Raw genomic sequence first — 45,191 nt, forward strand, 5'->3', positions numbered from 1 at the left:
GAGCGGGCTTGCTCGCGAAAGCGGTGGCACGGTCAGCATCAACTTTGAATCTGCCGACGCCTTCGCGAGCAAGCCCGCTCCCACAGTGACTTCGCTGGTCATGAAAAACTGTGCGTGCCTGCTCGCGATTACGGCGTGACAAGCCCATTATTTTCGATCGACACTGCGCTACCGCAAGCAAACTCGTTCCACCAGGAGGCGATGCTGGCCCATGTACCCCACGCTCACGTCCTTCGCCCCCTGCGATTTGCCTACCCTGCTCAACAGCCTGCAACCCATCGCGCCGTTGCTCGACACCCTGTCGGACGTGGTGTTTTTCATCAAGGACAGCCAAGCCCGCTATGCCTTCGTCAACCAGACCCTGGCCCGGCGTTGCGGCTTCAAACAAAGCGGTGACCTGCTGGGCCTCACCGCCGAACAGGTCTTTCCCGAGCGTTTCGGCCCGTTGTACACCGAGCAGGACCGACGGGTGCTGGCCAGCGGCCGGGAACTGGCCGACCAGCTCGAACTGCACCTGTACTACGGCAACCAGCCGGTGTGGTGCCTGACTCATAAACTCGCCCTGCACCAGCCCAACGGCCAGATCGTCGGCCTGGCCGGGATTTCCCGGGACCTGCAACTGCCCCAGTCGAGTCACCCCGCGTTCCACAAGCTGGCGGCGGTGGATGCTCATATCAAGCAGCACTTCGCCCACCCCATCAGCCTTGCCGACCTGACCGCCATCGCCGGGTTGTCGGTGGCGCAGTTGGAGCGCCACTGCAAACGCATCTTCCAGCTCACGCCCCGGCAGATGATTCACAAGGCACGGTTGGAAGAAGCCTCGCGGTTGTTACTGGACCATGACCTGCCCATCACCGAAATCGCCTTGCGCTGCGGGTACACCGATCACAGCGCGTTCAGCCGGCAGTTCCGTGCCTTGACCAGCCTTTCGCCCAGCCAGTATCGCGAAAATCAGCGCTGACCGGTGTTCCCTGGCGGGGCATGGCGCTGTCCGATTGCTCCCATCTGTAACATCGCGTTGAAGCGCTGCACGGGCCCTGTCGCAACCGAAAATCTTTTAACGCATGCACATCAACACCTTACCGAGACCTGCTGACTCAACCTCAAATCGGCACGCTGCTTGCTTTATCTAATATCGTATACGAAATCCTCAATACGATATTTCATCCGCATTTATTCGACAGCGAGGCATTTATGAAAAACTCTGCATTGGCTGTAGCCCTGAGCGTTGCCCTCACGCCCCTTTTCATCGCCCCCGCTCAAGCCGACAAACTCGACGACATCATCGGCTCCGGCACACTGCGCTGCGCCGTGACCCTGGACTTCCCGCCCATGGGTTTTCGTGACGCTGGCAATAAACCTGCTGGTTTTGACGTGGACTATTGCCACGACCTGGCGAAAGTCCTCGGCGTGGAACCCGAAGTGGTGGAAACACCGTTCCCGGACCGGATCCCGGCGCTTGTTTCCGGCCGTGCGGACGTGATCGTCGCCTCAACCTCCGACACTCTGGAGCGGGCCAAGACCGTGGGCCTGACCGTGCCCTACTTCGCGTTTCAGATGGTGGTGCTGACCCGCGACGATACCGGCATCAACAGCTACGACGACCTCAAAGGCAAACCTCTGGGTAACACCAGCGGCACCTACGAAGCCATCGCCCTGGAAAAAGACCAGAAGAGTTGGGGCAGCGGCAGTTTCCGCGCCTATCAGTCGCAGAACGACACGCTGCTGGCCGTCGCCCAAGGACACATCGATGCGACCGTGGTGACCAACACCGTGGCGGCCGCGACCCTCAAGTCGGGCAAGTACAAGAACCTGAAAATCGCCGGCAACGCGCCCTATGTCATCGACTACGTGTCCCTGGGCGCCAAGCGCAACGAGTACGGCCTGATCAACTACCTCAACCTCTTCGTCAATCAGCAGGTGCGCACTGGCCGTTACAAGGAGTTGTTCGTCAAATGGGTGGGCACCGACATCCCGCCGGCCGACCTGGTGGTGCCGCAGGTTTACTACTGAGGATTGGAGCATGCCAAGCACGCCTACCCGTGTGACGGGCCGAAGTCTGGTGGAGGGTGCCGCCCAGGGCGCCCTGCTGTACGCCGATGTGGGCCTGAGTTTCTGGGGCGGGGTCGATCCGGCCAGCGGCGAGGTCATTGACCGCCATCATCCGTTGAGCGGCGAACGCCTGGCCGGGCGCGTGCTGGCGATTCCCAGCGGGCGTGGCTCCTGCACCGGCAGCAGCGTGCTGATGGAGATGATCAGTAACGGTCATGCCCCTGCGGCCCTGGTGCTGGCCGAGGCAGATGAAATCCTGACCCTGGGCGTGTTGGTGGCGCAGGTGATTTTCCAGCGCTCCCTGCCGGTGATGTGTGTCGGGCGCGAGGCCTTCAACCGGTTGCGCGGTCAGGGTTTTGTGCGCATTGAAGGCGCTTGCCTGACCTTGTCGGGTCAGCGCCCCAACGATGGCTGGCATGGGCTGGACTTTCCAACCCCCGCGCTCAACTGTTCAACCATCAGCCTCAGCGAAGAGGACCAGGCGCTGCTCGACGGCAGCCACGGCAAGGCGGCCCAGGTCGCGATGCACATTGTATTGCGCATGGCCGAGATCCAGGGCGCCACACAACTGTTGGATGTGACCCAGGCCCACATTGATGGCTGCATCTATACCGGCCCGGCCAGCCTGCGTTTTGCCGAACAACTGGTGCAGTGGGGGGCGAAGGTGCGCGTTCCCACCACGCTCAATTCGATTTCCGTGGACCAGCGGCGCTGGCGGGAGCTGGGCGTCGACCCTGCCCTGGGTGAGCCGGCCAGTGCTTTGGGTGATGCCTACATGGCAATGGGTGCGCAGTTGAGTTTCACCTGTGCCCCCTACCTGCTCGACAGTGCGCCCAAGGCTGGCGAACAAATCGTCTGGGCCGAATCCAACGCCGTGGTCTACGCCAACAGCGTGCTCGGTGCCCGCACGCAGAAGTACCCGGACTTCCTGGACATCTGCATCGCCCTCTGCGGCCGTGCGCCATTGACCGGCTGCCATCTTGACGCGCAGCGCAAAGCCGCGCTGATTATCGATGTGCCGCCGTTGGGGTCCGTGGACGACAGCTTCTATCCGCTGCTGGGTTATCACATCGGCAGCCTGACAGGCCGTCGCATTCCACTGATCCGCGGCCTGGAGCACGCCACCCCCACGCGGGATGACTTGAAAGCCTTCGGCGCCGCGTTCGCCACCACCAGCGCCGCGCCGCTGTTCCACATCGCCGGGGTGACGCCCGAGGCCCTCGACCCTGCCGACGTCCTGGCACCAGGTATCAGCTTGGCGCAGGACACTGTCAGCGCTGCCGGCCTGCTCGCCAGTTGGCGCGAACTCAACAGCGCCCGGCACCGCCATGTGGACGTGGTCTCCCTGGGTAACCCGCATTTTTCCCTCAGCGAATTTGCCGCCCTGTCGGCCCTGTGCGCAGGCCGCCACAAACATCCGGATGTGGTGCTGGCGATCACCTGTGGCCGAGCGGTACTGGAACAGGCTCGCGAGGCGGGCCACCTGCAGGCCATCGAAGCCTTCGGCGCGCTCCTGGTCACCGACACCTGCTGGTGCATGTTGGGCGAGCCGGTCATCCCGCCCCACGCCACCACCCTGATGACCAACTCCGGTAAATATGCCCATTACGCGCCGGGTCTGGTCGGTCGCGGCGTGCACTTTGCCTGCCTCGCGCAATGCGTTGAAGCCGCGTGCAGCGCAACGGCCAGCGGTCAACCGCCGACGTGGCTGCAACCAACTGTCCATACGGGGAGGCTGACCGATGTTTGACTACAGTTTCCAGTGGCGCCCGGCCTTGCGTGCCCTGCCCGACATGCTCGCCGGGGCCTGGGTCACTTTCGAGACCGCGGCGCTGTCGATGATCTTCGGCGTGCTGATCGCCCTGGTGCTGACGGTGATGCGCCAGGCCCGCCATCCGCTGCTGCGCGGCGTGGGCAACGGCTGGGTGTCGATCGCCCGCAATACGCCTTCGCTGTTCCAGATCTACATCCTCTACTTCGGCCTCGGCTCTCTCGGGCTGCACGTCAGTTCCTGGCTGGCGTTGCTGGCCGGGATCACCTTCAACAACGCCGGTTACCTGGCGGAAAACTTTCGCGGCGGCCTCAAGGCTGTGCCGAGTACGCAGATGCGCGCCGCCCGCTCCCTGGGCATGAGCGCCTGGCAGGCCTACCTAATGATCATCGTCCCGCAATTGCTGCGCATTGTGTTCTACCCGCTGACCAACCAGATGGTCTGGGCGGTGCTGATGACCTCCCTGGGTGTGGTCGTGGGCCTGAACAACGACCTCACCGGCGTCACTCAGGAATACAACGTCAAGACCTTCCGCACCTTCGAATACTTCGCCCTCGCGGCGCTGCTGTACTACCTGATCGCCAAGCTGATCGTCGGGCTGGCCCGGCTGTTGTCCTGGCGCCTGTTTCGTTATTGAGGTCTCGTCATGTTTGAAACAAGCCTCACCCTTAACGACCTGCTGTTCTTGCTCGACGGGGCCTGGGTCACGCTGCAACTGACCGTGTGGTCGATCCTGCTGGGCACCCTGGCCGGCTTGCTGTTCGGCCTGCTGCGGGCCTTGTTGCCTCGGGCCAGCCTGCCATTGGCCTGGGTACTGGACGTGTTTCGCAGCGTGCCGCTGCTGATCCAGTTCGTGCTGTTCAACGCCCTCAAGAGCATCGTCGGCCTGAACCTGAGCGCCTTCGCGGTCGGTTGCATCGTGCTCGGCGTCTACGCTGCCGCCTACTTCACCGAGATCGTGCGCGGTGGGGTGCTGGCGGTGCCGTTGAGTACCCGGCGGGCCAGCCGCTCCCTGGGCCTGAGTTACCTGCAGGATCTGCGCTACATCGTCCTGCCGATTGCCACGCGGGTCGCATTCCCTGGCTGGCTGAACCTGGTCTTGGGCGTGATGAAAGACACCGCGCTGGTGATGTGGATCGGCATTGTCGAACTGCTGCGCGCCTCGCAAACCATCGTCACCCGCATCCAGGAACCGCTGCTGGTGCTGTGCATCGCGGGCCTCATTTACTACGTCATGAGCCTGGTGGTCGCCCGCCTTGGCGCACGTCTGGAAAGAAGGTGGCAGGAAAATGATTGAGATCGAGAACGTACACAAATCCTTCGGCGACCTGGAAGTGGTCAAGGGCGTGAGCCTGACGGTGGACAAAGGGGAAGTGGTGTCGATCATCGGCGGCTCTGGCTCCGGCAAATCGACCCTGCTGATGTGCATCAACGGCCTGGAGCCGATCCACAAAGGCAGCATCCGCGTGGACGGCATCGAGGTTCATGACCGCACCACCGACCTGAACCGCTTACGGCAGAAGATCGGCATCGTGTTCCAGCAATGGAACGCTTTCCCCCATCTGACGGTGCTGGAAAACGTGATGCTGGCGCCTCGCAAAGTGCTGGGCAAAAGCAAGCAGGAGGCCGAAGCGCTGGCGCTGCAACAGCTGGAGCATGTGGGCCTGGGAGACAAGCTCAAGGCCTTCCCCGGCAAGCTTTCCGGTGGTCAACAACAGCGCATGGCGATCGCCCGAGCCCTGGCGATGTCGCCGGACTACATGCTCTTCGACGAAGCCACCTCGGCCCTGGACCCGCAATTGGTGGGCGAAGTGCTGGACACCATGCGCATGCTCGCCGAAGACGGCATGACCATGGTGCTGGTGACCCACGAGATCCGCTTCGCCCGGGACGTGTCCGACCGCGTGGCGTTTTTCTGCGACGGACGGGTCCATGAGATCGGGCCGCCGGATCAGGTGATTGGCAACCCTGTGCAGCCGGAGACGGCGGCGTTTCTCAAGTCGGTGAAATAGCCAATGGCCCCATCGCGAGCAGGCTCGCTCCCACATTGTTCTGTGAACGCCACAGACCTCTGTGGAAGCAAGGCTTTCCCCACATTTATTTGTGGACGCCACAGAACGCTGTGGGAGCAAGGCTTCCCCCACATTGATTTGTGGACGCCACAGAACACTGTGGGAGCAAGGCTTGCCCGCGATGATGCCCTACAGGACAACACAAGGATTTGACTCATGCGCTCATCGAAAATCATCCATATCGTCAGCTGCCACGCCGAAGGCGAAGTCGGCGATGTGATCGTCGGCGGCGTCGCACCACCGCCCGGCGCCACCGTATGGGAACAGTCACGCTGGATCGCCCAGGACCAGACCCTGCGTAACTTCGTGCTTAACGAGCCCCGTGGTGGCGTGTTCCGTCACGTCAACCTGCTGGTGCCCGCCAAAGACCCACGGGCGCAGATGGCCTGGATCATCATGGAACCGGCCGACACACCGCCGATGTCCGGTTCCAACTCGTTGTGCGTCGCCACCGTATTGCTGGACAGCGGCATCCTGCCCATGACCGAACCCCAGACGCGCTTGGTCCTCGAAGCTCCCGGCGGGCTGATCGAAGCGGTGGCCGACTGTCGTGACGGCAAAGTCCAGCGGGTGGAAATCAGGAACGTGCCCTCCTTCGCCGACCGCCTCGATGCCTGGATCGAAGTCGAGGGACTGGGATCGGTGCAGGTGGACACCGCCTACGGCGGCGACAGTTTCGTCATCGTCGACGCCCAGCGCCTGGGTTTTGCCATCCGCCCCGATGAAGCGGCCGAGTTGGTGGCCGTGGGGCTGAAAATCACCCGGGCCGCCAACGAACAACTGGGCTTTGTCCATCCGTTGAACCCTGACTGGTCGCATATCTCGTTTTGCCAGATCGCCGCGCCCATCGCCCTGGAGAACGGCATCGCCAGCGGTGCCAACGCCGTGGTGATCCAGCCCGGCAAGATCGATCGCTCGCCCACCGGCACCGGTTGCTCGGCGCGCATGGCGGTGTTGCATGCCAAGGGGTTGATGCAAGTGGGGGAGCGCTTCATCGGCCGCTCGATCATCGGCTCCGAGTTCCACTGCCGTATCGATTCACTGACCGAAGTGGCCGGGCGCCCGGCGATTTATCCGTGTATCGCCGGACGCGCGTGGATCACCGGCACGCATCAACTGTTGCTGGATCCAGAAGACCCGTGGCCGCAAGGGTATCGGCTTTCAGACACCTGGCCTGGCGCATGACTTTCGAACTTTGCACATCCCTGTGGCGAGGGAGCTTGCTCCCGCTGGGTCGCGAAGCGGCCCTCTGGATTTGCCTGACACCCCGAGTTGCCAGGTAGTTATTGGGGTCGCTTCGCAGCCCAGCGGGAGCAAGCTCCCTCGCCACAAAAGCTCTGTATTCGACTCAACTTTACCTACGTATATGAGAAATACCCTTAACCACCGGAGACAACCATGAGCAAACGCATCAACTGGAGCGGCGTATTCCCCGCCGTCACCACGCAGTTCAACGATGACTTTTCCATCAACCTGGAAAAAACCCATCAAGTGATTTCCAACGTCATTCGCGACGGTGTGTCAGGCCTGGTGGTCTGCGGTTCGGTGGGGGAAAACACCTCCCTGAGTGCCGAGGAAAAAATCGCCGTGACCGAAGTGGCGGTGGACGCTTCCCGGGGTCGGGTGCCGGTGATCTGCGGCGTGGCCGAGTTCACCAGCGTGCAGGCGGCCAAGGTCGCCAACGCCGTGCGCAAGGTCGGTGTCGACGGGGTGATGCTGATGCCGGCGCTGGTCTATGGCTCCAAGCCGTTCGAGACCGCCGAGCATTTCCGCTACGTGGCCCGGCATGCCGACGTGCCGTTGATGGTCTACAACAACCCGCCGATCTACAAGAATGACGTGACCCCGGACATCCTGATTTCCCTGGCTGATTGCGACAACGTGGTGTGTTTCAAGGATTCGTCCGGCGACACCCGGCGTTTCATCGACGTGCGCAATGAGGTCGGCGACCGCTTTGTGTTGTTTGCCGGCCTGGACGACGTGGTGCTGGAAAGCTTGGCGGTGGGTGCCGAAGGTTGGGTCTCGGGGATGTCCAACGTGTTCCCCCAAGAAGGCGAAACCATTTTCCGCCTGGCCCGCGCCGGACGTTTTGCCGAAGCAATGCCGATCTATGAATGGCTGATGCCGATCCTGCACCTGGACGCCCGCGCCGACCTGGTGCAGTGCATCAAACTGTGCGAAGCCATCGCCGGTCGCGGCAGCGCCCTCACCCGCCCACCGCGCCTGGCGCTGCCGGAGGAGGATCGCGTGTATGTCGAGCAGATCATGGCCAAGGCCCTGGCCAATCGGCCGGTGTTGCCGGATGTAGGGCTTTGACTGTAGGACATGGCGCTGACCGGCGGTGATAGCGCCGCCGCCATCGCGAGCAGGCTCGCTCCCACATTCACCACAAATCCCTGTGGGAGCGAGCCTGCTCGCGATAGCGGTTTGTCTGAATCGACTATGCTGGATGTGCCGCTATCATCGCGAGCAAGCTCACTCCCACAAGGTGCCCCATGAACTATTTCCTGGCCCAGGCCCTGAACAACCAATGGGCCAACCACAGGTTGCTCGGCGCCTGCGCGCAGTTGAGCGAGGCCGAATACGAGGCGCCGCGCACGGGGTTCTTCCCGTCCATCCAGGCCACGCTTTGCCACATCCTGGAGGTGGACCGCTATTACCTCACTGCTCTGGAAGGCGACCGTGACGGCCAGATAAAGGACTTCTCCCAGACGCTGGCCTTTGCGGCACTGAGGCACAACCAAACTCAAACCGACCAGCGGCTGGTGGCATTTTGCGAAGCCCTGCGGGAAAAAGACCTCGCCCGCTTCGTCGATCTGGTGCGTGCCGAAGGTGTGGTGCGCGAACGAATCGACCGGCTGCTGTTGCACCTGTTCGAACATCAGATCCATCATCGCGGACAGGTCCACACCATGCTCAGTGCCACCCACGTCAAACCGCCGCAACTCGATGAATTCTTCCTCGACTGCGACCGCAGGTTTCGCGCAGCAGAGGAGCAGGCACTGCAGCTCGGCGAAGACCGCGTCTGGCGCAACTACCTGCCGGGCTGAACCGATGATCCAACAGGAGACCTGCCATGAAACACATACTCGGTTGCATCGGCTTCTCGTTGATGCTGGTGGCAACGACCGCCCTGGCCCATCACGGCTGGAGCGAGTACAACACTGACAATCCCCTGCAACTCAACGGAACGATAGAAGAATCCGGCTATTCGCACCCCCATGGCTTCGTGCGCCTGAAAACGCCGGACAAAACCTGGACCGTGGTCCTCGCCCCGCCATCACGCATGGAGAACCGGGGCCTGAGCAAGGACATGCTCAAGCCTGGCAACCAGGTGGGTGTGGCCGGCTATCCCAACCGCAACAAACCCGATGAGTTGCGCGCAGAACGCATCACCGTCGACAACAAGACCGTCGAGTTGCGCTGATGCAGGCCCTCGAGGCAGGCAACGACCCGCAAGGCTGGTTGGACCGGCTGGAGGGTTCAGCCTTGGCGCAGGCCATGCGCGGCGAACTGTGGCTCTACCCGTCGGTTGAGGTGGTACACATCATCGGGTTTTCGCTGTTGGTGGGCGCGGTGGTGATGTTCGATTTGCGGGTGCTGGGGGTATCCAAGGGCATTGCCGTGACGGCGTTGGCCCGCCACCTACTGCCCTGGGCCCTTGCGGCCCTGCTGTTGATCGTGCCCGCCGGCTTGCTGATGTTCAGCGCCCATCCCCATGACTTCGCCGGCAACGGCGTGTTTATCCTCAAGCTGAGCCTGATTGCCGCAGCGGGCCTCAACGCCTTGGTGTTTCACCTCGGTATTTATCGCACGGTCAGCCAATGGAACACCGCCAGCGCGGCACCCGGACTGGCAAAAGCGCAGGCGGTGCTGTCTGTGGCGATATGGTTCACGGTGGTGTTGTGTGGGCGCTTGCTGGCTTACACCTGAGATAAAAAATGCGATGGCCGCTTGCCGGCCATCGCCAATCGCCCAGCTCGGGCGCGCTCAGATCCTTGCAGGTGACACGATAATCTTCACGTTGTGCTCCTTGTTGTTGACCAGTTCCTCGAACCCCTGGCCAACGATCTGCTCCAGCTGGATTCGCCCGGTCACCAGCGGCGAGATGTCCAGGCGCCCATCGGCGATGAAGGCGATCACGTCAGCGAACTCACCGTTATAGGCCAGCGCACCGAGCACCTGCTTTTCGGTGGACACCAGCTCGAAGAAGTTGAATTGGCTGGGCTCCTCGAAAATCCCCACCAGCACACATTTGCCGGCCTTGCGGATCAGGTCGATGGCGAGTTTGGCGGTGTGTTTGTTGCCGATGCACTCGAAGCTGACATCGGCGCCGAGGCCAGCGGTCAGGCGACGGACTTCGGCCAGGGCGTCGCACTCGTTCGGATCGATCACATGGCTGGCACCCACTTCCAGGGCCTTGGCTTTGCGCGCGCCGGACATCTCCAGGGCAATCACCTGCGCCGCGCCGGCAGCCTTGGCGCACATGATGGTGCACAGGCCAATAGTACCGGCGCCGACCACCACCACGTTCTGGCCCAACAGGCTGCCGGCCTTTTTCACCGCATGCATACCCACTGCCAACGGCTCGATCAGCGCGCCGGCTTCGGCGGGAAAATCAGCTGGCAATTTGTAAAGCAGGTTGGCCGGTACATTGACCAGTTCGGCAAACGCACCGTTGTTCATCAGCCCGGTGAACGCCAGGTTTTCGCAGATGTTGTAGAGTCCGTGGGTGCAGTAATAGCAGGTGCCGCAATGCTGGCAAGCATCGGCCGCCACCGGCTCACCGACGCTGAAACCCTCGACACCGGCCCCAAGCTCGACGATTTCACCGCAGAATTCATGGCCGAGGATGCACTGGCCCTTGATGCCGGTCAGCGGATGCGGTGCGTCCACCGGAATAAACACCGGACCGGCCACATATTCATGCAGGTCAGAGCCACAGATGCCGCACCATTGCACGCGAATCTGCACCCAACCGGCCGGCGGCGAAATGGGCAGCGGCACGTCTTCGACGCGGATGTCGTTGCGGCCATGCCAGACAGCGGCGCGCATGCTGCGGGTAGGCTTGATTGAAACGTTCATAGGGTTGCCTCCAGAATTTTGTAGGGGCGACGAATCACCTCGCCGCCCGCCCGATCAATGCTGCTCAATGAACTCGAGGATCAGCCGGTTGACCTGCTCGGCCGCTTCCATTTGCACCATGTGCCCCTGGCCGGGCAGCACCTCCACCTGGGCATGCAGCCCGTCGCTGTGGGCCACCGGGATGATTGCGTCGTCGCTGCCCCAGATCACCAGGGTCGGCACCTCGCCGGCCTGCACCACTTCGCGCAAGTCCGTTTGCTGGCGACCGTCGGCGAACAGCGTCGCTGACAGTTGCAGCAGCGCTGCGTCTACGCCCTCCAGGCGCTTGTACTTGAGCATGTCATCGAGCATCTGCCGGTTGACCAGCTCGGCATTGGAGAACAGTTGCACCAGTTGCGGCTTGAGGGCGTTGCGGTTGGCCGCTTCGACAAAGCCTTTGAGGTAGCTGCCATTGATCTGCGCGCCCAGCCCGGCGCTGCCGATCAAGGTCAGCGACCGTACTCGCTGGGGCATCAGGCGCGCGGCGTTCAGCGACACCGCCCCACCCATGGAATGCCCCACCAGATGCACAGCGTTGATGTCCAGGTGATCGAGCAAGGCAAGCACCACCGCGCTCAGTTCGTCCAGGTCTCCGCGTTGCAGTGTCTTGGCGGATTCGCCGTGGCCCGGCAGGTCCAGCGCGATGACCCGACGCCCGGCCGCCAACGCCTCGTGGTTGAACAGCCAGTTGTTCAGGTCGCCGCCAAAACCATGCACCAGCAGCAGCGGCGTGCCGCCCTCGCCACGCTCGAAAAAGCGGATCACCCGGCCGTCCAGTTCGATTTTCTGAGGTTTCGGGCCACTGTCTTCGTCGGCAGCGTCGCCGGGCACAAAGGTCGATTGGAACTGCTCAATGACCGCATCGATCTCGGCATCGCTGGCTTCGCCGTCGACGACAATGCCGAGCAAGGCGCCGACCGCCAGGGTTTCATCCTGCCGGGCGACCTGTCGGCGCAATATCCCGGAAAAGGGTGCTTCGACACTGCTGGAGATCTTGTCGGTTTCCACGTCCAGCACTTCATCACCCTTGGTGATGGCCTGGCCCTGCTCCTTGAGCCAGGCATCGACCCGGCCCTCGGTCATCGACAGGCCCCACTTGGGCATGGTCAGGGTATGAATCTGGCTCATCAGCGCTTGCTCCACTCGATCACGTTGAGCACGGCTTGTTCGATCTTCGCCGCGTCAGGGATGTACAGGTCTTCCAGGGCATCGGAGAACGGCACCGGGGTATGGGGCGCGGTGACCATTTCGATCGGTGCCTTGAGCGCGCCGAAGGCTTTTTGCGCGACCAGCGCCGAGATGTCCGTGGCCATGGAACAGCGCGGGTTGGCCTCATCGATGACCACCAGACGCCCGGTCTTCTCCACGCTTTCGAGGATGCTGTCCTCGTCCATCGGGCTGGTGGTGCGCAGGTCGATGACCTCGCAGTCGATGCCGCGCCCGGCCAGGCTGCGCGCGGCGTCCATCGCGGTGTTGACCATGCGCCCGTACGAGACCAGGGTCACGTCCTTGCCGTCGCGCAGGAAGTTGGCCTCGCCGAAAGGAATGGTATAGAGCTCTTCCGGCACCTCGCCCTGCATGCTGTAGAGCAACTTGTGCTCGCAGAAGATCACCGGGTCGTTGTCGCGAATGGCCTGGATCAGCAGGCCCTTGGCGTCGTAGGGCGACGACGGGCACACCACTTTCAGCCCCGGGATGTGCGTCCACAGGGAGGTGAGCATCTGCGAATGCTGGGCGGCGGCGCGCAGACCGGCACCGACCATGGTACGGATCACCAGCGGCGTGGAGGCCTTGCCGCCGAACATGTAGCGAAACTTCGCCGCCTGGTTGAGGATCTGGTCCAGGCAGCACCCGGCAAAGTCGACGAACATCAGTTCGCACACCGGGCGCACGCCGCAGGTCGCCGCCCCGACCGCCGCACCGACGTAACCGATTTCCGACAGCGGCGTATCCAGCACACGCCCGGGGAACTGGTCGTAAAGCCCCTTGGTGACGCCGAGCACACCGCCCCAGGCGTCGTTTTCACCGGGCGCACCGGCGCCACCGGCGACGTCCTCGCCCATGATGAAGACGCTGGCGTCGCGGCGCATTTCCTGGGCCAAGGCTTCGTTGATTGCCTGCTGATAGCTGATTTTTCTCGCCATGATGGGATTCTCTATTCTTGTTTTATCAGGAGCGCTTGATGAAGGCGTTCAGGGATAGGAGACGTAGACGTCGGTCAGCAGGTCCGCCGCCGTGGGCTTGGGATCGGACTTGGCCTTGTACACCGCGTTTTCGATCAGCTGTTCCACTTCCTTGTCGATCTGGTCCAACTGCTCGGCCGCCAGCAGCCCGGACCGGGTGGTGCGTTCGCGAAACTGCATCAGGCAGTCCTGATTTTCACGGAAATGCTTGACCTCATCGGGAGCCCGGTAGGTCTGTGCGTCACCTTCGAAGTGGCCGTAATAGCGGGTCAGCTTGACCTCGATCAGTGACGGCCCTTCCCCGGCCCGGGCGCGCTCGACGGCGGCCCCGGCCGCTTCATGGACGGCGAAGAAGTCAAAGCCATCCACCGTCACCCCGGGCATGCCGAAGCCGGCGGCGCGGTCAGCGATGTGATCGCAGGCCACCGACCAATTGGACGCGGTGGCTTCGGCGTAGCCATTGTTTTCCGCGATGAACAGGCACGGCAGGTTCCACACCGAGGCCATGTTCATGGCTTCGAACACCGCGCCTTCGTTGGAACCGCCGTCACCAAAGAACACCACGGCGACGCTGTCGGTGCCCTTGAGCCGAGCGGCCAGCGCGGCGCCCACCACCAGGGGCGCGCCGGCACCAACAATGCCATTGGCGCCGAGCATGCCTTTCTCGAAATCGGCGATGTGCATGGAGCCGCCCTTGCCTTGGCAGACGCCGGTCTTCTTGCCGTAGATCTCGGCCATCATTCCGTACACGTCCACGCCCTTGGCGATGCAATGGCCGTGGCCACGGTGGTTGGAGGCGATGCAATCGTCATCGCCCAAATGGGCCATGACGCCGGCGGCCGACGCCTCTTCGCCGGCATACAGGTGGACGAAGCCGGGGATCTCGCCGGTGGCGAATTCCACGTGCAGGCGCTCTTCGAAAGCGCGGATGGTGCGCATCACCTGGTAGGCGTGCAGCAGTTGATCGGGGGTGAGCGGTGTCGACATTTTTATTCTCCAGGGGTGTCTTGAAAGTTCAGGGGGTGTTGCGGGTGTTCGCGACCAATGGCCAAGAGACGCTGTTGCGCGGTGTAGGCCAGCACCGCGTTGACATCGATGCTCAGTGGGCCTGCGGCATCGAGGGTGACCGTGGGTCGGTCCTGGGCGTTGAATTCGATTTCCCGTTCGCCGTCCAGGGCCAGGGTGCCGCAGGACAGCGACAAGCCCTGGGGGACGCCAGGGGCCAAGGGGCCGGCGGCAAGCACGCCACAGCCTTGCAGCAAGCCGGGGGCCAGCGGCACCAGCAACGCCTCGGGCGATTGCGGGTCAAGGCGCATCCAGGCGCCGCCCGGTGCCTGGCGGGACACTGGAAACCACAAGCCGCACAGGGCTGACAGGCCGATGGATTGCGGTTCGGCAAAGGTCACAAAGACCTCGGCCAGGTCCGCCGCCCGGCTGATAGCCCGCGCACCGACAAAACGTAGCGGCGACACGGCGACATCCACCAGGGCGACTTCCCGCAAGCCGCGTTCGGGATCGCACACCAACAAGCGTTTGTTGCGGCGCAGGCCGATCTGCGCAGGTATCCGGCCGCTGGCGTACAACCCGCCGGCCAACCCGGCGCTGGTGGCTTCGCGCAGTTCGGGGAAGGCGTTGTTGGTGCCGGTGGACAGGGTCAGCAGCGGGATGTCGCCAACCTCAGCCGCCACAGCTTTGTGGGTACCGTCGCCGCCGAGCACGGCAATCAGCGCCACCTCGCGTTCGGCCATCAGCCGCGCGGCGCAACGCGTGTCTTCGACGGTCTGGCGCAAGGTCAGGTCAAGAAACTCCAGGGCCGGCCAATGGCTGCTGCGCGCCTGGCGGCTGTGGCTGTTTTTCAGAACGGCGGCGGCGATGCCGGTCATGTCGGTCGGCATCAAGACGTGCTCGATACCGGTGGCACCGAAGGCGGCCAGCAGCCGCTGGATCACCGAGACTTTGTCGGTGCTGGAAAACAACCCGGCGTTGGCGGTCAGGCGGCGAACATCGCGCCCCGAAGCCGGGTTGGCAATGATGCCCACGGTCAGTGGACGGCGGCTCATGGCGCCACCGCCAGTGGCTCAAATAAATGACCTGGGCAGCAACACCCTCGGTGCAAAGACATAGAACACCTCGTTTTTATTATTGGAAGGCCGACCGGGCCGGTTGCAGACGCTAGAGCAAGGGCGGTGCCAGTTGTCTATAAAAGCGCCGAAACGCCCGGAACAGAGCCTTCCGGACGCGTGCCAGGATGGAAGTCACCCAGGCGCTGTGAGACGCGACATGTCAGCCTGCACGAGGTTCTGTCGAGACACTGAGACGTGGCGTCTCACCCCGGCTGGTGCGTTTCACCGTGCTTGTCTGCGATCGACGATCGGCGCTTAATGAGCGCACAACGATAAGAAGCTGAAACGGAGGCCCTATGCTTTCCGCACACTCCCGGGCGCATGTGGATTGCGTCAGCCGCGTGGTAAAAAACGCGGACCGATTGCCACAACTGCCGGTCCCGGACCTGATCCTCGACTCCTGGCGTCGCTCCATGGAGCAACATCACCTGGACCCCGGCTCGCTGCAGGGCCCGCGCATCCTTTCCGAGGACGTGCTCAAGCAATGCCGCGAGCGCTCCGAGCTGTTCCTCAATATCGCCAGTGAAGAAGTGGCACGCCTGCATGGTCGGGTGCGTGACGCCGACTACTGTGTGCTGCTGACCGATGCCCAGGGCCAGACCATCGATTACCGGGTGGAAACCACCCTTCGCAATGACTGCCGCAAGGCCGGGCTGTACCTGGGCACCTGCTGGTCGGAGGGGGAAGAAGGCACCTGCGGCGTGGCCGCGGTGCTCACGGCCAAAACCCCGGTGACGGTGCACAAGCGCGATCATTTCCGGGCGGCGTTCATCGGCCTGACCTGCTCCGCCGCGCCGGTTTTCGACCCGCAAGGACAGTTGCTCGGAGTTCTGGACGTCTCGGCGGTGCGTTCACCGGATGATCGACGCTCACAACATCTGATCCGGCAGATGGTGGTCCAGAGCGCTCGGGAAATCGAACAGGCTTTTTTCATGAGCAGCGCCCAGGGCTACTGGGTGCTGCGGGCCCATCGCAACGCCGGCTACGTCGACAGTCAGCCGGACTTGCTGTTCGCCTGGGACGACGACGGTTGCCTGCAAGCCCTGAACCCTGCCGCCCGCCAGCACCTGTTGCAACACTTCGGCCAACTGCCGCGACACATCAGCCAGGTTTTCGACCAGCAACAGCTGCACCGTGCCCGCGACGAACATCTTTATCCTTTTTCCAGCCCCGGCATCGAAGCGCTTTTGCATGGTCGCTTGAGCGCGCCGCGACAGCGGGCCAATCCGCGCCCGCGGGTGGCAATGACCCCGGTGGAACTGGACCCTCGATTGGCCGACAGCCTGCGCCTGGCGGTGCGGGTCAAGGATCGCAACTTGCCGGTACTGATCCAGGGTGAAACCGGCTCCGGCAAGGAGGTGTTTGCCCGCCAACTGCATCAGGCCAGCCAGCGCCATGACCGGCCGTTCGTGGCATTGAATTGCGCGGCGATCCCTGAAAGCCTGATCGAAAGCGAGTTGTTCGGCTATGTGGCCGGGGCCTTCACCGGGGCCTCGGCCAAAGGTATGCAGGGCCTGCTGCAACAGGCCGATGGCGGCACGCTGTTTCTGGATGAAATCGGGGACATGCCCCTGGCTTTGCAGACGCGCCTGTTGCGGGTATTGGCCGAAGGTGAAGTGGCGCCGCTGGGTGCATCACGGCGCAGGGCCGTGGATATTCAGGTGATCTGCGCCACCCACCGCGACCTGGAGGCATTGGTCGCCGCCGGCGGGTTTCGCGAAGATCTGTACTTTCGTCTGGGTGGCGCCCGCTTCCAACTGCCGCCGCTGCGTGAGCGCAGTGATCGCCTAGCGTTGATCAACCGCCTCCTTGAGGAGGAATCGGCGCTGTGCGGGGGGATGGTGCAACTGAGCGGCGCGGCCCTGGAATGCCTGCTCGGCTATCACTGGCCAGGCAATATCCGCCAGTTGCGCCATGTGCTGCGCTACGCCTGCGCGGTGAGCGAAGCGAGTGTGATCCAGCTCAGTCATCTGCCCGAGTCATTGCACAGCGCAGACGCGCCTGCGCAAGCCCCGCAACCCAGCGCCAGCCCGGAGCGTCAGGTACTGCTCGATGCACTGGTGCGTCATCGCTGGAAGCCCACCGCGGCGGCACGGTCGCTGGGCATTTCCCGAGCGACCCTGTATCGAAGGGTTCACCTGCATGGCATCGAAATGCCCGGCAGAAGCCCGGCGTGAAACAACGCTTATCTTCGCGCCAGCGCATGCCGCACGCACTGTTCGTAGTAGGTCTGCTTGATGGCCGCGGGCTTGAGCCGTGAAGCGCTGTTATAGGTCTGTTCGGTGATGCCCAGGGCGGTCATGCGCATCCATGGTCGGGGGAACTTGCGCACCTGCAACCTTTTGCGCGCGCCATACAAGGTGATCCCGGAAAGCTTCGACGCCTGGGCGCCGGCGGCAATGTCCGAACCCCAGCGGCATACCGACTGCTGGTTTTTCGTCAGCGCCTTTGCCTGAGCCTCAAGCGAAACGGCGACCAAAAGAAACGTCACCACGACCCACATAGAAATCCGCATAGGTTTGTCGCCCAACTTTCTGAAATAAAAGAAGTTTGACAACCTTGTAAAGAGCAAGGGGCCAGCACGGCTACGCAAATTCCTTGTAGGGAGGATTCATCTGTGGGAGCAAGGCTTGCCCGCGATGAACGATAACGCGGTTCAGCTGTTCGACCGCGGCGCGGCTATCGCGGGCAAGCCTTGCTCCCACAGATCCCCTTGCCACAAGCAAGCGCCCTCGCCACGGGTTACTGACTTGCCTTGGCCTCCTCCAACAACTGCTCAATCACCCGTTCCTGTTCGGCATACCGCCCTTCGCCAAAGTGGCTGTAGCGCACCTGCCCCTTGGCGTCGATGAAGTAGTGGGCCGGCCAGTACTGGTTGTTGAAGGCGCGCCAGATTGCATATTGGTTATCGATGGCCACCGGATAGCCGATCCCCAGCTGGCGAACCTGCTTGCGTACGTTGTCGATGATTTTCTCGTACCCATACTCAGGGGTGTGCACGCCGATCACCACCAGCCCATCCTTCTCATACTTGCGCGCCCAATCATTCACATAGGGCAACGTGCGCTGGCAGTTGATGCAGTCATAGGTCCAGAAATCCACCAGCACCACCTTGCCCCGCAGCGACTCGCTGCTCAAGGGTGGCGAGTTCAACCATTGCACGGCGCCCTCCAGAGACGGCATTTCGCCCTGCGGCTGAAGCGATTCCAAGGGGCCCGCGCTCGCCTTTTCGACCAGGTAATCGATGGCCTTGGGCACATTTTTCAGTAATCCCTGCTCCAGGGTCGCCGCCCCTTGGGAGGAGGTACTGGCCAACAGGCGGTCATCGGCACCCGTGCCAATCGCCACGGCCGCCAGCAATACCACGACACCGGTGCCCCGGCGCAGCCAGGTGGTGATCGGCAATGACAGCTTGAGGCGGTCGGCCAATCTGCGCCCGGCCAGGATCAGCACACCCAGCGACAAGGCACTGCCCAGCCCGTAAGCGAGCAACAACAGGCTGGTTTCAGCGCTCGCACCTTGCAACATGGCCCCGGTCAGAATCACCCCGAGTATCGGCCCGGCGCAGGGCGCCCAGAGCAGCCCGGTGGCGACCCCGATCAGCACCGAGGCCACAGGCCCGGCCATCCGTCCGGCGCCGGCATCGATACGGTTGCCCAGGCTCACCAGCGGCCGCGCCAGCCATATACCGACGCGGCTGAACATCAGCGACAAGGCGAACAGCACCATCACCCACAAAGCGACTTGCCGGCCAACGCTGCTGGCTCGCACCACCCACTCGCTGCTGACCACCGCCAGACTCGAAACCAGGGCAAACGTCAGCACCATGCCGGCCAGCGTCAGCAGTACCGACCCCCGCGAGCGATTGGCCCGGGCAAACAGAAACGGCACCACCGGAAGAATGCAGGGGCTGAGGATCGTCAGGATCCCGCCCAGGAAAGCGATCAAAAGCATGGCAACACCTCAACGGCAGGTAGATAGACTGAACACACCCAATCGGGCGGCGCCTCTGTGGGAGCAAAGCTTGCTCGCGATGCAGGCGCCTCGATTCCTGGCAATACCGCGTCATCGTTTATCGCGAGCAAGCTTTGCTCCCACAGATTTACTGTCACAGGTTGGCTTCCAAGGCGAGTCAGTTCTGGTTGCTGCAGTTGTCAGCCAGCTTGCGATAGTCCAGCGCCTGCTTGTGGCCCGCTGAGTCCAGGTAGGTCATGCGGGCATTCACCACGCCGCAGGCCGGGTTCGGATCTTCGCTGAGGGACAGGACCTTCTGGATATCCAGGTGGGTGCCATAGGCGTAGGTCTGAGCCTGGACGTGACTCTCGGCCCGGGCCGACAAGGTGCAGATGTTCAGCGCGGCGAAAAGGCAGGCGGCGTAGACGGCTTTGGTGTTCATGGCGGTGTCCTCGATGCATTCAATGGGTGTGTTTTCGGCCGGGGCGTGTTCTGTCGCCTCGATGGATGCCATTGAATGCCCTTGAGGTATCGCCTCTGTATCGGCGAACGCGGTTTTTTGAATCCCTGTGTATCCGCCGCGCGCCAGATACACTGCAATACAAACCGCCGCGAGCCGGGCCGGCCGGCGCCTGTAGACTGATCACAACGAAACGCCAAGGGGCTGAACACCATGGATCATGTCGATCATGTGTTGATCGTGGATGACGATCGCGAAATCAGAGAGTTGGTAGGCAACTATCTGAAAAAGAACGGCCTGCGTACCACCGTAGTTGCCGATGGTCGGCAGATGCGTGCCTTTCTGGAAACCACCCCGGTGGACCTGATCGTGCTGGACATCATGATGCCGGGCGATGACGGCCTGGTGCTGTGCCGGGAACTGCGCGCCGGCAAACACAAGGCCACACCGGTGCTGATGCTCACCGCCCGCAACGATGAAACCGACCGCATCATCGGCCTGGAAATGGGCGCCGACGATTACCTGGTCAAACCCTTCGCCGCCCGGGAGTTGCTGGCGCGGATCAACGCTGTGCTACGGCGTACCCGCATGTTGCCGCCCAATCTGGTGGTCACCGAAAGCGGTCGCTTGCTGGCATTCGGCCGCTGGCGCCTGGACACCACTGCCCGGCACCTGCTGGACACCGACGGCACCATGGTCGCCTTGAGCGGCGCCGAATATCGCCTGTTGCGGGTGTTCCTCGACCACCCGCAGCGGGTGCTCAATCGCGATCAGTTGCTGAACCTAACCCAGGGCCGGGACGCCGATCTGTTCGATCGCTCCATCGATCTGCTGGTCAGCCGTCTGCGTCAACGGTTGCTGGATGATGCCCGGGAGCCGGCCTACATCAAGACCGTGCGCAGCGAAGGCTATGTGTTCTCGTTGCCGGTGGAGATCCTTGAGGCGTCGGTATGACCCTGCCGCTACGCTGGCCGCGCACCCTCGCCTCGCGCCTGTCGCTGATCTTCCTGATCGGCCTGATCCTGGCCCAGGGCCTGTCGTTCGGCGCCCAGTACTACGAGCGCTACCAGAGTGCCAAGACCACCATGCTCGGCAACCTGGAAACCGACGTCTCGACCTCGGTCGCCATTCTCGACCGCCTGCCGGCTGCCGAACGCCAGGCCTGGCTGCCGAAACTCGCCCGACGCAACTATGGCTACCTGCTCGATGAAGGTCAGCCAGGCCAGCGAATGCTTCCTGACAACGCCCCGGTGTCGGTGACTTCAATCCAGGAGGCCCTCGGCCAGGCCTATGCCCTGACGTTCACCGACATTCCCGGACCGAAGCAGCACTACCAGGCGCACCTGCGCCTGGCCGACGGCAGCCCGCTGACCATCGACGTGCGCCCGGCGATGATGCCCCTCTCCCCCTGGCTCCCGGTGGTGTTGCTGGGGCAACTGGCGCTGTTGATCGGTTGCACCTGGCTGGCCGTGCGCATCGCCGTCAGTCCTCTGACCCGGCTGGCCCAGGCGGTGGAAACCCTGGACCCGAATGCCCATAGCGTGCGCCTGGACGAAAAAGGCCCGACCGAAGTGGTGCATGCCGCCAAGGCGTTCAATGCCATGCAGGACCGTATCGCCGCCTACCTCAAGGAGCGCATGCAGTTGCTGGCGGCGATTTCCCATGACTTGCAAACCCCCATCACGCGCATGAAGCTGCGCGCCGAATTCATGGATGACGGCATCGAAAAGGACAAACTGTGGAGCGACCTGAGTGAAATGGAACACCTGGTGCGCGAAGGCGTGGCCTATGCCCGCAGCATCCATGGCGCCACTGAAGCCAGCTGTCGCATCAACCTGGATGCGTTTCTCGACAGCCTGGCCTTCGACTACCAGGACATCGGCCAGGACGTGCAGCTATCGGGGAAAACCGCTGCGGTCCTCGACACCCGACCCCATGCCCTGCGCCGGGTACTGGTGAACCTGGTGGACAACGCCTTGAAGTTCGGCGGCGCGGCGCAGATCCAGGTGCAGCTCACGGCCACCGGACAACTGGCGATTCAAGTGCTGGACCGTGGCCCCGGCATCAATGAACAGGAACTGGCCGAGGTGCTCAAACCGTTCTACCGGGTGGAAAGCTCGCGCAACCGGGAAACCGGTGGTACTGGGTTAGGGCTGGCGATCGCCCAGCAACTGGCAATCGCCATGGGCGGTTCGCTGACCTTGAGCAACCGTGACGGCGGCGGGTTGTGTGCCGAGTTGCGGCTGAGGGTCGATAGTTAACGTGGAGCCAAACTGTGGGAGCGGGCTTGCTCGCGAAGGCGTCGGCACATTCAACAATGATGTCGCCTGACCATCCGCTATCGCGAGCAAGCCCGCTCCCACAGGGTTAAGCGCCACACTTTGTATGCCAATGTGTCTTCCACAAGCAGCGCTACACAGGCTTGCAAACGCCCGCATTCCAGACACACCCCACCTACACCCGTTTGAAAAACTCCCTCGTGTTCCCGGTCGCTATCCGCGACCGGGCCCTACACCCAAGGAGCCTTCTCATGCCTGTTTCCACGTTTCGTTTCCAGGGCTGGTCGCTGTTCAGCCTGCTCGCCGCCCTGGTGCTGTTGATGACCGCACTGACCCTGGCGCTCCACCCGGACCTGACCGAGGGCGTGCGCAGCGCCATCCGCGCCACCGCCCGCTCATCCTTCGCCTTGTTTCTGCTGGCCTTTACCGCCTCGGCGTTCGCCGTGCTAGTGCCGTCGCCCCTGAGCCGGTCCCTGGTCCGCGAGCGACGTTTCATCGGCTTGGCCTTCGCGTTTTCCCATCTGGTGCACGCCGTGCTGATCTACAGCTATGGGCAGCTCAACCCCGAGTTCTGGCCGGGTCGTACCACCGTTGGCAATATCCCCGGCTCCGTCGGCTACGTGTTCATCCTGCTGCTGGCCCTGACCTCCTTCAAAAGCACCACGCGCCTGATAGGCGGCAAAGCCTGGAAACGCCTGCACGTCAGCGGCATGTGGGTGCTGGTGGCGATCTTTGCCTACTCCAACTTCAAGCGCATTCCCATGAGTGCCTGGTACGTGCTGCCCTTCGGCCTGACCTGCGCCGCCATCGCGATCCGGCTGGTGGGCAAGCTTGCCCAGGCCAACAAACGACGCCAGCCACTGCAGCATGCTGCCTAGTTGCGGGAGGCCGATCATGTACTCAGAAGCTTTGAAAGGACTGCGCATAAGTCTGGATCGTGCCGCAGCATGGCTTGCGCCATTGGGCCTGCGCCTGTTCCTGGCCTGGGAGTTTTTCGAATCCGGTTGGGAGAAATGGCAAGGCGAAAACTGGTTTGCCGACATCCAGGCCGCGTTCCCCTTTCCCTTCAACCACTTGCCGGCCAGTTGGAACTGGGAACTGTCGATGTGGGCCGAACTGCTCTGCGCCGTCGCCCTGCTCATCGGCTTGGGCACCCGTTTCTCGGCTCTGGTGTTGATGGTTGTCACGGTCGTCGCCACCGCCGCCGTGCACTGGCCGGCGGATTGGTCAACCTTGAGTGAACTGGCCCAGGGGTACGCCATCACCAATAAAGGCCACGGCAACTTCAAACTGCCGTTGATCTATCTGGTGGCGTTGTTGCCGTTGGTGTTGCAGGGAGCCGGGAAGTTGAGTGTCGATGCGCTGCTCAAGACCGGGTTACACCGCCCTGGCAGGACCTGACCCCCCCCTGTGGGAGCGGGCTTGCTCGCGAAGGCGTTGTGTCAGTCAACTTAGTTTTGACTGATATACCGCCTTCGCGAGCAAGCCCGCTCCCACAGGGAAGCTCTGCGTTTAACCACCGGATTGCGCTTGCGCCCCGACCACCCCTTCCCTGTGCATCTGGCGCAACAACATCACCGCGCTGTCCATGAATTCGTTTGAATCCACCCCCGCCTCCCGCGCCAGTGCCAACAACTGATCGCGCCCAGCCAACCCGGGAAACTGCTCGATACGCTGCAACAGCCGCCAGGCCAACGGACTGAGCTCGGAAAAGCGCACCGCAAACCCAGGCGTTCGCCGCACCAGCAGCAGCGTCGGTTGCGGCGGTGGCGTTGGGGGCTGGTAGCCCGGCGCCAAGCGATGTACCGGCCAGAGGTACGCCAGCGGCCAGACCAACAGAGAGAGACGCAAAGGCTGGTCGAGCAACGCTGCCTCGTCACTGGCCGGCAGCGACTCGGCTTGCGCTTGCAGCAGCGCCATTTCAATCCACTCGTAGTGAGCCAGCTCGGCCATGAACGCTGGTTCGTCAGGCGCCTGCCGGGCCGCGAGATACCCCACGAACTCTGCGGCAATGTCTGCGAACCGGGGGCTGACGCAACGATGCTCACGCAAGAAACGCCGTACGCAGGCCCGCCACGCTTCCTGCCCCAGCACACTCACCAACACCGGGAATGTACCGCTGAGCAACCCGCGCATGTTCTCGAAAATCAGGTCGCGATACACCTGCGCCCGAGCCGCGTCCATGCCGGGCGGAATCGGGCAGTGATCAGGGTCGCGCAGGTAGCGGGTCAACGCCTGCTGCTGTTGATGCAGTGTCTGCACGATTTCAGCCATGGGCCACCGCCCGTCCTGGCTCGGCCTGATGCTGCATTTGGCGGATGATCTGCAGTTCGGCGACCAGCACGGGGTAAGGCGGGAAATTGAAGTCCCGTTCGAGCAAGGTCGGCTGGACACCGAAACGCGCGTAGGCCTGGGCCAGCAACGCCCAGACCAGCGGTTTGACCGGCGCGCCATGACTGTCGATTTTCAAGGTGTCGGACTCGTCGTAGTGCCCGGCCACGTGCATGCCCACCACCCGCCCAGGTTCAAGGCCGGCCAGGAATGCCTGGGGATCGAAGCCGTGATTGACCGAGTTGACGTAGACGTTGTTGACGTCCAGCAGCAGGTCGCAATCGGCTTCGTGCAATACCGCGCGGGTGAATTCCAGCTCCGTCATGTCTTGTTGCGGTGCGGCGTAATAGGAGACGTTCTCCACGGCCAGGCGCCGCCCCAGTACGTCCTGGGCCTGCCGGATCCGTGCCGCGACGTGATGCACCGCTTCCTCGGTAAAGGGTAACGGCAGCAAGTCATATAAATGCCCCTCATCGCCGCAGTAACTCAGGTGTTCGCTGTACATCGGCACGTTGAAGCGATCCAGAAAATCGCGCACCTGCCTCAGAAACGCCAGGTCCAGCGGCGCCGGCCCGCCCAGGGACAACGACAGGCCATGGCACGACATCGGATAGCGTTCAGCCAGCCAATGCAAAGCGGCGCCATGGGCGCCGCCTATATTGATCCAGTTTTCCGGGGCCACTTCGAGAAAGTCGAAATCCCCGGCGGGCGCCGCGCGCAGTTCATCGAGCAACGCGCGGCGCAGGCCCAGGCCTACTGATGGTTTGGCGGGCGAGGCTGAAGCCTGGATGGTAGGCCCTTTGCGACCAGAAGGGTGAGGCATGGCACATCTCCTTGGAATAAGAGATGGGGAGCCTTGGCGGGGCCGTACCCGATCACATCGCTACCCGGCTCCCCACCATTTAGCATCAGGACTCGATAGCCGCCCCGCACTTGCCCTCGCCGCATTTGCCTTCGGCGCTTTTGGCCTGGCCCGCCAGGTACTTCTCGGCCTCAGGCAGCGAGATGCCGCCGTCATGGTTGGCGTCGATCTTGTCGTACTCAGCCGCGCGCTCCGGCGCCGCTACGATGAACTCCTCGCGTGAAACCTTGCCGTCGTGGTTGGTATCGGTCTTGGCAAATTTATCTTCGCCGCACTTGCCCTCAGCGGGTTTCTTCACGGTATCGGCCGCCGCCAGGGTGTAGCCCTGGGCCAGGTCGTTCATGGTCAGCGCCGAAGCCGCAGTGGAAAGGCCAAGGCCGCCGACCAGGGCCAGACCCAGTGCAAGAGAGGAGTGGCTGGAGAAGTTGAGCATGGGGGTGTTCCTCGAAAGATCAAATACGCCAGTCACCAACACCGGGAACCGGTGTCGGCTGGCAGGCGTAGTTAACCGTCGATGTGTATCCGGGCTGTGTCGCAAGCCAAGGTGAACATAAGCGAATGTATCCAGGCCGCCCAGCTACACACTCCGATACAAGCCCACCGCCAGGACTAAGACTCAGGCAGGCCTCTACGACGGCCGGTTTGCCTGAAGGCCAAGAGCCATGAGCCTCTGCGCCATGTCACCTGTCGCAATGGTTAAGTTAATTGAGCCGACAGCCGATACAGAGACGTGCGGGATATTTCGCGTTTAGCTGATGGCTTGTTTATGACTGAAGATGCTGGCAACGACACAACCGTTTCTCTCCCAGGCCTGCCAAGCCGCAGTTTCACGCGTCGCACCTTCCCGGCCATCATGTTTCTGCTTTTTGTCATGTCAGCACTGGCGATCGCCGTGCTGCTCAACATTACCAGGGCTCAGGATGAGCGCGCCCGTGAACAGAGCCTGTTTTTTGCCCAACGGGCCATTGATTCCATAAGCAGCGGCATCGAACGGGACCTGAGCGATTACTCCAAGTGGAGCGACGCCTACCGACATCTGCATGTCGAAATGGACAAAGACTGGGCCTATGCCCAGGAAAATGTCGGCAGCAGCGTTTTCGGGCTCTACGGCTACCAGGCGGTGTTTGTCATTTCCCCGACAGGCAAAACCGTCTATTCGGTCATCAATGGTGAGATGAGTGAGGTGGATGCCGGCACGTGGCTGGCCGGTGACCTGCAAGGGCTGGCGAAGAAAGCCAGCGCCCCGCCGAACCGCGATGAAGTCATCGTCGAGCTGCTGCATCACGACGGCGCGCCCGCGTTTGTCGCCGCCTCGGCCATCACCGTCGGCACCGACGACAGCGTGCCCGAAATCCCAGGCCCGCCCAGTTTGCTGCTGTTCGTGAAAGTCCTTGATGCTGCCGCTTTGCAAAACCTGGCGCGGGACTTTGCCCTGCCGGATGCCCACATCACCCAGGCGCCGGAGCAGATCGGCACGGCCCGGATATCCCTTGACGGCCAGATCGACGAGGCTTTGGCGTGGCGTCCGGAGACTCCCGGCAACGATCTGCGCAAGGTACTGCTGCCCTTGCTGGTCCTGGCCCTGCTGGTGTTGGCCATCCTCGCGCTGGCGGTGCTGCGCCATGCCCTGGTCATGCTTCGCGCCCAGGAAGGTCAGTACGCCAGCCTGCTGGCCCACCGCAAGGCACTGGAACGTAGCGAAGAACGCTTTCGGGACATTGCCGAAGTGTCCTCCGACTGGTTATGGGAAGTGGATTCGACCGGGACTCTGACCTACCTGTCGGAACGTTTTGAACAAGTGACCGGCTTCAACCCCACACAATGGCTGGGCAAGCCCCTGCACCGGCTGCTCCATCCCCACGGTGGCTCGATTTCGATAGCCCAATGGCTGCTCGGCGGGGCCAACAGCGATTCGTCGGCCCCGTTGTTATGTGAGTACACCGCGCGCAATCAGCGTATCCGCACGTGCAAACTTTCGGTCCGAGCCATCGAAGCCGGGACCTTGGGCTTTCGGGGCACCGCCACCGACATTACCGAGGAACTGCGGGCGCTGGCCCAGATCAAGCACCTCTCGCTGCACGACCCGCTGACCGGGCTGGCCAATCGAAACCGACTGTTCGATTGCCTCAGCGAACACCTGGACCCGGCCGATGGGGCACCGCTGGCGGTGCTGAACCTGGACATGGACCGGTTCAAGCCGGTCAACGATTCTCTGGGGCATGCCGTAGGCGACAAAGTGCTGCGGGAAGTGGCCCATATCCTTCAGCAGAACGTGCGCAGCTCCGACCTGGTGGCCCGTCTGGGCGGTGATGAGTTTGTCATCGTCATGCCCGATCCCGGCAGTCCCCAAGACCTGGAACAACTCTGTGAGCGCCTGATCGATTGCATGCAGCGCCCCATGCACCTGGACGGCAATACCTTGTACCTGGGCGTGAGCATCGGCGTGGCCTGGTCGCAACCCGGTGACGAGAGCGCCACCGAATTGTTGCGCCACGCGGACATCGCGTTGTATGCGGCCAAGGCAGCGGGGCGCAACACCTGGCGGGTCTATGAGGAAGCCATGGGCAACCTGGCCCGCGACCGTCGGCGCTATGAGCAGCAACTGCGCGACGCCATGCAAGGCGAACAACTGGAGCTGCGCTACTTGCCTCGCTTCGATGTGTGCGCCGAACAACTGCACGGCTTCGAGGCCCAGACTTTCTGGCACCATCCCGAGAAAGGTGAACTGGGTGGCGCGGACTTCATCCCGATCGCCGAAGCGTCTGGCCAACTGGAAGAGCTGGGAACCTGGATGTTGATCAACGTTTGTGAAGAAGCGGTGAACTGGCCGACCGCTGTCAGCGTTTCCGTGGCGGTTTCGCCCAAATGGTTCAGCAGCAGCTTCTTACTCAATCAGGTGCGAACGGCCCTCGAAACGAGCGGTCTGGCCCCCCAGCGCCTGACCCTGGAAGTGGCCGAAGGGGTGCTTCTGATCGACCACAAAGCGGTGGCCAGTACCCTTCATGCGCTCAAGGACCTGGGCGTGCGCATCAACATCGACAAGTTCGGCACCAGCATTGCCTCCCTTCGCGAGGTACTGAACCAACCGTTCGATGGCATTCGCTTCGATCGCAACATTCTCGCTCAGTTGGGCCTGGAGCATGATCAGGAAGGCGTCCTCGCGATGATCCGGCTCAGCCGCAGCGTGGGGCTCATGGTCACCGCCGAAGGCATCGAAAACGCCCGGCAATTCCGCCAATTGCGCAGCGTGGCCTGCGACCACGTACAAGGCCCCTACTTCGGCTCGGCCCTGGCCCGCTCGGAAATGGCCTCATTCTTTACCACCCCGCGGTGGCTCTAAAAAATCCCGCCAGTGCATGTCGTGCACGCGTTAAAACAGGCTTTGCACCTGTTCCAGAACGGCCCGGTTCATCTGGCCGGTGTGGGTATGCAGGCTCACATAACTTTGCAGCATGTCCAGCTTGGTGTTGAGCAGGTCCCGACGGGCCTGGAATAACCGTTGCTGCGCATCCAGGATGTCCACCGTGGAGCGCACACCGCCCTGGAAGCCTTTTTCCGTCGAAGCCAGTGCCCGCTGGTTGGACTCCACTGCGCGCTGCATCGCCTTGCTTTTGGCGAAGCCGGCCACCACGCCCAGGTAATCGGTTTCGATCGTCTCGGCCAACTGCTGACGCTGCACGTCATAGTCCGACTGCGCGCCGGCCAGTTGCGCCTGGGCCTTGGCCACCGATGCGCGCACCGCTCCGCCGCGATACAACGGGATGTCCAGTTGCACCCCCACGTAATAGGTGTCCTGGCGCGGGTCGAGTTCCTGATACTGGCGGGTTTCCCGGCGGGTCAACTGAGTGGTCAGTGCCAAGGTCGGGTAATGCCCGGCGCGCTGGCTGTCGGCCTGGGCCTCGGCCACTTTCACCGCCGCCAGCCGGGCCGCCAGCTCGGGGCTGGCCTCACGGGCAATCGCCGTCCAGTACGGCAGGTCCTGCTCGGGTGGGATCGGGCTGCCGGCGGCAAGCTCCTCGCGCATCGGCCAAATGTCATCGATGGGCACATTGGCGCGACCGGACAACGCCCGCAGTGCCGCCACGCGACGAGCCTGGGCTTCAGCCTCCTGGGCCTCGACCAGGTCAAGCCGCGCCTGGGCCTCGTCAATATCGGTGATCGCCCCCTGGCCACCCTCGAAAAGTTTTTTGCTCTGGGTGACCAAGCCGCTGATGGCGGCTTTCTGCTGGACGATCAACTTGATCTCGTTTTCCGCCCGGGCGACGTCGAAGTAGCCCTTGGCAACCCGATCGAACAGCGTCTGGCTGGCAACGTCGAACAGCTGGCTGCCCAGTTGTCCTCGCGCCTTGCCCTCCTGGTACGCCGCCCACCGCGCCTTGTCGTAAAGCGCTTGCTGCGCCGCCAGGGTGACGTTGTTGGCCTGGTAATCGTTGCTGTTGACGTAGCCGCTGTCGTCCCCGCCATCGGTCCGTCCGCCGCGCCCGTAACGCGAAGTCAGTGACACTTGCGGATAGAGGCCGCCACGGCCAATCGCTTCTTCCTGGCGAGAAGCATCATAAGCATGGGTGGCTGACTGCAAGGTCGGGTCGTTGAGTCGGGAGGCGTCGTACGCCGCGGTCAGGCTCAGGCCACCGTCGGCGGCCGAGGCGAAATTGATCACTGCCCAACTGGAACACAGGCTCAGCAGCACGCGAGCGCTGTAACGGCAACGGTCGGTCATGCTCATTCCTCTTTGAAGGCTGCCAGCAAGCGTTCGCGCAAAGGTTTCATCAGGTAATTCATAAAGGTGCGCTCCCCCGTGACCACCGTGACATCGGCCAGCATGCCCGGTCGCACTAACAGCCCGGCGGCCTGCAACGAGGCGACCGTGTCGGCGGGAATCTCGACCTTGGCGGAGAAGTACGGCAAGTGCGTCTGCTCATCAATCAACTGGTCGGCCGAGACCGTACTCACAGTGCCGGTTACCGTCGGCGTATCCACCCGTTGCAGCGCGGTGAAATGCACATGCACCGGCAACCCCGGGCGCAACTTGTTGGCCATCAACGGTTCGAAACGCGCGGTAATCGCCATGGGCGCATCCAGCGGTACCACCTGCATCAGGGTTTGCCCAGCCTGGGCCACGCCGCCGACGGTGTGAATGCTCACGTCCATGACCTGCCCGGCCACTGGCGCACGGATAGCACCGTTGTCGACTTCAAACTGCAGGGCGCGAATCTGATCGGCATAACCGGCCGCCTCGGCGGAGACCTCGCTGAGCTGGGTTTCAGCATCGCGACGAAATTCCTGTTGCACCTGCAACGCCTTGAGCTTGCTTTCATTAATGGCCTGGCGGGTCCGCCCGACATCCCCCACGCCGGAGGCAATCTGGCCGGCCAGTTGGGCGGCGTTGCGCTCCGCCTCGAAGAGCTTGTTGCGCGGAACATAACCTTCACGGGCCAGCTCGCGCAGGCCTTCGAGCTCCTGTTGCTGAAAGCGCATCTGTGCGTCGTAGTTACGCTTGACGCCTTCATAGCCCTGCAATTGCTGCTGCAACGCCGCGACCTCGTGTTCGATAATTTGCAGACGGCTGCCCAGCTCTGCGCGGCGGGTCAGAAACAACTGGTTTTGCAAGGCCATGGCGGCCTTGACCCGCGGCTCGTCGGCGCGCTCCAGCAGTTCAGCCGGCCATTGAATCTCGGCGCTGCCCAGGCGCTCGGCAATCAACCGCGCTTCGATGCTGCGGTCGTTAAGCAACTTGCCCAGGGTCACGTCCAGTTGCGACTGCGCTTGCACGGTATTGAGCTGCACCAGCAACTGCCCCTGGCTGACTCGATCGCCATCGCTGACCAGCAGCTGGTCCACTACCCCGCCGACCAACGACTGCACGGCCTTGCGCTCACCCGCCACCACCACGGTGCCACTGCCCACGACACCCTGGTCGAGGGGTGCCAGGAAGGCCCAGAGCAAAAAGCCGCCCAGCGTCAGGACCAGGAAGCCCACACCATAACGCGCAGCACCGCTGGCATCGGTACTGGCACTGGGCAGGGTATTGGCGTCGAGCACACTCACCTGCTGCTCGCTGTGCGCCGATGCAGCCGGGGTCAGATCACGCATCTTCGCCAGCCTCCCTCACCGCCGCGGGCCTGGGCCCCGGCATCAATGCCTTGAGCACTCGGTCCCGTGGGCCGAAGGCTTGTTGGGCGCCGTCCTTGAGTACCAGGATGTGATCGACCACCGCCAGCACATTGGGTCGATGGGTGATCAGCACCACGGTACTGCCGGCGGCCTTGAGCGCATTGATCGCTTGTACCAGCGCCAGCTCACCCGCTTCGTCAAGATTGGAGTTGGGCTCGTCGAGCACGATCAGCGACGGGCGCCCGTACAGCGCGCGGGCCAGGCCCAGGCGTTGCTTCTGCCCGCCAGACAAACCCAGCCCGCCGGGGCCCAGTGGCGTGTCATAGCCTTTGGGGAACCTGAGGATCATCTCGTGAATGCCAGCGTGACGCGCGGCGGCAATGATTTTGTCGGCATCCTGCTCGCCGAAGCGGGCGATGTTGTCGGCAACGCTGCCATCGAACAGCTCGATGTCCTGGGGCAAGTAACCCAAGTACGGGCCCAGGGCATCATGGGACCACTGGCTGATTTCGGCGTCATCCAGCCGTACCGAGCCGGCCATGGCCGGCCACACCCCGACCAGCGCCCTGGCCAGCGTCGACTTGCCACTGGCGCTGGGGCCGACCACGGCAAGCACTTCGCCCTTGGCCAGGCTGAAATGGATCCCGCGCACAATCGGTTGCGAGGCACCGGGCGGGCCGACATACAGTTGCTCCAGGCGCACCGCGCCGGTGGGCGGCGGCAAGGGCATGCGCAAGCGCTCGCGGGGGTGTTGGGTGAGCAGCTGGCTCAGACGCTGGTAGCTCTGGCGCCCGGCGTTGAACTGTTTCCAGGAGCCGATGGCAATTTCCACCGGCGCCAGGGCGCGCCCCAGCAGCAGCGACATGGCGATCATCATGCCTGCCGACATCTGCCCTTCGAGCACCAGCAGCGCGCCCAGGCCCAGGGCCAACGACTGTCCCGATATGCGCACGAAACGGGTTGCAGAGGTGATACGGGCGCCACGGTCACTGGCATGGGCCTGGGCGGCAATGATGCGTTGTTGCAGCAGGCTCCAGCGCTGGCGTAACGGGCCGAGCATGCCCAGCGCCTGAATGACCTCGGCATTGTGTAGCGTGCTGTTGACATAGACAGACGACTGCACCCCCAGGCGATTGGCTTCACCCAGCCGAGCGCGAGTCGCCAGCTCACCCCACAGCGCCAGGCCGATCAGCACCAGGGCGAGCACCAAAGTCAGCACCCCGAACCAAGGGTGAAAGATAAACGCCACCAGCAGGAAGATCGGCAACCACGGTGCATCGAGCAACGCGATCAGACCCTGGCCCGTGATCAACTGACGCAACGTCGCCAAATCAGTGAGCACCTGGGCCGGGTTGGCGTTGTGCTCGCGCAGGCTGCGGGCGAAGGCGGCGTCGAAAATACGCTCGCCCAGGGCGTCGTCCAGCCCCGCACTCATGCGAATCATCACCTCGCCGCGAACCCACTCGATCAGGGCACTGAACATAAACAGGCCCAGAGCGATCAGGGTCAGCATGAACAAGGTGGTTTCGTTGCGGCTGGTCAGCACCCGATCGTACACCTGCATCATGTACAGCGATGGCACCAGCACCAACAGATTGATCACGCCACTGAACAGTGCCAGCGACCAGAACACCCGGCGATAACTTAATAAGGCAGCATCAATGTCATGACGCGGATCGAGTAGAAAGCGCATAGAGAATCAACCCGCAAAGGAATAGTCGGTCCCGGCGCAATCCATCGCGAGTTATTTGCCCGAAGGCGTCAAAAAAAAGTGCGTCATGTTGCTGACGTGTCGCTATCTGAGCCGATCGTCGGCGCTATAGACGCCAAGTACTGACAACGTAACCACGGGTTAGTGCCAGCATGGGGCCGCTGTTTTCACGTCAATGGTCGAACTTCAACCCGCCCTCGAAGCCGTTGGCCAGCGCGCTGATGGATGAAGCCAGGTAGTTGCGCTCCTGCTCCCACGATTGCATCAACTCGCGAAAAGCCGCCGCAACACTGTGGATACGGTTCATGAGTAACATTCCTTGTACCGGGCTCAAGATTATTGGCATAGTGCCACCACTTTTGCGGCCTCTATAACGTCAGCGGCAAAAATAGGGTGATGCCTCGATAACCCGCCAAACCTGCACAAACATGGAAGGCAAACTCATGATGGAGACACACAGATGGCAGAACTGATTTTGAAGTCCAAGCTGGTCAATTTTCTAGTGGCCGACGCGGAGTTGAATCACAGTTACGTGGACGATATATATTACGCAGCCGAGGCCGGTGACGTGGACGCCCTGTCCGATGTCTTGGAGGCTTTCAAGGAAGCTTATGGAGGGTTGTGGGTGGGCGGCAAACTGGTGCTCAGCCAAACCATGGTTCGCCTGAACGCCAATGTCATGAACCGTCTCGTTCAGGACGGCACCCTGGATATCGAACTCCCACTGGCATTGATCCGCAATGTCAGCATCGAGGGCGGGTTTATCACCAAAATCGTACGCCTGGACACCGATGCGGGCAGCGTGAAGTTCCGGTGTTTCGGTGCGAAGGAAGTGGCCTCGCTGATTGAACAGATGATCTTGTCCCGGGTTTCGACACCAGCCCTCTGACGGCCGCTTGTAGATACTGATCCACCCTCGCTGATCCAGCGGCCTGCCGGGCGACGTCGAACGCCTTCGCCCGGGCACGGGGCACGGGCCCGGGCCCCGGCCCGGGCGAAGCAGGTTGGGGGCTTTTGCTGCTGGCGCAGCGCTGCCACTCGGACCGCAGAGGGGTTAATCGTAGAACGGCTCAACCAAGGTCCGACTGCCCAGAAAAAAGCTGTCGGCGACCAACCGCAACGGTTGCAGGTCCAGGTCGCTGGTTCTGTCGGCAATCAGTTGCTGGAAATGCCGATACACCACCGCGTACTCGCCCTCCTGGGAAACCGTCTGACGCACCCCGTCGATACTCAGCACTGCCCCACCGTTGTCCAGGCGCAGGAGGCCTTCGGTGCAGCGAATCTCGATGCTCCAGAGTTCGTCGTGACCGTGGTCGAAATCGAACTCCGCGCGCACGTCGAGGTGTTGCGCATCGGACATCTTGATACTGGCGGCGATCGGCGATTGGCAGTTACTCGGCACACGCAGTTCTGCGGACTCAACGAACAGCGGCAGCCTCAGCAGATGGGTCACGATTGAAAACGCGTTGATGCCGGGATCGAAGACGCCCAGGCCTCCAGGCTGCCAGATCCAGGCCTGGCCGGGGTGCCACTTGCGTACGTCTTCCTTCCAGTCGATCTTGACGCTTTGCAGGGTGCGGCTGGCCAGCCAGTCACGGGCCGCCTCGATGCCCGGCGCGTAACGCGAATGCCAGGCGAACAAGCCGCTTACGCCTTGTTCGCGGACCTGATCCACCAACGCCATCGCTTCACCGAGCGTGGCACATGGCGGCTTTTCTACCAGGACATGTTTGCCGGCGGCCAGCGCCTGCTGCACCAATGCGAATCGACCTTGCGGCGGAGTGCAAAAGGCAATCGCATCGACCTGCGGGCCGTTTTCAAGCAACTCGCCCAGGGAGCGGAAATTCTCCACCCCGGCGCAGGGCTGCCCTTGGGTGGCGACAGACACCAGCTGGAACGCCGGGTTGGCGAGGATAGCGGGAACGTGTTGATCCTGGGCAATCTTGCCGTAGCCCACCAGACCGAGACGAATCGGTTGCATCGATGACTCCTGATTATTTTTGTACTTTTGATGGGCCAGCAAACTAGCGGTAAATCGTGCGGCGGACAATGGCTCACCGCACATGCGCTTGAATGTCGTGAGCGCTACAGCAACGCTTCACGCCTGCTGCGGTTCGCAGGACGCGGTCATGACGGTGGCAATCCTGCCGAAGAACGGCTCCAGGCGTTCGCCCGGCGCGTCGTGCTCCACCACCAGGGCTGCCACCTCTTCACACGACGCCACCTGATAGTGAGCAATGCTGGAGAGTTTTTCATTGGTCACCGCCACCACCACCTGACCACTCGCCGCGACAGCCGCGCGTTTGAACTCGGCATCATCAAGGCCGAACGCCGTGACCCCATTGTCCGGGTCGATGGCGCAAGCGCCGAGAAAGCACAGGTCAAAATTGAACTGGCGCAGTTGCTGCACAGCCGTCAGCCCGATCACCCCGCCCGACACCGTATTCAGGCGCCCGCCCAACAGAATCACCTCGGCGCAAGGCAACTTCATCAGTTGCACGGCAATCAACGGCGAATTGGTGGTCAGCGTCAGCTTAAGGCCCGGATCGATTGCGCTGGCAATCGCCAGGTTGGTCGAGCCGGCATCGATGAGCACATGCTGTCCCGCCCTCAGCAACGAGGCCGCCGCCAGACCGAGACTGTCCTTGCGCTCGACGTTTTGCCGTACTCGAACGGCTATCGGCCCTTCATCGGTGGGCACCAGGATGGCGCCGCCATAGACGCGCTTGCATAACCCCGCCGCCGCCAATACGCCGAGGTCGCGCCGTATCGAGTGCTCGGAGACATTGAACTCGCTGGCCAGATCAGTCGCAATTACCCGCCCATACAGGGCCAAGCGCTCGCGGATCAGTTGCTGGCGTTCACCAGGAAACACTTCGTGAGTGGAAGTCATGGGCCTACAACCTTTCATAAACGAGCACTAATTATCATCAATGAGCAAATATGCCGATTGCAGAGCCCCTCGTCAAACTACAACGCCGGGCCAGCCATCGCTCTGTGGCAGCGGACTCAAGTGGCATCTGACCCCCTCTTCTCCACAGGCAAAAAAAACCCCGCTACCGAATGCGGTGCGGGGTAAAAAAATGGTTGGTTGCGGCCAACCAAAGGAGCACGGTGAAAACCCTGTACGGGCCCCTCAGATGCAGTCCTGGGCGGCGCGTTCAAAACTCGAAGGCAGGAAGCTGGAAGCCAACAGATGCCGCTCGTAGATGAATACCTTGCCGCCGCTCCCGGCCTTGTAGGCTTCCAGCACGTTGTCCGCCGACACTTTGCTCGGCACCACGATCCGGTAGCTGCGCTGGGTCTGGGAGACGGTCGGGCTCATCGCGTGGTCCTGCAGTTTCGGCACGACACAGTCGGCGTACTGGGCCGGCGTCTTGCTGGTCTGCAAAGTCAGGGTCGGGTCATTCGGCGCGCTGGCACAACCGGCGAGCAACAAGGAGGCAAACGCCATGGAAGACGCAAATAAAAAGCGCATCGGTCTGGTCCTGAAAATAAAAGGTTCGCTTCATCAGGCAACGGAGCTGCGTGGGCCGCCTGTTCGATGGGAGGGATTTTCAAGGCATTGCCGACAAAACAGAACTTGTGTTTGGTAATGGTCACTATTGCTTCCAGCAATAGTTGTGCGCGGCGAAGGCCGGTTTCAGTGACCTGTGCCGCGCCCCTGCTGGTATTCGCGGGGCGTACAGCCAAACTCTCGACGAAACACCGTGTGCAGGTACTGCGCCGATTTGAAGCCGCAGTTCTGGGCGATGTCGGCAATCGCCGAGTCGGTGTTTTCCAAGCCCTGGGCGGCCGCCGCCAGTTTGAAGCGCAGGATCTCGTCGTGCACGCTGCAGCCGCGCGCCTTGCGAAAGTGCGCCTCCAGGGAGGAACGCGACACGCCCACATAGGCCGCCACCTGCGCGGTCTTGATGCCCTGGCAGGCATATTGGCGGATGAACAGCAGCGCCTGCATGACGTAGGGATTGCCCAACGGCTGATGCAGACTCGAGGCCTGGACGTTGATCGCATCCGGGGGTATCAGCACCTGCGTACCCGTGGACGGCATGCCGTGCAGCATCTGATGGAGCAAGCGCGCGGCGGTTCGGCCCATGGTTTCGGTGCCCTGGATCACCGAACTCAGCGGCACCCGTGTCAGGGTGCGGGTCAGGGGGTCGTTGTCGATGCCGATCAGTGCTACCTGCTCCGGCACGGCGATTCCGGCGGTCAGGCAGGCCTGCAGCAGTTGCCGGGCGCGGGCATCGCTGACCGCGATGATGCCGATGGGTTTGGGCAGGCTTTGCAGCCAGGCGATCTGCTGTTCGACGGCGCTGTCCCAGAGCGGTGCGCTGGTGCCCATGCCGCGATAGACCTCGGCGTGCAGACCATCGCGCAGCAGCAACCGGCGAAAGGCGTTTTCCCGTTCCTGGGCCCAGCGATTGGCTTGTGCTTGCGGCAGGCTGAAGCAGGCAAAACGCGTCAACCCGGCCTCGATCAGGTGCTCGTACGCCAACTTCATCAATGCATCATTGTCGGTGGCGACATAGGGAATGCCCTTCGGATAAGCGCGCTCATCCTGGTAAGAGCCGCCCACCGCCACCACCGGCAAGCCGATCCCGGTCAGCGCCTCGCCGATCAGCGGGTCATCGAAGTCGGCAATGATCCCGTCGCCCTGCCAGCGTTCGATGCCTTTCAACCGACAGAGAAAATCCTCTTCCAGAAACAGGTCCCAGGACGCCCGGGTACTGCTCAGGTAATTGCCGATGCCGCTGATGATGCCACGGTCGTAGATCTTGCTGCCGTTGAACAACAACGCGATGCGGTGAACGGGCGGGACGGTTTTCATTGTTTTTGATCCTGAGCCGACCGACACAGACTAGGCCCGCCAGCGCCGGATCTCAATACGCAAAATCGCACTGTGCCTTGGTGATTTTCATAATCAGCGGTCATGACGCCGGCGTTAGTATCGGGACACACCGCCAAGAACAATAAGGAAATCGCCCATGTCGTACTTCCCCGCCATCGACAAGGTTCGCTACGAAGGTCCCGCCAGCGACTCGCCTCTTGCTTTTCGCCACTACGACGCCGACAAGCTCGTGCTCGGCAAGCCCATGCGCGAGCACCTGCGTATGGCTGTGTGCTACTGGCATACCTTTGTCTGGCCGGGATCCGATGTGTTCGGCGCCGGCACCTTCCAGCGCCCGTGGCAGCATGCCGGCGACCCGATGGAACTGGCCATCGGCAAGGCCGAAGCGGCCTTCGAATTCTTCTCCAAACTGGGCATCGACTACTACTGCTTTCACGACACCGATGTCGCCCCGGAAGGCCAGTCGCTGAGGGAGTACCGCAACCACTTCGCGCAGATGATCGACCACCTGGAGCGTCACCAGGAACAAACCGGGATCAAGCTGCTGTGGGGCACCGCCAACTGCTTCAGCAACCCGCGCTTTGCCGCAGGCGCGGCCAGCAACCCGGACCCGCAAGTGTTCGCCTGCGCCGCCGCCCAAGTGTTCAGCGCGATGAACGCCACCCAGCGTCTCAAGGGGGCCAACTATGTGTTGTGGGGCGGTCGTGAAGGTTACGAGACCCTGCTCAATACCGATCTCAAACGCGAGCGCGAACAACTGGGCCGCTTCATGGCCATGGTGGTCGAGCACAAGCACAAGATCGGTTTCAAGGGCGATCTGCTGATCGAACCCAAGCCCCAGGAACCGACCAAACACCAATACGATTACGACAGCGCCACGGTGTTCGGCTTCCTGCAACAGTTCGGCCTGGAGAAGGAGATCAAGGTCAACATCGAGGCCAACCACGCGACCCTGGCCGGGCACAGTTTCCATCATGAGATCGCCACCGCCGTCTCCCTGGGGATCTTCGGCAGCATCGACGCCAACCGAGGCGATCCGCAGAACGGCTGGGACACTGACCAGTTCCCCAACAGCGTCGAAGAGATGACCCTGGCCACCTATGAAATCCTCAAGGCCGGTGGGTTCAGCAATGGCGGCTTCAACTTCGATTCCAAGGTCCGTCGTCAGAGCCTGGACGAGATCGACCTGTTCCACGGCCACGTCGCGGCCATGGACGTCCTCGCCCTGGCCCTGGAACGTGCAGCGGCCATGGTACAGAACGACCAACTCCAGCAGTTCAAGGACCAACGCTACGCCGGCTGGCAGCAGCCGTTCGGTCAGGCGGTGCTGGCAGGTGAGTTCAGCCTCGCTTCACTGGCCGAACACGCCTTCGACAACGAGCTCAATCCGCAGGCTGTGAGTGGTCGGCAAGAGATGCTCGAAAACGTGGTCAACCGGTTCATCTACCCCTGACACCAGGCCCCGTTCGCTGCGCAGAGGTTGTTACATTCTCACGACAAATCTCTGCGCGCGGCACCCCGGGAGTCTCTACAGTTCTACCCGCACCACGTTCATCGTCAGGCAGTGTCTTTCGAACAACAATAAAAGGACGCACCACCATGAAAAAACTGAAACTCACGCTGCTCGCCGGCGCCTTGGCCCTGCTCTCGCTTCCGGTCATGGCCGACGCTACCCACCCGAAAATCGGTTTCTCCATCGATGATCTGCGCCTGGAACGCTGGTCGCGGGACCGTGACTATTTCGTCGCGGCGGCGGAAAAAATGGACGCCAAAGTCTTCGTCCAGTCGGCCGATGCCAACGAGCAGAAACAGATTTCCCAGATCGAAAACCTCATCTCCCGTGGCGTCGATGTGATCGTCATCGTGCCGTTCAACGCCACCGTGTTGACCAATGCCGTGGCCGAAGCCAAGAAGGCCGGGATCAAGGTGGTGTCCTATGACCGACTGATCCTCAATGCCGACATCGACGCCTACATTTCCTTCGATAACGAAAAAGTCGGCGAGATGCAGGCCAGCGGCGTGTTGAAAGCGGCGCCCAAGGGCAACTACTTTTTGCTCGGCGGCGCGCCCACGGACAACAACGCCAAGGTCCTGCGCGAAGGCCAGATGAAAGTGCTGCAACCGGCCATCGACAAGGGCGATATCAAGATTGTCGGGCAGCAGTGGGTCAAGGAATGGAACCCCACCGAAGCCTTGAGCATCGTTGAAAACGCCCTGACCCGCAACGACAACAAAATCGATGGCATCGTCGCCTCCAACGACGCCACTGCAGGCGGTGCCATCCAGGCCCTGGCCGCGCAGAAAATGGCCGGCAAGGTGCCGATCTCGGGCCAGGACGCGGACCTGGCGGCGGTCAAGCGGGTGATCGATGGCACCCAGACCATGACCGTCTACAAGCCGCTGAAACTGATCGCCACCGAAGCGGCCAAGCTCTCGGTGCAACTGGCGCGCAACGAGAAACCCACCTACACCTCGCAATACGACAATGGCAGCAAGAAAGTCGACACCATCCTGCTCACCCCGACTCCGCTGACCAAGGACAACATCGACCTGTTGGAGAAGGACGGGTTCTATACCAAGGCGCAGATCGCCGGGCAGTGATTTCTGTAGGAGCGGGCTTGCTCGCGAATGCGGTGGGTCAGTCACCATCAGTGCAGGCTGATGCACCGCTTTCGCGAGCAAGCCCGCTCCCACAGGAACTTTGCCTGACTCTGGCATTAGGGTGAGGCTGGCCCCCATCCTGACCTGCTGATGTGTGAGCCCTTTTTATATGAGCCCTCGCCATGTCCGACTACCTGCTGCAAATGAACGGCATCGTCAAAACCTTTGGCGGTGTCAAAGCCCTCAATGGGATCGACATCAAGGTCAAGCCGGGTGAATGCGTCGGCCTGTGCGGTGAGAACGGCGCCGGTAAATCCACGCTGATGAAAGTCCTGTCGGCGGTCTACCCGTACGGCACCTGGGACGGTGAAATTGTCTGGGACGGACAGCCGCTCAAGGCGCAGTCCATCAGCGAAACAGAAGCCGTCGGGATCGTCATCATTCATCAGGAACTGACCCTGGTCCCCGACCTGTCGGTGGCCGAAAACATCTTCATGGGCCACGAGCTGACGCTGCCCGGCGGACGCATGAACTACCCGGCAATGATCCACCGTGCCGAGGCCTTGATGCGTGAACTCAAAGTGCCGGACATGAACGTCTCGCTACCGGTTTCACAATACGGTGGGGGTTACCAGCAACTGGTGGAGATCGCCAAGGCGCTGAACAAACAGGCGCGCCTGTTGATTCTCGATGAACCCTCCTCGGCCCTGACCCGTTCGGAAATCGAGGTGCTGCTGGACATCATCCGCGACCTCAAGGCCAAGGGCGTCGCCTGCGTCTATATCTCTCACAAACTCGATGAAGTGGCCGCCGTGTGCGACACCATTTCGGTGATCCGCGACGGCAAACACATCGCCACCACCGCCATGACCGACATGGACATCCCGCAGATCATCACCCAGATGGTTGGACGAGAAATGAGCAACCTCTACCCCACCGAACCCCATGACATCGGCGAGGTGATTTTCGAGGCGCGCCATATCACTTGCTACGACGTCGACAACCCCAAGCGCAAACGGGTCGACGACATTTCGTTCGTGCTCAAGCGCGGGGAAATCCTCGGCATCGCCGGGCTGGTCGGCGCCGGTCGCACGGAACTGGTGTCGGCGCTGTTCGGTGCCTACCCCGGCCGCCATGAAGGTGAGGTCTGGCTCAACGGCCAACCGATCGACACGCGCACGCCCCTCAAGTCAATCCGCGCAGGCCTGTGCATGGTGCCTGAAGACCGCAAGCGCCAAGGCATCATTCCCGACCTGGGGGTGGGCCAGAACATCACCCTGGCAGTGCTGGACAACTACTCGAAAATGACCCGCATCAACACCGAAGCGGAGTTGGGCAGCATCGACCGGGAAATCTCGCGCATGCACCTCAAGACCGCGAGCCCGTTCCTGCCGATCACCAGCCTCTCCGGCGGCAACCAGCAAAAAGCCGTCCTGGCCAAGATGCTGCTGACCCAACCGCGCGTGCTGATTCTCGATGAGCCGACCCGTGGCGTGGACGTCGGCGCCAAGTACGAGATCTACAAGCTGATGGGCGCGCTGGCCGCCGAAGGCGTGTCGATCATCATGGTGTCCTCGGAGCTGGCCGAAGTGCTGGGGGTGTCCGACCGCGTGCTGGTGATCGGCGAAGGCCAATTGCGCGGCGATTTCATCAACCACGAACTCACCCAGGAGCAGGTGCTCGCCGCCGCCCTCAGCCACCCCGAAGACCATAACAATAATGATCGGAAGTCCGCGTAGATGAATCAGGTCAAGCAACTCTTCAGCCGCTACAAAATGCTCACGCTGGTGATCGCCGTGGCGGTGATCTGGCTGTTTTTCAGTTGGCAGACCGAGGGCGGGTTCCTGACCCCGCGCAACCTCTCCAACCTGCTGCGGCAGATGTCCATCACCGGGATTCTGGCCTGCGGCATGGTGCTGGTGATCATCAGCGGCGAGATCGATCTGTCGGTGGGTTCACTGCTTGGATTGCTCGGAGGCCTGGCGGCGATTCTCGACGTGATCTATCACATCCCGCTGCTGGCGAACCTGAGCCTGGTGGCCTTGTGTGGTTTGATGATCGGTCTGGGCAACGGCTACATGACGGCTTATCTGCGCATCCCGTCATTCATTGTCGGCCTGGGCGGCATGCTCGCCTTTCGCGGCATTCTGCTGGGGATTACCGACGGCACCACCATCGCCCCGGTATCACCGGAGCTGGTCTACATCGGTCAGGGTTATCTGCCGCACTCCGTCGGCACGGGCCTGGGCGTACTGCTGTTTGCCTTGACCCTGTTCCTGACCTGGAAACAGCGGCGCAATCGCGCCCTGCATGGTCTGGCGGCCCACTCCCTGGTGCGTGATGTATTGCGCGTGGTGCTGATCGGCGCGGTACTGGCGGGGTTCGTCTATACCCTCAACAGCTACGACGGCATCCCGGTGCCGGTGTTGCTTCTGCTGATTCTGCTCGGCGTGTTCAGCTACGTCACCAGCCAGACCGTGTTCGGCCGACGGGTCTACTCGGTGGGCAGCAACATGGAAGCCACGCGCCTGTCCGGGATCAACGTACAGGCGGTGAAGCTGTGGATCTTCGGCATCATGGGCGTGATGTGCGCCCTCGCCGGCGTGGTCAACACCGCGCGCCTGGCCGCAGGATCACCCTCGGCCGGCAGCATGGGAGAACTTGACGCCATCGCCGCCTGCTTCATCGGCGGCACCTCCATGCGCGGCGGCTCCGGCACCGTCTACGGTGCCCTCCTCGGCGCGCTGGTGATCACCAGCCTGGACAACGGCATGTCCATGCTCGACGTCGACAGTTATTGGCAGATGATCGTCAAGGGCAGCATTCTGGTGCTGGCGGTGTGGGTGGATGTGAGTACGCGCACGGGGCGGCGTTGATCTGTATGCGTCACTTGCTGGCAGAAGCCATCAGCACGCCAAAGCCCAGGAACGTGATGCCCGACAGCTTGCCGACAATCCTGGCGCCCTTGTTCGTGGAGAGCCAGCCTCTTGCGGCTTGGGCCACCAGGGCATACCCGGAATGCACCACTACAACGAGCAAACTGTAAGACGACACCAGCAAGAAGAACTGGCTGCAGTAGTCAGCCGCCGGCTTGATGAACTGGGGAAAGACAGCCAGGAAGAAGAAACCTGCCTTGGGGTTGAGCAGCTGGATTGACAACGCTTCGATAAAACGCCGCCAAGGACGCGGCGACGTGGCTTTGAGTTCGGGAATAAAACGCTGGGTACGCCACATCTTGATTCCCAGGTACAACAGGTACAGCGCGCCGATGTATTTGAGCACCGTGAAAGCTGTCGCCGAGGCGGCCAGGATCAAGCCCAGGCTACTGGCGCAAATGCCCGCCACGATAAACGCGCCTGAGGCGATCCCGACAATGCCCGGCAACGAACCGCTCCAGCCATGGCGCAAGGCATTGGAAATCGTCAGCACCACGCCTGGGCCAGGGCTGAGCACCGTCAGGGTTGCCAGAACCAGAAAAAGTCCGTAACTGGCCATTAATCACTCCACGTTGAAAGGCGCATTGATCCGGCCTGCAGATTGGCGTGGCAGTGCGACGCTGACAAACGCTTTAATTGCACCGCTGATGTGACTAAATTAGACGCATGATTGCCGACCTCCCCCCGTTGAACGCCGTCCGTGCCTTCGCCGCTGCCGCTCGCCACCAGAGTTTCAGTCGCGCAGCCGAAGAACTGCACGTCAGTCACAGTGCCGTCAGCCGGCACATCAAGCTGCTTGAAGAACGCCTGGGCGCGCAGCTGTTCGAGCGCCGAACCCGGCAGTCTGTGCTCACGCCGCAGGGCAAGGTCTTTTACGAACAGGTCAACGAGGCACTGACACAGATCGCCAACGCCGCGACCGCCCTGACCCGCAGCGCCGCCCAACGCAAGGTGACCATCAACGTGCGCCCGTCCTTCGCGGTGCGCTGGCTGATACCACGGTTGCCTGAGTTCATGGCGCTCCATCCGGACATCAAGCCTCAGGTGCTCACCCGCACGCAGCCGCCGGATCCATCGGGAGAAACGTTTGACGTGGTCATCCGCCGCGGATATTCCGGCTGGCCGTCCACAGTCCAGCCCCAGGTATTGCTGGAGGATGACCTGCTGCTGGTCGCCGCTCCGTCGTTGCTGCAATGCGTGCCGCTGGACAGCGTCCACGATCTGGCCTGGCACAAACTGTTGTCAGGCAGAACCCGCAGCAGCGACTGGCAGACGTGGGCAAAGCACGTGGGCATCAAACGATGGGGCACCCCGCCAACCCTGCAGTTCGATCACATGCATTTGGTGCTGCAAGCTGCCGTCGATGGCCTGGGCGTGGCCTTGTGTCCGACGTCGCTGCTGGGCAAAGACCTGTTGACCGGGCGCCTGGTCTGTCCACTGCCGTCCTTGCGCCTGCCGTTGACCCGCTATTATTACGGCGTTTCTCGGGATGCGGTGGCTGAAACGCAGTTTTTTGTTGAGTGGATGTTTTCTCAGACTCAGCAGCCAGCAGCCACTCGACACGAATAAATCCCCTCGTCACAGGAATGGGATTCCCTCTAAAACGCCGAGTGACATCGGCACTAGCGGTCTGAAAACCTCGTAGGAATTTACCCCCCGTGGCGAGGGAGCTTGCTCCCGCTGGGCTGCGTAGCGGCCCCAAACCAGACACCTCGTTTCGCCAGGTACACCGCAGGCAGCGGTTTTGCGACTGCTGCGCAGCCGAGCGG

At 62.2% G+C, this 45,191-nt stretch carries 43 protein-coding genes; 23 read left to right on the forward strand and 20 right to left on the reverse strand.

Annotated elements, in window-relative coordinates; all coding sequences use genetic code 11:
- The first annotated feature begins 211 nt into the window (after positions 1–211).
- From HU811_RS06810 to HU811_RS06860, 11 genes are all read left to right on the forward strand, one after another.
- The gene (locus HU811_RS06810) at positions 212–961 is read left to right on the forward strand and encodes an AraC family transcriptional regulator (protein WP_186654819.1); all 750 of its coding nucleotides are present in this window, start codon (positions 212–214) and stop codon (positions 959–961) included.
- Between the two features lie 233 nt (positions 962–1,194).
- Positions 1,195–2,013, forward strand: a complete 819-nt coding sequence (locus HU811_RS06815; RefSeq protein ID WP_186654822.1) for an ABC transporter substrate-binding protein — start codon at positions 1,195–1,197, stop codon at positions 2,011–2,013.
- 10 nt (positions 2,014–2,023) lie between these two features.
- Complete coding sequence (lhpI, locus tag HU811_RS06820; RefSeq protein WP_186654824.1) at positions 2,024–3,802, forward strand: cis-3-hydroxy-L-proline dehydratase; 1,779 nt, start codon at positions 2,024–2,026, stop codon at positions 3,800–3,802.
- Positions 3,795–4,460, forward strand: a complete 666-nt coding sequence (locus HU811_RS06825) for an amino acid ABC transporter permease (protein WP_186654826.1) — start codon at positions 3,795–3,797, stop codon at positions 4,458–4,460. The genes lhpI and HU811_RS06825 overlap by 8 nt, the downstream gene beginning before the upstream one ends.
- A 9-nt stretch (positions 4,461–4,469) precedes the next feature.
- Complete coding sequence (locus HU811_RS06830) at positions 4,470–5,120, forward strand: amino acid ABC transporter permease (protein ID WP_186654829.1); 651 nt, start codon at positions 4,470–4,472, stop codon at positions 5,118–5,120.
- Positions 5,113–5,835, forward strand: coding sequence for an amino acid ABC transporter ATP-binding protein (locus HU811_RS06835; RefSeq protein WP_186654831.1), 723 nt, complete (start codon positions 5,113–5,115; stop codon positions 5,833–5,835). The genes HU811_RS06830 and HU811_RS06835 overlap by 8 nt, the downstream gene beginning before the upstream one ends.
- Positions 5,836–6,051: 216 nt before the next feature.
- Positions 6,052–7,080, forward strand: a complete 1,029-nt coding sequence (locus HU811_RS06840; protein ID WP_186654833.1) for a trans-3-hydroxy-L-proline dehydratase — start codon at positions 6,052–6,054, stop codon at positions 7,078–7,080.
- 213 nt (positions 7,081–7,293) lie between these two features.
- On the forward strand, positions 7,294–8,211 hold the full coding sequence (locus HU811_RS06845) for a dihydrodipicolinate synthase family protein (protein ID WP_135845314.1): 918 nt from the start codon (positions 7,294–7,296) through the stop codon (positions 8,209–8,211).
- Positions 8,212–8,390: 179 nt separating this feature from the next.
- A complete protein-coding gene (locus HU811_RS06850) occupies positions 8,391–8,945 on the forward strand; it encodes a DinB family protein (protein ID WP_186654836.1) in 555 nt (184 codons plus the stop codon).
- Between the two features lie 26 nt (positions 8,946–8,971).
- The gene (locus HU811_RS06855; protein ID WP_092398727.1) at positions 8,972–9,322 is read left to right on the forward strand and encodes a DUF6152 family protein; all 351 of its coding nucleotides are present in this window, start codon (positions 8,972–8,974) and stop codon (positions 9,320–9,322) included.
- Positions 9,322–9,828, forward strand: a complete 507-nt coding sequence (locus tag HU811_RS06860) for a DUF6644 family protein (protein ID WP_186654838.1) — start codon at positions 9,322–9,324, stop codon at positions 9,826–9,828. Before HU811_RS06855 ends, HU811_RS06860 begins: the two co-directional genes overlap by 1 nt.
- A gap of 57 nt (positions 9,829–9,885) precedes the next feature.
- On the opposite strand, the gene HU811_RS06865 is transcribed toward HU811_RS06860, so the two are convergent.
- The 5 genes from HU811_RS06865 to HU811_RS06885 all read right to left on the reverse strand — a co-directional run bounded on the left by HU811_RS06865 (position 9,886) and on the right by HU811_RS06885 (position 15,262).
- Positions 9,886–10,950, reverse strand: a complete 1,065-nt coding sequence (locus tag HU811_RS06865) for a 2,3-butanediol dehydrogenase (RefSeq protein WP_225248394.1) — start codon at positions 10,948–10,950, stop codon at positions 9,886–9,888.
- A gap of 84 nt (positions 10,951–11,034) precedes the next feature.
- A complete protein-coding gene (locus HU811_RS06870; RefSeq protein ID WP_186654842.1) occupies positions 11,035–12,147 on the reverse strand; it encodes an acetoin dehydrogenase dihydrolipoyllysine-residue acetyltransferase subunit in 1,113 nt (370 codons plus the stop codon).
- Positions 12,147–13,163, reverse strand: coding sequence for an alpha-ketoacid dehydrogenase subunit beta (locus HU811_RS06875; RefSeq protein WP_092455482.1), 1,017 nt, complete (start codon positions 13,161–13,163; stop codon positions 12,147–12,149). Before HU811_RS06875 ends, HU811_RS06870 begins: the two co-directional genes overlap by 1 nt.
- 48 nt (positions 13,164–13,211) lie before the next feature.
- The gene (locus tag HU811_RS06880) at positions 13,212–14,189 is read right to left on the reverse strand and encodes a thiamine pyrophosphate-dependent dehydrogenase E1 component subunit alpha (RefSeq protein WP_186654844.1); all 978 of its coding nucleotides are present in this window, start codon (positions 14,187–14,189) and stop codon (positions 13,212–13,214) included.
- Between the two features lie 2 nt (positions 14,190–14,191).
- Positions 14,192–15,262 (reverse strand): ATP-NAD kinase family protein, encoded by a 1,071-nt coding sequence (locus HU811_RS06885; protein WP_186654847.1) that lies wholly within the window; start codon positions 15,260–15,262, stop codon positions 14,192–14,194.
- 359 nt (positions 15,263–15,621) lie between these two features.
- Between HU811_RS06885 and HU811_RS06890 the strand changes: the two genes are divergently transcribed.
- Positions 15,622–17,502: a sigma-54-dependent Fis family transcriptional regulator gene (locus tag HU811_RS06890; protein WP_186654850.1), complete on the forward strand. Its 1,881-nt coding sequence runs from the start codon at positions 15,622–15,624 to the stop codon at positions 17,500–17,502.
- An 8-nt stretch (positions 17,503–17,510) separates the two neighbouring features.
- Here HU811_RS06890 and HU811_RS06895 read toward each other — a convergent pair whose 3' ends face one another.
- The 3 genes from HU811_RS06895 to HU811_RS06905 all read right to left on the reverse strand — a co-directional run bounded on the left by HU811_RS06895 (position 17,511) and on the right by HU811_RS06905 (position 19,721).
- Positions 17,511–17,840, reverse strand: a complete 330-nt coding sequence (locus HU811_RS06895) for a hypothetical protein (RefSeq protein WP_092399332.1) — start codon at positions 17,838–17,840, stop codon at positions 17,511–17,513.
- Positions 17,841–18,067: 227 nt separating this feature from the next.
- Complete coding sequence (locus HU811_RS06900) at positions 18,068–19,279, reverse strand: cytochrome c biogenesis protein DipZ (protein WP_186654852.1); 1,212 nt, start codon at positions 19,277–19,279, stop codon at positions 18,068–18,070.
- 178 nt (positions 19,280–19,457) lie between these two features.
- Positions 19,458–19,721, reverse strand: a complete 264-nt coding sequence (locus tag HU811_RS06905) for a DUF2790 domain-containing protein (protein WP_186654855.1) — start codon at positions 19,719–19,721, stop codon at positions 19,458–19,460.
- 231 nt (positions 19,722–19,952) lie between these two features.
- Here HU811_RS06905 and HU811_RS06910 point away from each other — a divergent pair, with 231 nt between their 5' ends.
- From HU811_RS06910 to HU811_RS06925, 4 genes are all read left to right on the forward strand, one after another.
- Positions 19,953–20,693, forward strand: coding sequence for a response regulator (locus tag HU811_RS06910; RefSeq protein WP_003202589.1), 741 nt, complete (start codon positions 19,953–19,955; stop codon positions 20,691–20,693).
- A complete protein-coding gene (locus HU811_RS06915) occupies positions 20,690–22,000 on the forward strand; it encodes an ATP-binding protein (protein WP_186654857.1) in 1,311 nt (436 codons plus the stop codon). The genes HU811_RS06910 and HU811_RS06915 overlap by 4 nt, the downstream gene beginning before the upstream one ends.
- Positions 22,001–22,269: 269 nt before the next feature.
- Positions 22,270–22,896, forward strand: a complete 627-nt coding sequence (locus HU811_RS06920) for a ferric reductase-like transmembrane domain-containing protein (RefSeq protein ID WP_186654859.1) — start codon at positions 22,270–22,272, stop codon at positions 22,894–22,896.
- A gap of 16 nt (positions 22,897–22,912) precedes the next feature.
- Positions 22,913–23,419, forward strand: coding sequence for an HvfX family Cu-binding RiPP maturation protein (locus HU811_RS06925; RefSeq protein WP_186654862.1), 507 nt, complete (start codon positions 22,913–22,915; stop codon positions 23,417–23,419).
- 111 nt (positions 23,420–23,530) lie between these two features.
- Here the strand turns inward: HU811_RS06925 and HU811_RS06930 are convergent, their stop codons facing one another.
- From HU811_RS06930 to HU811_RS06940, 3 genes are all read right to left on the reverse strand, one after another.
- Positions 23,531–24,292 carry an HvfC family RiPP maturation protein gene (locus HU811_RS06930; protein ID WP_186654864.1) on the reverse strand — a complete coding sequence of 254 codons (762 nt, stop codon included), beginning with the start codon at positions 24,290–24,292 and terminating at the stop codon, positions 23,531–23,533.
- On the reverse strand, positions 24,285–25,172 hold the full coding sequence (locus tag HU811_RS06935) for an HvfB family MNIO-type RiPP peptide maturase (protein ID WP_189674026.1): 888 nt from the start codon (positions 25,170–25,172) through the stop codon (positions 24,285–24,287). The genes HU811_RS06930 and HU811_RS06935 overlap by 8 nt, the downstream gene beginning before the upstream one ends.
- An 85-nt stretch (positions 25,173–25,257) precedes the next feature.
- Positions 25,258–25,644 (reverse strand): EF-hand domain-containing protein, encoded by a 387-nt coding sequence (locus tag HU811_RS06940; protein WP_092398754.1) that lies wholly within the window; start codon positions 25,642–25,644, stop codon positions 25,258–25,260.
- 333 nt (positions 25,645–25,977) lie between these two features.
- Between HU811_RS06940 and HU811_RS06945 the strand changes: the two genes are divergently transcribed.
- Complete coding sequence (locus tag HU811_RS06945) at positions 25,978–28,551, forward strand: bifunctional diguanylate cyclase/phosphodiesterase (RefSeq protein WP_186654867.1); 2,574 nt, start codon at positions 25,978–25,980, stop codon at positions 28,549–28,551.
- 30 nt (positions 28,552–28,581) lie between these two features.
- Here the strand turns inward: HU811_RS06945 and HU811_RS06950 are convergent, their stop codons facing one another.
- From HU811_RS06950 to HU811_RS27570, 4 genes are all read right to left on the reverse strand, one after another.
- Positions 28,582–29,931, reverse strand: coding sequence for a TolC family outer membrane protein (locus tag HU811_RS06950; RefSeq protein WP_092398805.1), 1,350 nt, complete (start codon positions 29,929–29,931; stop codon positions 28,582–28,584).
- 2 nt (positions 29,932–29,933) lie between these two features.
- Positions 29,934–31,304: an HlyD family type I secretion periplasmic adaptor subunit gene (locus HU811_RS06955; protein WP_186654869.1), complete on the reverse strand. Its 1,371-nt coding sequence runs from the start codon at positions 31,302–31,304 to the stop codon at positions 29,934–29,936.
- Complete coding sequence (locus HU811_RS06960) at positions 31,297–33,018, reverse strand: type I secretion system permease/ATPase (protein ID WP_186654871.1); 1,722 nt, start codon at positions 33,016–33,018, stop codon at positions 31,297–31,299. The genes HU811_RS06955 and HU811_RS06960 overlap by 8 nt, the downstream gene beginning before the upstream one ends.
- A 190-nt stretch (positions 33,019–33,208) precedes the next feature.
- Complete coding sequence (locus HU811_RS27570; RefSeq protein WP_263642002.1) at positions 33,209–33,343, reverse strand: hypothetical protein; 135 nt, start codon at positions 33,341–33,343, stop codon at positions 33,209–33,211.
- A 153-nt stretch (positions 33,344–33,496) separates the two neighbouring features.
- Here HU811_RS27570 and HU811_RS06965 point away from each other — a divergent pair, with 153 nt between their 5' ends.
- Positions 33,497–33,925: a hypothetical protein gene (locus HU811_RS06965; protein WP_092398811.1), complete on the forward strand. Its 429-nt coding sequence runs from the start codon at positions 33,497–33,499 to the stop codon at positions 33,923–33,925.
- Between the two features lie 165 nt (positions 33,926–34,090).
- On the opposite strand, the gene HU811_RS06970 is transcribed toward HU811_RS06965, so the two are convergent.
- From HU811_RS06970 to HU811_RS06985, 4 genes are all read right to left on the reverse strand, one after another.
- Entirely contained in the window at positions 34,091–35,017 is a 927-nt protein-coding gene (locus HU811_RS06970) for a Gfo/Idh/MocA family protein (protein WP_186654874.1), read from the reverse strand.
- 117 nt (positions 35,018–35,134) lie between these two features.
- Complete coding sequence (locus HU811_RS06975; protein ID WP_186654876.1) at positions 35,135–35,929, reverse strand: DeoR/GlpR family DNA-binding transcription regulator; 795 nt, start codon at positions 35,927–35,929, stop codon at positions 35,135–35,137.
- Positions 35,930–36,172: 243 nt separating this feature from the next.
- Entirely contained in the window at positions 36,173–36,514 is a 342-nt protein-coding gene (locus HU811_RS06980) for a hypothetical protein (RefSeq protein ID WP_092398817.1), read from the reverse strand.
- Positions 36,515–36,679: 165 nt separating this feature from the next.
- Positions 36,680–37,864, reverse strand: coding sequence for a XylR family transcriptional regulator (locus HU811_RS06985; protein ID WP_092398819.1), 1,185 nt, complete (start codon positions 37,862–37,864; stop codon positions 36,680–36,682).
- 157 nt (positions 37,865–38,021) lie between these two features.
- On the opposite strand from HU811_RS06985, the gene xylA reads away from it, so the two are divergent.
- The 4 genes from xylA (at position 38,022) to HU811_RS07005 (ending at position 43,362) form a co-directional block, all read left to right on the forward strand.
- The gene (gene xylA, locus HU811_RS06990) at positions 38,022–39,338 is read left to right on the forward strand and encodes a xylose isomerase (RefSeq protein ID WP_186654878.1); all 1,317 of its coding nucleotides are present in this window, start codon (positions 38,022–38,024) and stop codon (positions 39,336–39,338) included.
- A gap of 146 nt (positions 39,339–39,484) precedes the next feature.
- Positions 39,485–40,486 carry a D-xylose ABC transporter substrate-binding protein gene (xylF, locus tag HU811_RS06995; RefSeq protein WP_092455393.1) on the forward strand — a complete coding sequence of 334 codons (1,002 nt, stop codon included), beginning with the start codon at positions 39,485–39,487 and terminating at the stop codon, positions 40,484–40,486.
- Positions 40,487–40,668: 182 nt separating this feature from the next.
- Positions 40,669–42,225 carry a D-xylose ABC transporter ATP-binding protein gene (xylG, locus tag HU811_RS07000; RefSeq protein WP_186654881.1) on the forward strand — a complete coding sequence of 519 codons (1,557 nt, stop codon included), beginning with the start codon at positions 40,669–40,671 and terminating at the stop codon, positions 42,223–42,225.
- The gene (locus HU811_RS07005; protein WP_186654883.1) at positions 42,226–43,362 is read left to right on the forward strand and encodes a sugar ABC transporter permease; all 1,137 of its coding nucleotides are present in this window, start codon (positions 42,226–42,228) and stop codon (positions 43,360–43,362) included. It abuts the gene before it with no gap.
- A 10-nt stretch (positions 43,363–43,372) separates the two neighbouring features.
- Here the strand turns inward: HU811_RS07005 and HU811_RS07010 are convergent, their stop codons facing one another.
- Entirely contained in the window at positions 43,373–43,981 is a 609-nt protein-coding gene (locus HU811_RS07010) for a LysE family translocator (RefSeq protein WP_092398829.1), read from the reverse strand.
- A 107-nt stretch (positions 43,982–44,088) separates the two neighbouring features.
- Here HU811_RS07010 and gcvA point away from each other — a divergent pair, with 107 nt between their 5' ends.
- On the forward strand, positions 44,089–44,991 hold the full coding sequence (gene gcvA / locus HU811_RS07015) for a transcriptional regulator GcvA (protein ID WP_186654885.1): 903 nt from the start codon (positions 44,089–44,091) through the stop codon (positions 44,989–44,991).
- The last annotated feature ends 200 nt before the right edge of the window (positions 44,992–45,191 follow it).

It is taken from the genome of Pseudomonas tehranensis, from assembly GCF_014268615.1.
Lineage (GTDB): Bacteria > Pseudomonadota > Gammaproteobacteria > Pseudomonadales > Pseudomonadaceae > Aquipseudomonas > Aquipseudomonas tehranensis.

Excerpts from the sequence above, each read along its gene's own strand:
- HU811_RS06810 (WP_186654819.1), top strand. The coding sequence starts at position 212 with ATGTACCCCACGCTCACGTCCTTCGCCCCCTGCGATTTGCCTACCCTG.
- HU811_RS06815 (WP_186654822.1), top strand. The coding sequence starts at position 1,195 with ATGAAAAACTCTGCATTGGCTGTAGCCCTGAGCGTTGCCCTCACGCCC.
- lhpI (WP_186654824.1), top strand. The coding sequence starts at position 2,024 with ATGCCAAGCACGCCTACCCGTGTGACGGGCCGAAGTCTGGTGGAGGGT.
- HU811_RS06825 (WP_186654826.1), top strand. The coding sequence starts at position 3,795 with ATGTTTGACTACAGTTTCCAGTGGCGCCCGGCCTTGCGTGCCCTGCCC.
- HU811_RS06830 (WP_186654829.1), top strand. The coding sequence starts at position 4,470 with ATGTTTGAAACAAGCCTCACCCTTAACGACCTGCTGTTCTTGCTCGAC.
- HU811_RS06835 (WP_186654831.1), top strand. The coding sequence starts at position 5,113 with ATGATTGAGATCGAGAACGTACACAAATCCTTCGGCGACCTGGAAGTG.
- HU811_RS06840 (WP_186654833.1), top strand. The coding sequence starts at position 6,052 with ATGCGCTCATCGAAAATCATCCATATCGTCAGCTGCCACGCCGAAGGC.
- HU811_RS06845 (WP_135845314.1), top strand. The coding sequence starts at position 7,294 with ATGAGCAAACGCATCAACTGGAGCGGCGTATTCCCCGCCGTCACCACG.
- HU811_RS06850 (WP_186654836.1), top strand. The coding sequence starts at position 8,391 with ATGAACTATTTCCTGGCCCAGGCCCTGAACAACCAATGGGCCAACCAC.
- HU811_RS06855 (WP_092398727.1), top strand. The coding sequence starts at position 8,972 with ATGAAACACATACTCGGTTGCATCGGCTTCTCGTTGATGCTGGTGGCA.
- HU811_RS06860 (WP_186654838.1), top strand. The coding sequence starts at position 9,322 with ATGCAGGCCCTCGAGGCAGGCAACGACCCGCAAGGCTGGTTGGACCGG.
- HU811_RS06865 (WP_225248394.1), bottom strand. The coding sequence starts at position 10,950 with ATGCGCGCCGCTGTCTGGCATGGCCGCAACGACATCCGCGTCGAAGAC.
- HU811_RS06870 (WP_186654842.1), bottom strand. The coding sequence starts at position 12,147 with ATGAGCCAGATTCATACCCTGACCATGCCCAAGTGGGGCCTGTCGATG.
- HU811_RS06875 (WP_092455482.1), bottom strand. The coding sequence starts at position 13,163 with ATGGCGAGAAAAATCAGCTATCAGCAGGCAATCAACGAAGCCTTGGCC.
- HU811_RS06880 (WP_186654844.1), bottom strand. The coding sequence starts at position 14,189 with ATGTCGACACCGCTCACCCCCGATCAACTGCTGCACGCCTACCAGGTG.
- HU811_RS06885 (WP_186654847.1), bottom strand. The coding sequence starts at position 15,262 with ATGAGCCGCCGTCCACTGACCGTGGGCATCATTGCCAACCCGGCTTCG.
- HU811_RS06890 (WP_186654850.1), top strand. The coding sequence starts at position 15,622 with ATGCTTTCCGCACACTCCCGGGCGCATGTGGATTGCGTCAGCCGCGTG.
- HU811_RS06895 (WP_092399332.1), bottom strand. The coding sequence starts at position 17,840 with ATGCGGATTTCTATGTGGGTCGTGGTGACGTTTCTTTTGGTCGCCGTT.
- HU811_RS06900 (WP_186654852.1), bottom strand. The coding sequence starts at position 19,279 with ATGCTTTTGATCGCTTTCCTGGGCGGGATCCTGACGATCCTCAGCCCC.
- HU811_RS06905 (WP_186654855.1), bottom strand. The coding sequence starts at position 19,721 with ATGAACACCAAAGCCGTCTACGCCGCCTGCCTTTTCGCCGCGCTGAAC.
- HU811_RS06910 (WP_003202589.1), top strand. The coding sequence starts at position 19,953 with ATGGATCATGTCGATCATGTGTTGATCGTGGATGACGATCGCGAAATC.
- HU811_RS06915 (WP_186654857.1), top strand. The coding sequence starts at position 20,690 with ATGACCCTGCCGCTACGCTGGCCGCGCACCCTCGCCTCGCGCCTGTCG.
- HU811_RS06920 (WP_186654859.1), top strand. The coding sequence starts at position 22,270 with ATGCCTGTTTCCACGTTTCGTTTCCAGGGCTGGTCGCTGTTCAGCCTG.
- HU811_RS06925 (WP_186654862.1), top strand. The coding sequence starts at position 22,913 with ATGTACTCAGAAGCTTTGAAAGGACTGCGCATAAGTCTGGATCGTGCC.
- HU811_RS06930 (WP_186654864.1), bottom strand. The coding sequence starts at position 24,292 with ATGGCTGAAATCGTGCAGACACTGCATCAACAGCAGCAGGCGTTGACC.
- HU811_RS06935 (WP_189674026.1), bottom strand. The coding sequence starts at position 25,172 with ATGCCTCACCCTTCTGGTCGCAAAGGGCCTACCATCCAGGCTTCAGCC.
- HU811_RS06940 (WP_092398754.1), bottom strand. The coding sequence starts at position 25,644 with ATGCTCAACTTCTCCAGCCACTCCTCTCTTGCACTGGGTCTGGCCCTG.
- HU811_RS06945 (WP_186654867.1), top strand. The coding sequence starts at position 25,978 with ATGACTGAAGATGCTGGCAACGACACAACCGTTTCTCTCCCAGGCCTG.
- HU811_RS06950 (WP_092398805.1), bottom strand. The coding sequence starts at position 29,931 with ATGACCGACCGTTGCCGTTACAGCGCTCGCGTGCTGCTGAGCCTGTGT.
- HU811_RS06955 (WP_186654869.1), bottom strand. The coding sequence starts at position 31,304 with ATGCGTGATCTGACCCCGGCTGCATCGGCGCACAGCGAGCAGCAGGTG.
- HU811_RS06960 (WP_186654871.1), bottom strand. The coding sequence starts at position 33,018 with ATGCGCTTTCTACTCGATCCGCGTCATGACATTGATGCTGCCTTATTA.
- HU811_RS27570 (WP_263642002.1), bottom strand. The coding sequence starts at position 33,343 with ATGAACCGTATCCACAGTGTTGCGGCGGCTTTTCGCGAGTTGATGCAA.
- HU811_RS06965 (WP_092398811.1), top strand. The coding sequence starts at position 33,497 with ATGGCAGAACTGATTTTGAAGTCCAAGCTGGTCAATTTTCTAGTGGCC.
- HU811_RS06970 (WP_186654874.1), bottom strand. The coding sequence starts at position 35,017 with ATGCAACCGATTCGTCTCGGTCTGGTGGGCTACGGCAAGATTGCCCAG.
- HU811_RS06975 (WP_186654876.1), bottom strand. The coding sequence starts at position 35,929 with ATGACTTCCACTCACGAAGTGTTTCCTGGTGAACGCCAGCAACTGATC.
- HU811_RS06980 (WP_092398817.1), bottom strand. The coding sequence starts at position 36,514 with ATGCGCTTTTTATTTGCGTCTTCCATGGCGTTTGCCTCCTTGTTGCTC.
- HU811_RS06985 (WP_092398819.1), bottom strand. The coding sequence starts at position 37,864 with ATGAAAACCGTCCCGCCCGTTCACCGCATCGCGTTGTTGTTCAACGGC.
- xylA (WP_186654878.1), top strand. The coding sequence starts at position 38,022 with ATGTCGTACTTCCCCGCCATCGACAAGGTTCGCTACGAAGGTCCCGCC.
- xylF (WP_092455393.1), top strand. The coding sequence starts at position 39,485 with ATGAAAAAACTGAAACTCACGCTGCTCGCCGGCGCCTTGGCCCTGCTC.
- xylG (WP_186654881.1), top strand. The coding sequence starts at position 40,669 with ATGTCCGACTACCTGCTGCAAATGAACGGCATCGTCAAAACCTTTGGC.
- HU811_RS07005 (WP_186654883.1), top strand. The coding sequence starts at position 42,226 with ATGAATCAGGTCAAGCAACTCTTCAGCCGCTACAAAATGCTCACGCTG.
- HU811_RS07010 (WP_092398829.1), bottom strand. The coding sequence starts at position 43,981 with ATGGCCAGTTACGGACTTTTTCTGGTTCTGGCAACCCTGACGGTGCTC.
- gcvA (WP_186654885.1), top strand. The coding sequence starts at position 44,089 with ATGATTGCCGACCTCCCCCCGTTGAACGCCGTCCGTGCCTTCGCCGCT.